This is a genomic window from Pseudoxanthomonas spadix (assembly GCF_003703395.1).
In the GTDB taxonomy this organism is placed as follows: Bacteria; Pseudomonadota; Gammaproteobacteria; order Xanthomonadales; family Xanthomonadaceae; genus Pseudoxanthomonas_A; species Pseudoxanthomonas_A spadix.
In genome coordinates this window covers 285,021-338,015 of the sequence record NZ_RDQN01000001.1, presented here as the reverse complement: position 1 = coordinate 338,015, position 52,995 = coordinate 285,021, and the positions used below count along the sequence as shown (strand labels likewise).

The 52,995-nt window shown below is 68.1% G+C and carries 61 protein-coding genes and 1 pseudogene (2 of these 62 running past the window's edge); 28 read left to right on the top strand and 34 right to left on the bottom strand.

From position 1 onward, the window contains the following. The 8 genes from D9R12_RS01565 to D9R12_RS01530 all read right to left on the bottom strand — a co-directional run. Window positions 1-859 carry the 5' portion of a lipoprotein-releasing ABC transporter permease subunit gene (locus D9R12_RS01565; RefSeq protein ID WP_122227217.1) on the bottom strand. Its footprint begins 404 nt before the window's first position, so 859 of the gene's 1,263 nt are visible here — the first part of the coding sequence; it begins with the start codon at window positions 857-859; its stop codon lies off the left edge, out of view. A 49-nt stretch (window positions 860-908) separates the two neighbouring features. Further along, a complete protein-coding gene (locus tag D9R12_RS01560; protein ID WP_244671972.1) occupies window positions 909-1,283 on the bottom strand; it encodes a hypothetical protein in 375 nt (124 codons plus the stop codon). Between the two features lie 28 nt (window positions 1,284-1,311). After that, window positions 1,312-1,578, bottom strand: a complete 267-nt coding sequence (locus D9R12_RS01555; RefSeq protein WP_014160738.1) for an FAD assembly factor SdhE — start codon at window positions 1,576-1,578, stop codon at window positions 1,312-1,314. Between the two features lie 75 nt (window positions 1,579-1,653). Then, window positions 1,654-2,433, bottom strand: a complete 780-nt coding sequence (locus tag D9R12_RS01550) for a succinate dehydrogenase iron-sulfur subunit (protein ID WP_014160739.1) — start codon at window positions 2,431-2,433, stop codon at window positions 1,654-1,656. Between the two features lie 75 nt (window positions 2,434-2,508). Then, window positions 2,509-4,302: a succinate dehydrogenase flavoprotein subunit gene (gene sdhA, locus D9R12_RS01545; protein ID WP_014160740.1), complete on the bottom strand. Its 1,794-nt coding sequence runs from the start codon at window positions 4,300-4,302 to the stop codon at window positions 2,509-2,511. A gap of 7 nt (window positions 4,303-4,309) precedes the next feature. Next, a complete protein-coding gene (gene sdhD / locus D9R12_RS01540) occupies window positions 4,310-4,702 on the bottom strand; it encodes a succinate dehydrogenase, hydrophobic membrane anchor protein (RefSeq protein WP_014160741.1) in 393 nt (130 codons plus the stop codon). Next, window positions 4,699-5,094: a succinate dehydrogenase, cytochrome b556 subunit gene (gene sdhC / locus D9R12_RS01535; protein ID WP_043290493.1), complete on the bottom strand. Its 396-nt coding sequence runs from the start codon at window positions 5,092-5,094 to the stop codon at window positions 4,699-4,701. Before sdhC ends, sdhD begins: the two co-directional genes overlap by 4 nt. Before the next feature lie 72 nt (window positions 5,095-5,166). Then, complete coding sequence (locus D9R12_RS01530; protein ID WP_014160743.1) at window positions 5,167-5,319, bottom strand: DUF1674 domain-containing protein; 153 nt, start codon at window positions 5,317-5,319, stop codon at window positions 5,167-5,169. Between the two features lie 39 nt (window positions 5,320-5,358). Here D9R12_RS01530 and ygfZ point away from each other — a divergent pair, with 39 nt between their 5' ends. After that, window positions 5,359-6,225, top strand: coding sequence for a CAF17-like 4Fe-4S cluster assembly/insertion protein YgfZ (gene ygfZ / locus D9R12_RS01525; RefSeq protein ID WP_122227213.1), 867 nt, complete (start codon window positions 5,359-5,361; stop codon window positions 6,223-6,225). Window positions 6,226-6,239: 14 nt separating this feature from the next. On the opposite strand, the pseudogene D9R12_RS15980 reads toward ygfZ, so the two are convergent. The 3 genes and pseudogenes from D9R12_RS15980 to D9R12_RS01515 all read right to left on the bottom strand — a co-directional run. Next, window positions 6,240-6,418 (bottom strand): annotated as a pseudogene (locus tag D9R12_RS15980) (glutathione S-transferase N-terminal domain-containing protein); the annotation flags it as partial. Next, window positions 6,415-6,963, bottom strand: a complete 549-nt coding sequence (locus D9R12_RS01520; protein ID WP_122227211.1) for a GNAT family N-acetyltransferase — start codon at window positions 6,961-6,963, stop codon at window positions 6,415-6,417. The gene D9R12_RS01520 and the pseudogene D9R12_RS15980, both read right to left, overlap by 4 nt. Window positions 6,964-7,115: 152 nt before the next feature. After that, complete coding sequence (locus D9R12_RS01515) at window positions 7,116-7,934, bottom strand: glycine zipper 2TM domain-containing protein (protein ID WP_122227209.1); 819 nt, start codon at window positions 7,932-7,934, stop codon at window positions 7,116-7,118. A 169-nt stretch (window positions 7,935-8,103) separates the two neighbouring features. On the opposite strand from D9R12_RS01515, the gene D9R12_RS01510 reads away from it, so the two are divergent. Beyond that, window positions 8,104-8,328: a DUF6116 family protein gene (locus D9R12_RS01510; protein WP_122227207.1), complete on the top strand. Its 225-nt coding sequence runs from the start codon at window positions 8,104-8,106 to the stop codon at window positions 8,326-8,328. Between the two features lie 4 nt (window positions 8,329-8,332). Beyond that, window positions 8,333-9,097: a TatD family hydrolase gene (locus D9R12_RS01505; protein WP_122227205.1), complete on the top strand. Its 765-nt coding sequence runs from the start codon at window positions 8,333-8,335 to the stop codon at window positions 9,095-9,097. Here the strand turns inward: D9R12_RS01505 and D9R12_RS01500 are convergent. Next, the gene (locus D9R12_RS01500; protein WP_122227203.1) at window positions 9,086-9,934 is read right to left on the bottom strand and encodes a tRNA threonylcarbamoyladenosine dehydratase; all 849 of its coding nucleotides are present in this window, start codon (window positions 9,932-9,934) and stop codon (window positions 9,086-9,088) included. The two genes, D9R12_RS01505 and D9R12_RS01500, sit on opposite strands and share 12 nt — an antisense overlap. Before the next feature lie 73 nt (window positions 9,935-10,007). On the opposite strand from D9R12_RS01500, the gene D9R12_RS01495 reads away from it, so the two are divergent. Beyond that, window positions 10,008-10,424: a hypothetical protein gene (locus D9R12_RS01495; protein ID WP_014160751.1), complete on the top strand. Its 417-nt coding sequence runs from the start codon at window positions 10,008-10,010 to the stop codon at window positions 10,422-10,424. Window positions 10,425-10,594: 170 nt separating this feature from the next. Beyond that, window positions 10,595-11,071 carry a glycine zipper 2TM domain-containing protein gene (locus tag D9R12_RS01490; protein ID WP_043290495.1) on the top strand — a complete coding sequence of 159 codons (477 nt, stop codon included), beginning with the start codon at window positions 10,595-10,597 and terminating at the stop codon, window positions 11,069-11,071. Window positions 11,072-11,176: 105 nt separating this feature from the next. On the opposite strand, the gene D9R12_RS01485 is transcribed toward D9R12_RS01490, so the two are convergent. Further along, window positions 11,177-11,386, bottom strand: coding sequence for a cold-shock protein (locus D9R12_RS01485; RefSeq protein WP_014160753.1), 210 nt, complete (start codon window positions 11,384-11,386; stop codon window positions 11,177-11,179). Between the two features lie 234 nt (window positions 11,387-11,620). On the opposite strand from D9R12_RS01485, the gene D9R12_RS01480 reads away from it, so the two are divergent. The 3 genes from D9R12_RS01480 (at window position 11,621) to arsC (ending at window position 13,817) form a co-directional block, all read left to right on the top strand. Next, complete coding sequence (locus D9R12_RS01480; protein ID WP_122227201.1) at window positions 11,621-12,106, top strand: DUF456 domain-containing protein; 486 nt, start codon at window positions 11,621-11,623, stop codon at window positions 12,104-12,106. 182 nt (window positions 12,107-12,288) lie between these two features. Next, entirely contained in the window at window positions 12,289-13,461 is a 1,173-nt protein-coding gene (locus D9R12_RS01475; protein WP_122227199.1) for a phospholipase A, read from the top strand. Beyond that, window positions 13,461-13,817 carry an arsenate reductase (glutaredoxin) gene (gene arsC / locus D9R12_RS01470; protein ID WP_014160756.1) on the top strand — a complete coding sequence of 119 codons (357 nt, stop codon included), beginning with the start codon at window positions 13,461-13,463 and terminating at the stop codon, window positions 13,815-13,817. The genes D9R12_RS01475 and arsC overlap by 1 nt, the downstream gene beginning before the upstream one ends. Window positions 13,818-13,835: 18 nt before the next feature. On the opposite strand, the gene D9R12_RS15520 is transcribed toward arsC, so the two are convergent. The 4 genes from D9R12_RS15520 to D9R12_RS01455 form a co-directional block, all read right to left on the bottom strand. After that, window positions 13,836-14,210 carry a hypothetical protein gene (locus D9R12_RS15520; protein ID WP_147475035.1) on the bottom strand — a complete coding sequence of 125 codons (375 nt, stop codon included), beginning with the start codon at window positions 14,208-14,210 and terminating at the stop codon, window positions 13,836-13,838. 30 nt (window positions 14,211-14,240) lie between these two features. Then, window positions 14,241-14,879 (bottom strand): glutathione S-transferase family protein, encoded by a 639-nt coding sequence (locus D9R12_RS01465; protein WP_122227197.1) that lies wholly within the window; start codon window positions 14,877-14,879, stop codon window positions 14,241-14,243. A gap of 372 nt (window positions 14,880-15,251) precedes the next feature. After that, window positions 15,252-16,772, bottom strand: a complete 1,521-nt coding sequence (locus D9R12_RS01460; protein ID WP_122227660.1) for a fumarate hydratase — start codon at window positions 16,770-16,772, stop codon at window positions 15,252-15,254. A gap of 85 nt (window positions 16,773-16,857) precedes the next feature. Further along, the gene (locus D9R12_RS01455) at window positions 16,858-17,178 is read right to left on the bottom strand and encodes a hypothetical protein (RefSeq protein WP_122227195.1); all 321 of its coding nucleotides are present in this window, start codon (window positions 17,176-17,178) and stop codon (window positions 16,858-16,860) included. A 109-nt stretch (window positions 17,179-17,287) separates the two neighbouring features. On the opposite strand from D9R12_RS01455, the gene D9R12_RS01450 reads away from it, so the two are divergent. Next, window positions 17,288-17,860: a mechanosensitive ion channel family protein gene (locus D9R12_RS01450; RefSeq protein WP_170159100.1), complete on the top strand. Its 573-nt coding sequence runs from the start codon at window positions 17,288-17,290 to the stop codon at window positions 17,858-17,860. Between the two features lie 23 nt (window positions 17,861-17,883). Here D9R12_RS01450 and D9R12_RS01445 read toward each other — a convergent pair whose 3' ends face one another. Both D9R12_RS01445 and D9R12_RS01440 read right to left on the bottom strand, forming a co-directional pair. Continuing rightward, window positions 17,884-18,150, bottom strand: coding sequence for a DksA/TraR family C4-type zinc finger protein (locus D9R12_RS01445; protein WP_122227191.1), 267 nt, complete (start codon window positions 18,148-18,150; stop codon window positions 17,884-17,886). 184 nt (window positions 18,151-18,334) lie between these two features. Beyond that, on the bottom strand, window positions 18,335-20,143 hold the full coding sequence (locus D9R12_RS01440; protein WP_122227189.1) for a M1 family metallopeptidase: 1,809 nt from the start codon (window positions 20,141-20,143) through the stop codon (window positions 18,335-18,337). Between the two features lie 129 nt (window positions 20,144-20,272). On the opposite strand from D9R12_RS01440, the gene D9R12_RS01435 reads away from it, so the two are divergent. Then, entirely contained in the window at window positions 20,273-21,640 is a 1,368-nt protein-coding gene (locus D9R12_RS01435; RefSeq protein WP_122227187.1) for a M28 family metallopeptidase, read from the top strand. An 18-nt stretch (window positions 21,641-21,658) separates the two neighbouring features. On the opposite strand, the gene D9R12_RS01430 is transcribed toward D9R12_RS01435, so the two are convergent. Continuing rightward, window positions 21,659-22,516, bottom strand: coding sequence for a PA4780 family RIO1-like protein kinase (locus tag D9R12_RS01430; RefSeq protein WP_122227185.1), 858 nt, complete (start codon window positions 22,514-22,516; stop codon window positions 21,659-21,661). A 235-nt stretch (window positions 22,517-22,751) separates the two neighbouring features. On the opposite strand from D9R12_RS01430, the gene D9R12_RS01425 reads away from it, so the two are divergent. The 8 genes from D9R12_RS01425 to D9R12_RS01390 all read left to right on the top strand — a co-directional run bounded on the left by D9R12_RS01425 (window position 22,752) and on the right by D9R12_RS01390 (window position 29,347). Next, a complete protein-coding gene (locus tag D9R12_RS01425; protein WP_122227657.1) occupies window positions 22,752-23,954 on the top strand; it encodes a cation:proton antiporter in 1,203 nt (400 codons plus the stop codon). 209 nt (window positions 23,955-24,163) lie between these two features. Further along, window positions 24,164-24,394, top strand: a complete 231-nt coding sequence (locus D9R12_RS01420) for a hypothetical protein (protein WP_122227183.1) — start codon at window positions 24,164-24,166, stop codon at window positions 24,392-24,394. A gap of 250 nt (window positions 24,395-24,644) precedes the next feature. Then, window positions 24,645-25,745 carry a Glu/Leu/Phe/Val dehydrogenase dimerization domain-containing protein gene (locus tag D9R12_RS01415; RefSeq protein ID WP_014160767.1) on the top strand — a complete coding sequence of 367 codons (1,101 nt, stop codon included), beginning with the start codon at window positions 24,645-24,647 and terminating at the stop codon, window positions 25,743-25,745. A gap of 223 nt (window positions 25,746-25,968) precedes the next feature. Next, entirely contained in the window at window positions 25,969-27,144 is a 1,176-nt protein-coding gene (locus D9R12_RS01410; RefSeq protein WP_014160768.1) for a thiolase family protein, read from the top strand. Window positions 27,145-27,284: 140 nt separating this feature from the next. Then, window positions 27,285-27,635: a hypothetical protein gene (locus D9R12_RS01405; protein ID WP_014160769.1), complete on the top strand. Its 351-nt coding sequence runs from the start codon at window positions 27,285-27,287 to the stop codon at window positions 27,633-27,635. A gap of 224 nt (window positions 27,636-27,859) precedes the next feature. Beyond that, window positions 27,860-28,201, top strand: a complete 342-nt coding sequence (locus tag D9R12_RS01400) for a hypothetical protein (protein ID WP_014160770.1) — start codon at window positions 27,860-27,862, stop codon at window positions 28,199-28,201. A gap of 247 nt (window positions 28,202-28,448) precedes the next feature. After that, complete coding sequence (locus tag D9R12_RS01395; protein ID WP_122227181.1) at window positions 28,449-28,970, top strand: bactofilin family protein; 522 nt, start codon at window positions 28,449-28,451, stop codon at window positions 28,968-28,970. Next, a complete protein-coding gene (locus tag D9R12_RS01390; RefSeq protein ID WP_122227179.1) occupies window positions 28,967-29,347 on the top strand; it encodes an FxLYD domain-containing protein in 381 nt (126 codons plus the stop codon). Before D9R12_RS01395 ends, D9R12_RS01390 begins: the two co-directional genes overlap by 4 nt. A 74-nt stretch (window positions 29,348-29,421) precedes the next feature. Here the strand turns inward: D9R12_RS01390 and D9R12_RS01385 are convergent, their stop codons facing one another. The 3 genes from D9R12_RS01385 to D9R12_RS01375 are packed head-to-tail and all read right to left on the bottom strand — an operon-like array spanning window position 29,422 to window position 31,780. After that, window positions 29,422-29,682 (bottom strand): DUF6587 family protein, encoded by a 261-nt coding sequence (locus D9R12_RS01385; protein ID WP_014160773.1) that lies wholly within the window; start codon window positions 29,680-29,682, stop codon window positions 29,422-29,424. Beyond that, window positions 29,682-31,538 carry a ferrous iron transporter B gene (gene feoB / locus D9R12_RS01380; protein WP_122227177.1) on the bottom strand — a complete coding sequence of 619 codons (1,857 nt, stop codon included), beginning with the start codon at window positions 31,536-31,538 and terminating at the stop codon, window positions 29,682-29,684. Before feoB ends, D9R12_RS01385 begins: the two co-directional genes overlap by 1 nt. Beyond that, complete coding sequence (locus D9R12_RS01375) at window positions 31,535-31,780, bottom strand: FeoA family protein (RefSeq protein ID WP_122227175.1); 246 nt, start codon at window positions 31,778-31,780, stop codon at window positions 31,535-31,537. Before D9R12_RS01375 ends, feoB begins: the two co-directional genes overlap by 4 nt. Before the next feature lie 139 nt (window positions 31,781-31,919). Here D9R12_RS01375 and D9R12_RS01370 point away from each other — a divergent pair, with 139 nt between their 5' ends. From D9R12_RS01370 to yeiP, 3 genes are all read left to right on the top strand, one after another. Further along, on the top strand, window positions 31,920-32,429 hold the full coding sequence (locus D9R12_RS01370) for a GNAT family N-acetyltransferase (RefSeq protein WP_122227173.1): 510 nt from the start codon (window positions 31,920-31,922) through the stop codon (window positions 32,427-32,429). Between the two features lie 94 nt (window positions 32,430-32,523). Further along, entirely contained in the window at window positions 32,524-33,294 is a 771-nt protein-coding gene (locus D9R12_RS01365; protein WP_014160777.1) for an SDR family NAD(P)-dependent oxidoreductase, read from the top strand. Window positions 33,295-33,430: 136 nt separating this feature from the next. Further along, entirely contained in the window at window positions 33,431-33,997 is a 567-nt protein-coding gene (gene yeiP, locus D9R12_RS01360; RefSeq protein ID WP_122227171.1) for an elongation factor P-like protein YeiP, read from the top strand. 91 nt (window positions 33,998-34,088) lie between these two features. On the opposite strand, the gene D9R12_RS01355 is transcribed toward yeiP, so the two are convergent. After that, window positions 34,089-35,477, bottom strand: a complete 1,389-nt coding sequence (locus tag D9R12_RS01355; RefSeq protein WP_014160779.1) for an FAD-binding oxidoreductase — start codon at window positions 35,475-35,477, stop codon at window positions 34,089-34,091. Window positions 35,478-35,619: 142 nt separating this feature from the next. Here D9R12_RS01355 and serA point away from each other — a divergent pair, with 142 nt between their 5' ends. Then, on the top strand, window positions 35,620-36,858 hold the full coding sequence (serA, locus tag D9R12_RS01350; protein WP_122227169.1) for a phosphoglycerate dehydrogenase: 1,239 nt from the start codon (window positions 35,620-35,622) through the stop codon (window positions 36,856-36,858). 136 nt (window positions 36,859-36,994) lie between these two features. On the opposite strand, the gene D9R12_RS01345 is transcribed toward serA, so the two are convergent. Next, window positions 36,995-37,555: an NUDIX hydrolase gene (locus D9R12_RS01345; protein WP_122227167.1), complete on the bottom strand. Its 561-nt coding sequence runs from the start codon at window positions 37,553-37,555 to the stop codon at window positions 36,995-36,997. A 165-nt stretch (window positions 37,556-37,720) separates the two neighbouring features. Between D9R12_RS01345 and D9R12_RS01340 the strand changes: the two genes are divergently transcribed. The 4 genes from D9R12_RS01340 to mtnC all read left to right on the top strand — a co-directional run bounded on the left by D9R12_RS01340 (window position 37,721) and on the right by mtnC (window position 41,344). Further along, window positions 37,721-39,274 carry an amino acid permease gene (locus D9R12_RS01340; protein ID WP_122227165.1) on the top strand — a complete coding sequence of 518 codons (1,554 nt, stop codon included), beginning with the start codon at window positions 37,721-37,723 and terminating at the stop codon, window positions 39,272-39,274. A 74-nt stretch (window positions 39,275-39,348) separates the two neighbouring features. Then, window positions 39,349-39,990 carry a methylthioribulose 1-phosphate dehydratase gene (locus D9R12_RS01335; protein ID WP_122227163.1) on the top strand — a complete coding sequence of 214 codons (642 nt, stop codon included), beginning with the start codon at window positions 39,349-39,351 and terminating at the stop codon, window positions 39,988-39,990. Window positions 39,991-40,082: 92 nt separating this feature from the next. After that, complete coding sequence (locus D9R12_RS01330; RefSeq protein WP_014160784.1) at window positions 40,083-40,640, top strand: 1,2-dihydroxy-3-keto-5-methylthiopentene dioxygenase; 558 nt, start codon at window positions 40,083-40,085, stop codon at window positions 40,638-40,640. Beyond that, window positions 40,640-41,344, top strand: a complete 705-nt coding sequence (mtnC, locus tag D9R12_RS01325; RefSeq protein WP_122227161.1) for an acireductone synthase — start codon at window positions 40,640-40,642, stop codon at window positions 41,342-41,344. Before D9R12_RS01330 ends, mtnC begins: the two co-directional genes overlap by 1 nt. A 194-nt stretch (window positions 41,345-41,538) precedes the next feature. Here mtnC and uraH read toward each other — a convergent pair whose 3' ends face one another. From uraH to D9R12_RS01280, 9 genes are all read right to left on the bottom strand, one after another. Beyond that, window positions 41,539-41,874 (bottom strand): hydroxyisourate hydrolase, encoded by a 336-nt coding sequence (gene uraH / locus D9R12_RS01320; protein ID WP_122227159.1) that lies wholly within the window; start codon window positions 41,872-41,874, stop codon window positions 41,539-41,541. Next, window positions 41,871-43,289, bottom strand: a complete 1,419-nt coding sequence (locus D9R12_RS01315) for an FAD/NAD(P)-binding protein (RefSeq protein ID WP_122227157.1) — start codon at window positions 43,287-43,289, stop codon at window positions 41,871-41,873. Before D9R12_RS01315 ends, uraH begins: the two co-directional genes overlap by 4 nt. After that, a complete protein-coding gene (gene hpxZ, locus D9R12_RS01310) occupies window positions 43,286-43,666 on the bottom strand; it encodes an oxalurate catabolism protein HpxZ (RefSeq protein WP_122227654.1) in 381 nt (126 codons plus the stop codon). The genes D9R12_RS01315 and hpxZ overlap by 4 nt, the downstream gene beginning before the upstream one ends. 14 nt (window positions 43,667-43,680) lie before the next feature. Next, a complete protein-coding gene (locus tag D9R12_RS01305) occupies window positions 43,681-44,874 on the bottom strand; it encodes a pyridoxal-phosphate-dependent aminotransferase family protein (protein ID WP_244671981.1) in 1,194 nt (397 codons plus the stop codon). A 37-nt stretch (window positions 44,875-44,911) separates the two neighbouring features. After that, window positions 44,912-46,135: an allantoate amidohydrolase gene (locus D9R12_RS01300; protein WP_244919620.1), complete on the bottom strand. Its 1,224-nt coding sequence runs from the start codon at window positions 46,133-46,135 to the stop codon at window positions 44,912-44,914. Window positions 46,136-46,161: 26 nt separating this feature from the next. After that, window positions 46,162-47,748: a gamma-glutamyltransferase family protein gene (locus D9R12_RS01295; protein WP_014160791.1), complete on the bottom strand. Its 1,587-nt coding sequence runs from the start codon at window positions 47,746-47,748 to the stop codon at window positions 46,162-46,164. Continuing rightward, window positions 47,748-49,181 (bottom strand): AtzE family amidohydrolase, encoded by a 1,434-nt coding sequence (locus tag D9R12_RS01290; protein ID WP_122227151.1) that lies wholly within the window; start codon window positions 49,179-49,181, stop codon window positions 47,748-47,750. The genes D9R12_RS01295 and D9R12_RS01290 overlap by 1 nt, the downstream gene beginning before the upstream one ends. Before the next feature lie 405 nt (window positions 49,182-49,586). Then, window positions 49,587-50,552, bottom strand: coding sequence for a PDR/VanB family oxidoreductase (locus D9R12_RS01285; protein ID WP_122227149.1), 966 nt, complete (start codon window positions 50,550-50,552; stop codon window positions 49,587-49,589). 5 nt (window positions 50,553-50,557) lie between these two features. Further along, window positions 50,558-51,619 (bottom strand): aromatic ring-hydroxylating oxygenase subunit alpha, encoded by a 1,062-nt coding sequence (locus D9R12_RS01280; protein WP_122227147.1) that lies wholly within the window; start codon window positions 51,617-51,619, stop codon window positions 50,558-50,560. 154 nt (window positions 51,620-51,773) lie between these two features. On the opposite strand from D9R12_RS01280, the gene D9R12_RS01275 reads away from it, so the two are divergent. After that, the gene (locus tag D9R12_RS01275; protein ID WP_122227145.1) at window positions 51,774-52,733 is read left to right on the top strand and encodes a LysR family transcriptional regulator; all 960 of its coding nucleotides are present in this window, start codon (window positions 51,774-51,776) and stop codon (window positions 52,731-52,733) included. A 101-nt stretch (window positions 52,734-52,834) separates the two neighbouring features. After that, window positions 52,835-52,995, top strand: the 5' portion of a protein-coding gene (locus tag D9R12_RS01270) for a LysR substrate-binding domain-containing protein (protein WP_280518452.1). Its footprint extends 157 nt past the window's final position; only the first 161 of its 318 coding nucleotides appear in the window; the start codon lies at window positions 52,835-52,837; its stop codon lies off the right edge, out of view.

The window sequence follows — 52,995 nt, the reverse complement described above, 5'->3', positions numbered from 1 at the left end:
CGATGATCAGCGACAGCAGGACGCCCATGACGGTCTTTTCCATCTTCAGCGACTGGTAGAGGTTGGCGTTTTCGCTGGTCCAGTCGCTGATGCGGTAGACGTTCTGGCCCAGTTGATAGAGCCGCCCGGCCAGGTCGCGGGCCACCTGCTGGGCCTGGTTCAGGTCATGCAGCATCAGGCGCACGCCGGTGACGCCCTGGCCCATGCGCTTGAGGCGCTGCATGTCCTGCATGTTGACGAAGGCCATGCCCTTGTCCACGTCGTTGTAGCCGACGGTGAAGATGCCCGCGACCTTGAACCGCTTGGCCCGCGGGATCGAGCCCATCGGCGTGCTGTCCGTCGTGGTGGTGGCCACGTTGACGGTGTCCCCCACGCGCACGCCAAGCCATATCGCCAGCTCGCTGCCGAGCAGGATGTTGAACGCACCGGGCTGCAATGCATCGATCGAGCCGGCATCCATCTTCTCGGCCAGCACCGAGACCTGCCGTTCCTGCTCGGGCACGATGCCGCGGACCAGCGCACCCTGGCCCTGGTCAGCGGTGCCGGTCAGCAGCGCTTCGCTGTCCACGTACGGCGCGGCGCCGGCCACGCGCGGGTCCTCCATCGCCAGCTTCACCGCATCCGGCCAATGCTGCATGGGCTGACCGGCGGCGCTGACCGTGGCATGGGCGGTCATCTCCAGCAGGCGGTCGCGGATCTCGCGCTGGAACCCGCTCATCACCGACAAGGTGGTGATCAGCACGGTCACGCCCAGGCCAATGCCGAGGATCGAGGCCAGCGAGATGAAGGAGATGAAGCCGTTGCGCCGCTTGGCGCGCAGATAGCGCAGGCCGATGGCGACAGGAATGGGTTTGAACATTGCGTCCTGCGATTGACGAAAGGCAGGCCGGCTGCGGCCTGTTGGCCGGCTATGGTGCCACCGCCGCCACCGTGGGCGATACCGCGGCCTCGTCGGCGGCCAGACGCAGTTCACGCCGCTGGCGCGCATCCAGCGTATCCGGCCACCAGACCAGATGGCCCCGCTGGCCGGCAACGTCGCACCAGGCCAGGAACGCCAGCGGCCCGCGCCATTGCACCACCAACCGCGCCAACGCCACGCCGTCGAGCGTGCAGGCCGATGTCCCGCCGGGAATCACCAGCCGCCGCACGGGACTGCGCAGGTAGCGGCGCAAGAGATGAAGGTCATAGCCGATGGCCAGTACCGATGCCGCACCGGCACCGGCGCGCGTCAGCGCGCTGCCAAACAACGCCACCACCGCCAATCCCCCGAGCACCCCCAGCATGACGCTGGCCAGGCGCGAGGGCCGCCATTCAAGCCGGCAGCTGGCGGATCCTTTCCATGAGCTGTGCGAGCGCGGCATCGGGGCAGTCCTCATAACCCATGAACCAGCGCCAGAGCCTATCGTCCTCGCATTCGAGCAGTTGTAGGAAAACCGCCCGCTGGGCCTGGGAATCGTTCGCCCAGGCCTTGTCCAGGTAGCGCCCGAACAGCTGGTCAAGCTCGCGCATGCCGCGCCGGCAACGCCAGCGCAGGCGCTTGATGTCCGGATCCAGGGCGGGCTCGGGTACGTCGCTCATCGCAGGTGTCCAAAGGTTTTGCAGAAAGCAAAACGCCCTCCGGCGGAGGGCGCGTTGTGTGCAGCCTCGGTTCGATCAGGCCACCCGGGCCAGCATCAGCTTCTTGATCTCGGCGATCGCCTTGGCCGGGTTCAGGCCCTTCGGGCAGGTCCGGGTGCAGTTCATGATGGTGTGGCAGCGATACAGCTTGAACGGGTCTTCCAGGTCGTCCAGTCGCGCACCGGTGTCCTCGTCGCGCGAGTCGACGATCCAGCGGTAGGCCTGCAGCAGGATCGCCGGACCCAGGTAACGCTCGCCGTTCCACCAGTAGCTCGGGCAGCTGGTCGAGCAGCACGCACACAGGATGCACTCGTACAGGCCGTCGATCTGCTTGCGGTCCTGCGGCGACTGCAGCCGCTCGCGGTCCGGCGCCGGGGTCTGGGTGCGCAGCCACGGCTTGATCGAGGCGTACTGGGCGTAGAAGTGGGTCAGGTCCGGGACCAGGTCCTTGATCACGTCCATGTGCGGCAGCGGATAGACCGGCACTTCGCCCTTGCCACATTCCTCGATGGCCTTGGTGCAGGCCAGCGTGTTGGTGCCGCTGATGTTCATCGCGCACGAACCGCAGATGCCCTCGCGGCACGAGCGACGGAAGGTCAGGGTCGGATCGATCTCGTTCTTGATCTTGATCAGCGCGTCCAGGACCATCGGGCCGCACTTGTCCAGATCCACCTCGTAGGTGTCGGTGCGCGGGTTGCTGTCCTGGTCCGGGTTCCAGCGATAGATCTTGAAGGTGCGCGTGTTCCTGGCGCCGGGCGCAGGAAAATGCTTGCCCTTGCCGATCTTGGAATTCTTGGGGAGTGCAAACTCAGCCATGGCCTGGGTCCGGGTAGAGGATTGGGGGAGTCGGCGCGCCCCGCATGCGGGCGACACGCCGATTCACGGCATTGATCAGTAAACGCGCGGCTTCGGCGGGACCACGTCCACGTCCTTGCTGAGCGTGTACATGTGCACCGGACGGTAGTCGAAGCTGCACTGGCCCTTGTCGTCGACGCTGACCAGTGTGTGCTTGTGCCAGTTGACGTCGTCGCGATCGGGAAAATCCTCGTGCGCGTGGGCGCCGCGGCTTTCGTGGCGCTGTTCGGCCGAGTTGATCGTCGCCACCGCGTTGAGCAGCAGGTTGCTCAGCTCGTAGGTTTCGATCAGGTCCGAGTTCCAGACCAGCGAACGGTCGGAGACCTTGACGTCCTGGAAACTGGCAAACACCTGGGCCATCTTCTCGCAGCCCTCCTTGAGCGTCTTGCTGGTGCGGAACACGGCTGCATCGGACTGCATGGTGCGCTGCATGTTGTCGCGGATCACCGAGGTCGGCGTATCGCCGTTGGCATTGCGCAGCCTGTCCAGCAGGCCCAGCGCCTTGTCGCAGCTGTCCGGCGCCAGGGTCTTGTGCGGCGCGCCGGAAGTGATCGTCTCGGCACAGCGGTTGGCCACCGCGCGGCCGAACACCACCAGGTCCAGCAGCGAGTTGGAGCCCAGGCGGTTTGCGCCGTGGACCGAGACGCAGGCCGCCTCGCCGATGGCGTACAGCCCCGGCACGACCGAATCCGGATCGTCGCCGAGCTTGCGCACGACTTCGCCGTGGTAGTTGGTCGGGATGCCACCCATGTTGTAGTGCACCGTCGGCAGCACCGGGATCGGCTCCTTGGCCACGTCCACGCCAGCGAAGATGCGTGCGCTTTCGGCGATGCCGGGGAGCTTTTCGTTGATCACTTCCGGGCCCAGGTGGGTCAGGTCGAGCAGGATGTGGTCCTTGTGCTCGCCCACGCCGCGGCCTTCGCGGATCTCGATGGTCATGGAACGGGCGACCACGTCGCGCGATGCCAGGTCCTTGTAGTGCGGGGCGTAGCGTTCCATGAAGCGCTCGCCGTTGGCGTTGCGCAGGATGCCGCCTTCGCCGCGCACGCCTTCGGTGATCAGGCAGCCGGCGCCGTAGATGCCGGTGGGATGGAACTGCACGAACTCCATGTCCTGCATCGGCAGGCCGGCGCGCATGGCCAGGCCGCCGCCGTCACCGGTGCAGGTGTGGGCCGAGGTGGCGCTGAAGTAGGCACGGCCATAGCCGCCGGTGGCCAGCACCACGCCGTGGGCGCGGAACAGGTGCAGCGTGCCCTCGGCCATGTCCAGCGCCAGCACGCCGCGGCAGACACCTTCCTCGTCGAAGATCAGGTCCAGCGCGAAGTACTCGATCATGAAGCGCGCGTTGTGCGCCAGCGACTGCTGGTACAGCGTGTGCAGCATGGCGTGGCCGGTGCGGTCGGCGGCCGCGCAGGTGCGCTGCGCCGCCGGGCCCTCACCGAACTTGGTGGTCATGCCGCCGAACGGGCGCTGGTAGATCTTGCCGTCCTCGGTGCGCGAGAACGGCACGCCCTGGTGTTCCAGCTCGATGATCGAGGGGATGGCCTCACGGCACATGTATTCGATCGCGTCCTGGTCGCCCAGCCAGTCCGAGCCCTTGATGGTGTCGTAGAAGTGGTAGCGCCAGTCGTCCTCGCCCATGTTGCCCAGCGCCGCGGAGATGCCGCCCTGCGCGGCCACGGTGTGCGAACGGGTCGGGAAGACCTTGGTGATGCAGACCGTCTGCAGGCCCTTGGCGGCCAGGCCGAAGGTGGCGCGCAGGCCAGCGCCGCCGGCGCCGACCACGACCATGTCGTACTTGTGTTCGGTGATCTTGTATGCGGAAGACATGATGGCTTCAGTTTCCCAGTGCGATGCGGACCACGGCGAAGACGCTGGCCAGCGCACCGAGGAGACAGATGAAACGGACCAGCAGCTGCGACACCATCGCCGTCAGCGGCGCATGCACGTAGTCCTCCAGGACCACCTGCACGCCCAGTTGCGCGTGCCAGAACATGGCCAGCAGGAAGGCCACCAGCGCGATGGCGTTCCACGGCCTGGAGATCGCGTCGGTCGCAGCCAGGTAGTCGGCGTGGACCAGGCTGATGACGAAATACACGAACCAGCTCCCCAACACGATCAGGGCCAAGGCCGTGTAGCGCTGCAGCAGCCAGTGCTGCAGGCCTTCCTTGGCCGAGCCCAGGCCGCGGGCGTTCTTCAGTGGGGTGCGGAAACGCTTGGTGCTGCTCATGCCAGGGCCCCCTTTGCGAATACGCCGGCCCAGATCAGCAGCGCCAGGACCAGGCTGCCCGCACTGACCAGCCAGCCGTTGCGGGTGAAGGCGGCGATGGCATAGCCAAGTCCGCCATCCTGCGCCAGGTGGCGGATGCCGTTGAGCAGGTGATAGCTGAAGGCCCAGGTCCACAGGAACAGGAAGACCAGTCCGTACCAGGTGCCGGCCTGGGTGGACATGAAGGTCCAGGCGTCGGGGCCGGTGGCCAGGGCGACCAGGGCGGCGGCGATCAGCAACGCGCCGAGGGCCAGGATGATGCCGGTGGCGCGATGCACGATGGAGGTGACCATCTGGATCTGCCAGCGATACACCTGGAGATGCGGGGAAAGCGGTCGTTGACGTGTCGCCATTGCGTGGCTCGTTATCTCGGCTGGGCGGTCGGCAAAGGCCGCGTTGGCTGGAAGGCGCTGCCGGTGTCGACTTCAGAAGTCGACGCAGCGCCCGTTCTTTTCCCAATCTCCGTAGCGGGTCGGCTCGGGGCCGTCGCGCCCCCCGATTTCCTTCTGCGCTGGCGCCGGTTGGGGCTTCAGCGTTTCAGGATCGGGTTCGGGGATGGGAGGGGTTTGGCCTATCATGTCATTCTCGCAACGCACAAAATTTTAATCCTCACGATCTTGACTGACAACCGCCAAAATCCCGGTGAACGGGCCTTTGCCCTGACCGACCACGGCCTGGTCACGCTGCAGGGGCCCGATGCGGTGGCGTTCGCGCAGGCGCAGTTCGCCAACGATCTCAATGCCCTGGAAGCGGGCCGCTGGCAGTGGAGTACCTGGCTGACGCCCAAGGGACGGGTCATTGCCGTGTTCGCCGTGCTGCGCCCGGCCGCCGACCAGCTGATGCTGGTGCTGCCCGATGTCCCGGCCGTGGAAATGGCCGCGGCGCTCAAGCGCTTCGTGTTCCGCAAGCAGGTGGTGATCGAGGCGCCGGCCGCCCTGGAAGTCCAGGGCGCGTTGACCGCCCCGCTGCGTGCGCAGGGTGCGCTGCTGGACGTGCAGGACGGGGCGATCGAACTGGACATCGGCTCTTCGCACCAGCCGCGCCTGCTGCGCGTCAGCAGCCAGCAGGCGCCCGAGGATGTCGCCGCCCTCGCCCGCTGGCGCGACATCGACCTGCGCCACGGCCTGCCGCGGCTGGATGCCTCCCAGCGCGAGCAGTGGACCCCGCAGCAGCTATCGCTGGAACGCCTGCATGCCTTCAGCGTCAAGAAGGGCTGCTACCCGGGCCAGGAAATCGTGGCCCGCACCCATTTCCTGGGCAAGGCCAAGCGCGGCCTGGCCCTGCTGGAAGGCGATGCACTGCTGACGCCAGGTGCCCCGGTGGAAGACGGCGAACGCCACCTGGGCCAGGTCGTCAGCACCAGCAGCCACGCCCCCGGGCCAGCCCTGGCGGTGCTGCCGCTGGATCATCCGCCGGCCGACACGCTGCGCAGCGGCTCGACCATGTTGCGCAGCCATGTCCTGCTCGACGGCCTGGCGCGCTGAGCATCGGGTATGCACCCGTCCTCGCGCTCGATGATCGGCACCCTGCCATTGGCATGGCCAAAAACTCCGGCGTGCGGGTCTGGCCGCTGGTGCTGTCCACTTCCACCCAGCGGTACGGGCGGCCCAGGCGTTCCAGCACAAGCTTGACCTTGTGGCAGTTGCCGGAGGTGAACATCCCGTAGGCGGTGATCATCGCGTTGCGTTGCTGGCGTCCCACTGCGCGCGCGACTGGCCCCAGATTTCCACCGGCTTGCCGGCGTACGGCGCAGGCAGCGTGTCCATCCGCAGTAGCCGCGAGCCAAGCTTGGCAGCCACCGCCTTGGAAGGCAGGTTGTCCGGATCGATCGAGTGGATCACCTGCTGCCAGGGATGCTGTCCCAGCACCCAGTCCATCGCCGCACGCGCCGCTTCTGGTGCGTAACCCTGGCCCCAGCGATCGCGCTTGATGCCCCAGCCCACTTCCGTCCCGGGCCAGCCTTCAGGCTGCCAAGGCCCGACCCGACCGACCCAGGCGCCAGTGGCCTTCTCGAACACGAAGAAGAACCCGAATCCCTGCAGCTGCCAGGCGCCGACCACGGTGGCCAGGCTGCGCCAGGCCACCGTGCGCGGCATCGTGCCACCCAGGTGGCGCATGGCCTGCTGGTCGGCCGCAAATGCGGCCCAGTCATCCAGATCACCGGCACACGGCGGCCGCAGGATCAGCCGATCGGTGTCCAGTTGAAGTTCAAAGACGCTCATGCAGGTGTGCATCGGCTGGGGCGGACTGGTGCAGGCGGTGCCTGCGCGGGGTCAGCATACCGGTCGCGCGTGTCAAGCCGCTTTGGTATCGCGCCAAAACATAAAGAAGCCGGCTTTCGCCGGCTTCCTCTCGCTGCATGCGCGCGGACCGATCAGCCACGCGTGTCGTCCAGTGCCGCGGTCTGGGTGACGACCTTGCCGTCGATCACCGGCAGCCGATCCGAATCGGGCTTGCGGTCCAGGCGGATGGTCATTTCCTGGCCTTCGTAACGGTAGGTCACGTTGTAGCCGGCGATGTTCTTGGTGCTGCCCATCGCGATGCGGCTGCCAGGCTGGTGGTCCATGCGCATGGTCCCGGTGGTGCCATCGGGATTGCGATAGGTGACGTTGTAGCCGGTGACCGTCGAGGACTCGGAGGTGGCGGTCTCGGTGTGGCACTGGCGTTCGGTACGCTGTACCACCCGACCGCCGACATGGTTGCGGTCCACGCGGTTGCCAACGAAACCGCCGGCCACGGCGCCCGCGGCGGTGGCGACATCGCGGCCGCTTCCGCCGCCGAGCTGGTTGCCGACCAGGCCACCGATCACCGTACCGGCGACCGTGCCGCCCACGTTGCCGTCGCGTTCGGGCAGGCGCTCGTTGACCACCACGTCCCGGCAGACCTCGCGCGGGGTATTGGTAATGGTGGTTTCGCGAACGGGCTCGGTCGCAATCACGGTGGCGTACAGGGTGCCCTTGTCCATGACCGGTTCGACGCTGACCACATCGGCGTACTCCAGTTGCGCGCCAGTGGGTACGTCGCTGGCCGGCAGGACTTCACCGCTGTCCAGCGCCGAGGTCGCCGGCGCCTCGCCGTCGGCCGTGGCGAAGGTCTGCGCGGACGTGCGGTTGTTCATGTAGGCCGCCGTGGCCACGCCGCCAAACAGCAGCGCACCTGCGCCGACCAGAATCATGGTGGTGGTGTTTTTCATGGAGGCCTCCGGGCGGATGAGCCCGTATTGATGTCTGGCGCGGATTGTTGTCCTTCGAAGCTGAACAAGGTATCCACTGACAGTCCCCTAAACCGCCTGTTGCATGAATGGCGCATCGCTCCGAGGCGCGTGTTAGCGTCTTTTTTTCGGACCCAAGGCTGATCCCGCCATGCCCCACCCCGTGACATTGCCCCTGCTGAGCTGGGCGCGCCGCCTGCGCCATCCCACCCTGTTCAAGCTCGCCGCGCTGCTGTTCGCGGTCGACCTGGTGGTGCCCGACGTGGTGCCCTTCGCCGATGAAATCCTGCTGGGGCTGGGCACGCTGTTGCTGGCCGGCTGGAAGGACCGCAGGGCCCGGCCGCTGGACGCCGCATCCGGCCGCCCCGGCCGCTGAGTCGATGCTGACCGACAGTCACTGCCACCTGGATGCCGCGCTGTTCGATCCCGACCGCGAGGCGGTGCTCGCCCGCGCGCGCCAGGCCGGGGTGCTGCGCCAGGTGGTGCCGGCCACCGAAGCGGCCGCCTGGCCCAGGCTGGGTGAGGTCTGTGCGCATGATGCAGGCCTGTTTGCCGCCTACGGGCTGCATCCGCTGTTCCTGCAGGCGCACCGCCCGCAGCATCTGAATGAACTGCGCGACTGGATCGAACGCGAGCGCCCGGTGGCGATCGGCGAGTGCGGACTGGACTTCCATGTCCAGGGTCTGGACGTCGAGGACCAGCAGGGCTATTTCCGGGGCCAGCTGCGGCTGGCGCGCGAGTTCGACCTGCCGCTGATCGTGCACGCACGCAAGGCGGTCGAAGCGGTGATCATGGCCGTGCGCAAGGTCGGCGGCCTGCGCGGCGTGGTCCACAGCTATGCCGGCAGCGAGCAACAGGCCCGCCAGCTGTGGGACAGCGGGTTCATGATCGGCCTGGGCGGCCCGGTGACCTACGCACGCGCGCAGCGCCTGCGCCGGCTGGTCGCCTCGATGCCGCTGGAACACCTGCTGCTGGAAACCGATGCGCCCGACCAGCCCGATGCCGACCATCGCGGACAGCGCAACGAACCGGCACGGTTGCCGCTGGTGTGCCGGACCATCGCCGCGCTGCGCGGACAGGACCCCGAGCACATCGCCGCGGCCACCTCGGCCAACGCCACCCGGCTGTTCGGCCTACCCGCCTGAGCCTGCGGCCGTCGGCGCGCGCGCCGGCTTCAACAGCAGTTCCAGCGCGCGCCCGGCGGCGGCGAAGGCAAAGGTGCCGGTGATGTGGGTGGCCGCGCCCAGGCCGGCGCCGCAGTCCAGCTTGAGGGCGGCATCGGCCCCCAGCACCGGCCGCAGACCGCACACGCTGCCGTCCGGCTGCGGGTAGCGCACGTTTTCCAGCGAATAGACCGCCGAGATGCCGAAATAGCGCTTGGCGCCCCTGGGGAAATTGAACTCGCCGCGCAGCTTCCTGCGCACCAGCGCCAGCATGGCGTCGTGCTCGGTCCGCGACAGGTCGCGCACCCGCACCTGGGTCGCATCGGTGCGCCCGCCGGCCGAGCCGACCGTGATCATCGGCAGCTTGCGCCGACGGCACCAGACGATGGCCTCGACCTTGGTCCGGAAACTGTCGCAGGCGTCGATCACCAGGTCCAGGCCGCGGCCCAGCAGCGCGTCCATGTTCGAGGGGGTCAGGAAAGCCTCCACCGCCTCGACCTGGATTTCCGGATTGATTGCGCGGCAGCGCTCGGCCATCACCACCACCTTGTTGCGGCCGTACTGGCCATCCAGCGCCGGCAACTGGCGGTTGGTGTTGGACAGGCAGATGTCGTCGGCATCGATCAGCAGCAGCCGGCCCACGCCCGAACGCGCCAGCGCCTCGACCACCCACGACCCCACCCCGCCCATGCCGATCACCGCCACGGTGCGGTGCGAGAAGCGCTCGACAGCGCCGAGGCCATACAGGCGGTCGATGCCGGCGAAGCGTTCCTTCCAGACCGTGGAGACAGCGGGCGCGGGTATGGCGATGGCCTTCATGCGCGTAGTCTAAAGTCGGTCTTGACGCGGCGCGTCGTAACATCGGCCCCCGGACCCACCCAGAGCACGCCCCATGGCCAGCCAGACATCCCGATTCCTGTTCATCTTCATCCTTGGCCTGCTGGTCGGCGCGGTGGCCACGGTCATCGCGATGCGCTGGCTGCAGGAACGGCAGGATCCGTTTCCGCACAGCGTGATGCACGTGATGTCCAAGCAGACCGATGTACTCAAGCAGAACCTCACCGCCAACCGCTGCACCGCCAGCGATGCGATGCCGCGCCTGCAGACGCTGCGCGCGGTGGCCAACGACCTGGAGACCGCGTTCCCGGACCTGGCCGAAGACCAGCGCTTTGTCAGCCACGCCGGCCAGCTGCGCGCCACCCTGGACGGCGCACTGTCGGCCCCGCCGGTGGGTTGCCCGGATGCCAAGGCCACACTGGCCAAGGTGGGTGAGGCCTGCAAGGCCTGCCACGACGACTTCGCCCGCTGAGGCCATGGCCGGCGAACGCATTGGCTGTTGCTCGATTCCGGGGGGATTGAACGAACAGCGCCGCAGGTTGGCCTCGCATTCATGATGGGGACAACACGATGCGCGCCATATCGAGTGCTGCGCATTTATCTTTCGTTCCCCGATTCGCCGTAACGGCGAAGGAGTCTGGCATGTCCCTTCGAACCTTGACCCTGATGGCCGCCGGCGCGCTGACGCTGGCAGGCTGCGCCACCACCTCGCCGTACAACGGCTACGGCGGCAGTGGGGGCGGTTATTCCTCCGCGACTTCCTCGCGCTCGTGCGCCGACTGCGGCATCGTCACGCGGATTGACCCGGTTTCGGCCACCCGCAGCGCGCCGACCGGCACCGGCGCGGTACTGGGCGGCATCGTCGGTGCGGTGGCCGGCCGCCAGATTTCCGAGGAAACCGGTGGCAGCAAGGGCAACAAGAACGTCGCTACGGTCGGCGGCGCCGCGGCCGGCGCGCTGGCGGGCAACGCCATCCAGAACCGCGTTACCTCCGACACCTACAACATCACTGTGCGCATGGATGACGGGCGCACCGTCGTGATCACCCAGCGTGATCTGGGCGGTGTGCGCGAGAACACCTACGTCCGCGTGGTCAACGGACGGGTCGTGATCCGCTGAACCTGCTGAGGTCAGGCAGACGATGGAAAACCCGGCCTCGGCCGGGTTTTTTCTTGGCCATGGCGTGGCAACGCCGCGCACCGACGATGCGGCGCTCGGGTAATCTCATTCCGGTGTCACCGCGTCGGCCTGCAGGCCCTTCTGGCCCTGGACGACGGTGAAGCTTACTTTCTGGCCTTCCTTCAGGCTCTTGAAGCCCTGGGTCTGGATGGCGCGGAAGTGCACAAACACGTCCTCACCATTCTCGCGGCTGATGAAGCCAAAGCCCTTCGCATCGTTGAACCACTTCACGGTTCCGGTCTCGCGCTCTGCCATTGTCGTATCTCCTTGGAACAGGGGGGTCGTTTACGCCTGGTCGGGCGGCTGGTTGCAAGGAGGAAGCGAGGTAGGACGATGTAGCGGATCACTGGATCTACCGCATCAGGCCACGATTCACGGTGACCCTGGCAAGCGCAGCGGCTTGACAGTAACCCGCCGAAAATCAAAATGCAACGACCTTCAACCGACATTCATGTTTCTTCTAAGCTGCTGTTTGAAAAAGGAAAATAAGTGGAATTACAGACCATTTTGTACGTCCTGGCGGCGCTGATGATGCTGGTTGGCACAGTCGGGGTCGTCCTCCCAGTACTTCCGGGCCTTCCCTTGACCTTCGCCGGCATGCTGCTGGCGGCATGGGTCGGCGGTTTCCAGCAGGTCGGTTGGATCACCCTGACCGTGCTCGGCGTGCTGACGGCGCTGTCGGTGGTCGTGGACCTTTTGTCCACCGCCCTGGGTGCGCAGCGTGTGGGTGCCAGCCGTCTGGCGATCATCGGCTCGATCATCGGCACCTTGGCCGGCTTGTTGTTCCTGCCCATCGGGATCTTGGTCGGCCCATTCGCCGGTGCGCTGATCGGCGAAATGCTGCACGGGCGCGAACTGGGCCAGGCCACCAAGGTCGGGTTGGCCACGTGGATGGGGCTGATGCTCGGCGTGGTCCTCAAGGTCGGCCTGGCCTTCGCCATGCTGGCGGTGTTCTTCGTGGCCTGGTTCCACTGACCGGCCTACCGGCCTTCACACGCTCCATTTCATCGGATTGCCACAATCCCGACCGCCCGACGGTCCCGACATTGGGGAAGGCCACGGGCACCGCGACCACGTAGTGCATGCACAAGCTGACAGGTCCTGTCGGCGCACGGCACACTGCTGGCATCGTTCCCTCTTTCATCCAGGTCAACGCCATGCGCCCACGCCGTCCCCTGCCCCGCCTCGTTTCCCTGCTGTGCGCGGCATCGCTGCCGGGCCTGGCCCATGCCCAGACCCAGGGCGGCCTGCCAACCATCACACCGTCCTCGGTCGAAGCCTGTGCGCCGATCGAAATGGATGCCCAGCGCCTGATCTGCTATGACACGGCGATCAAGCGCACCGGGCCGACCACCCAGCAGGCCGATGCCGCCGCCGCACACTCCAGTGAAGTGACCAAGCAGCAGCGCGCACTGGACGCACCACCGCCTGATGCCCCGGTCACCGAGCGGCTCAGGCACCGCGCCGGGGCACTGTTCGCCAACGATGACTACGATGCACGCCGTGCCAACGCCGGCAAGGGTTCGCTGCTGGATTCGCGCTGGGAACTGGCGGCCGATTCGAAGCTGGGCGTCTTCCAGATGCGCGCCTACAAGCCGGTTTACCTGTTGCCCGCGTTCTGGACCTCGAAGACGAACGAGAAGCCCTCCTCACCCAATCCGGACAATACCGTCACCGTGGCCCAGGACCTGCAGAACCTGGAAGCCAAGTTCCAGCTGAGCTTCAAGACCAAGTTCGTGGAGAACCTGTTCGGCACCAACGGTGACATCTGGGGCGGCTATACCCAGAGCTCGCGCTGGCAGGTCTACAACAGCGACGCCTCGCGCCCGTTCCGCGAGACCAGCTACGAGCCCGAGATCATGATGGTGTTCCGTACCAACTACGAGCTCGGCGGTTGGCACGGCAGGTTGGCCGGACTGTCCCTCAACCACCAGTCCAATGGCCGCGGCGAGCCGCTCTCGCGCAGCTGGAACCGGGTGATCGGCCAGGTCGGCTTCGACCGCGAGAACTGGGCGCTGGTGGTGCGGCCGTGGTACCGCATCTCCGATGGCGACGACGATGAGAACCCCAACATCGAGGACTACATGGGACGTGGCGACGCGACCCTGACCTACGTTCGCGAAGGTCACGAATTCTCGCTGATGGGCCGGCATTCGCTACGCAGCGGCGATGACTCCCATGGCGCCCTGCAGGCCTCCTGGGGCTTTCCGATCGAGCGCAACCTGCGCGGTCACATCGAGATCTTCCACGGCTACGGCGAAAGCATGATCGACTACAACCACAAGGCCACCTACATCGGCCTGGGCATCTCGCTGCTGGAGTGGTACTGATGCAGGGCATCACCATCTGGCACAACGCGCGCTGCAGTGCTTCGCGGCGCGCGCTGGAGCTGATCCGTGATGCCGGCTTCGAACCGCAGATCGTCGATTACCTGCGCGATCCTCCGGACCGGGAAATGTTGAACGGGGTGCTTGCAGCCGCCGGCCTGTCGCCGCGCGCGCTGCTGCGCGACAAGGAGCCGGCCTACGCGCAGCTGGGCCTGGACGATCCGGCCATCGACGACGCCGCGCTGGTCGAGGCCATGCTGCGCAACCCGGCGCTGATCAACCGGCCGGTGGTCATCACCGAACGCGGCACGCTGCTGTGTCGCCCGCCGGAGCGGGTGCTGGAGATCCTGCCGGTCTGAGCCGCGGCGCCAGGCAGCCTATTCGAGATAGCCGCCGCAGGACACGATGCAGCCATGCCAGGTTCTAGTGCAGGACCCGTAATCGGGGCTGGGGTCGACGCAGGCGCCACCACCGGGATTATTGACGATCTGGCAGCGCTGTTTGTCCGAATCCTTGACCCAAGGTGAGCACCGCTGTTCGACGTGGTCCCGCCGCGCCTGGCAGCTGCCTTGCGAACCTTGCGCGATGGCCTCGGCCGCGTTGTTGCAGTTGTAGCGCTGCTGGTCGCACTGCTCGGCGCAGATCGCGCCCGCCGGGGTGGTTGGCCGATGTACCACCGGCCCCCGGCAGCCTGTCAGGACCAGCGTCGAAAGGAATGCCGGTGCCGCACGTATCGAGATTCTTTCCTTCATGGCCACGTTCCTTGTGCCCGCACTTGCAGGTCATTGCCAGTCGGTGATGCCTTCGCGGCGGTAGGTTTCCTGGAAGGCCGGGCGCGCCTTCATGAGCGCGGCATGGGCCTGCAGCGCGGGCCAGCTGTCGGTGGGGCGCGGCATGTTGCGCGACCAGCGCATCAGCATGGTCAGCACGAAATCGGCTGCCGAGGGCTGCTCGCCCAGCAGGTATGGCCCGCTGGCGGCCAGGTGCGCGTCAACCTGCTGCCAAGCCTGTTCCAGGGTGGCCCGCGAGGAGGCTTGGATCAGCTCGACATGGGCCGGGCCGGCCGGTTCGTCCGGATAGAACCAGCCGCGGTAGGCCGGCATCAGCGTGTAGGCGCACAAGCACATCCAGCGGTAGTACGCCGCCCGCGCCTGAGTCCCAGGCGCCGGCGCCAGATTTGCCTGCGGATACAGGTCGGCCAGGTGCATGGCGATGGCCGCCGATTCGGTCAGCACCTGTCCGTCCAGCACCAGCGTGGGCACGCGGCCCTGCGGGTTGAGCTTGAGATACTCGGGCGACTTCTGCGCGCGAGTATCGAAGTCGACAAGCTCCAGGCGATGGGCAATGTCCAGTTCGATCAGCAGCCAGTGCACGACGAGGCTGGCGGTGCTGGGGCTGTAGTACAGGATGGCTTCGGTCATTGAGGCGACTCGTGCGTGTGATGGAAGCAGGTCCAGTCCTCCACCAGATGGCCACCGCGGCCCGGTAGCCCCTGCCAGGTGCTGCAGCATGCGGCCTGGACGCGAATCCGCGCGGTCCCGTCGTGGCTGGCGCTGACCGCATCGATAGCACCATCGTGGACCGCGTGTAGGGTGTGGCACCGGCGCGCGACAACCTAGCCGCCTTCGGGCTGGCAGGGCGCAACAGGGCGCAACAGGGGCGCAGGAAGCGGTTTTCCCGCCTGACGTACGCAGCCAGCCTGCAGCGCAGTGCCCACGGCGGCATCACCATAGCCTCATCCAGCGCTCCATGCCTTCTCAATCCGAAGACAGCGCCGGAGGATGCACCCCGGCCTACGCCGGCTCGACCACCACCGGAATCTTGCCGATCTTGGCCTGCCACTGGCGCGGGCCGGTCCTGTGCACCGACTCACCGGTCGAATCGACCGCCACGGTCACCGGCATGTCCTGCACGGTGAATTCGTAGATCGCCTCCATGCCCAGGTCTTCGAACGCCAGTACACGGGCGGCCTTGATCGCCTTGGACACCAGGTACGCAGCCCCACCAACGGCCATCAGGTATACCGACTTGTGCTGCCTGATCGCCTCGATCGCCGCCGGACCGCGCTCGGCCTTGCCGACCATGCCCAGCAGCCCGGTCTGCGCCAGGATCTGCTCGGTGAACTTGTCCATGCGCGTGGCGGTGGTCGGACCGGCCGGGCCGACCACCTCATCGCGCACCGGGTCGACCGGGCCGACGTAGTAGATGAAACGACCCTTCAGGTCCACCGGCAGCGGCTCGCCTCGGTTGAGCATCTCGACCATGCGCTTGTGCGCGGCATCGCGCCCGGTCAGCAGCTTGCCGTTGAGCAGCAGCACTTCGCCGGGCCTGAAGCTGGCCACCTCTTCCGGGGTGATGGTGTCCAGGTCGACGCGACGCGCGCCGCGCGGGTTGTAGGTCAGCCTGGGCCAGTCTTCCAGCGAGGGCGGATCGAGCATCACCGGGCCGCTGCCGTCCAGGGTGAAATGGGCGTGGCGGGTGGCGGCGCAATTGGGGATCAGCGCCACCGGCAGGTTGGCGGCGTGGGTCGGGAAATCCTTGACCTTGACGTCCAGCACCGTGGTCAGCCCGCCCAGGCCCTGGGCACCGATGCCCAGCGCGTTGACCTTTTCGTACAGTTCAAGACGCAGCTCCTCGGCGCGGTTGCAGGCGCCGCGGGCCTGCAGGTCGACGATGTCGATCGGCTCCATCAGCGCTTCCTTGGCCAGCAGCATCGCCTTCTCGGCGGTGCCACCGATGCCGATGCCGAGCATGCCCGGCGGGCACCAGCCGGCGCCCATGGTCGGCACGGTCCTGAGCACCCACTCCACGATCGAGTCGGATGGGTTGAGCATGGCGAACTTGGACTTGGCCTCAGAGCCGCCGCCCTTGGCCGCGACGATCACATCGACCGTGTTGCCCGGCACGATCCTGACATTGACCACCCCCGGGGTGTTGTCGCGCGTGTTGCTGCGCTTGCCGGCCGGATCGGCCAGCACGCTGGCGCGCAGCTTGTTGTCCGGATGGTTGTAGGCGCGGCGAATGCCTTCGTTGACCATGTCCTCCACGCCCATGGTGGCATCGTCCCAGCGCACGTTCATGCCCACTTGCAGGAACACGGTGACGATGCCGGTGTCCTGGCAGATGGGGCGATGGCCCTCGGCGCACATGCGCGAGTTGATCAGGATCTGGGCGATGGCGTCCTTGGCCGCCGGCGACTGCTCGCGCTCGTAGGCGGCGGAGAGGTTCCTGATGTAGTCGACCGGATGGTAGTAGCTGATGTACTGCAGCGCGTCGGCGACGGACTGGATCAGGTCTTCCTGTTTGATGGACACAGGCGCGGTGGACGCAGGAACGGCGGCGGAGGTGTGCAGGTTCACGGCGGGCTCGACGCTGGCGGGAGAAGGAAATCACGCCATTTTAGGGCAAACCCGCGGCCGGGCCATGAATCGCTGCCGCTTTCGCGTCAGCGCGACCTGCCCCGAGGACGCCGGCTTGCAACGCCAGGATCACCAGCAGCACCGCCAGCAGGGCCACGGCCTGCAACACGAAGGCCAGCCGCGCCGGCCAGCGCGTGGCGGTGTAGCCGCAGACCCCCAGCATCGCGATGGGTGCTGCGCCGAAGGCCAGCAGCGGCCAGCTGGCAGGTGTCCCAGCCTCCGGCACCAGCGGCCCCGACAGGCCGATACCAAACAGCAGCAAGGCCAGCGCGTTGAAGAACAAAGGGAGCAGGCCTTTCATCGTCTGCGATTGTGCCTGCGACGGCGAGCAACTCGATGACCTCGATCGCTTTTGCCCGGACCGGGACGCGGCGGCATCATGTGCGGCTTGACTCCCAAAAGACACCACGATGAAAGAACGACTCCCCCTGTGGATGCACCAATGGCTGGGCGTGCTCGTGCCCGGCGCGCAGGTGCTGCTGATCCTGCTGACGATGCGCCTGGTGCAGTTGCTGGCGCGACGCCTGATCGGCCGCGTGGCTGGACGCTACGACCTGCCACCGGATCTGGCCATGGGCCTGCGCAGGGCGATCAACCTTGTCGTCATGCTGGCAGCCATGCTGGCCGCGCTGAATGTGCTGGGCGTGTCCGCCGGCGTACTGTGGGGCGCCTTCACCGGCTTTGCGACGGTGGGTGCGGTGGCGTTCTTCGCCGCATGGAGCGTGCTGTCCAACATCTTCTGCACGTTCCTGATCTTCATCACCCGTCCGTTCCGCCTGCACGAGATGATCGAGCTGCTGGAAAACGGCGACAAACCAGGCCTGAAGGGCAAGGTGATGGACATCAACCTGCTCTACACCACGCTGCAGGAGCCAGAAGCCTTCGATGGCGCACCGACCACCTCGATCCAGGTGCCCAACAACTGGTTCTTCCAGCGCAGCATCCGCCGCTGGCGCGGCACCTCCCCGATGCCACCGGGCTGAGAGGCTGGGCGTGAAGGGATCCTTCAGCGCAGCTGGCTGTCCTTGCTGCCGCGGCGATTGATGCCGGCCGCGGCAACCCGGGTTTCGTCGAACGCCGCCTGGCAGTTCACGCACAGGCGCACGCCAGGCACCGCCTTGCGCCGCGCCTCGGGGATCGGTGCGTCGCATTCCTCGCAGCGCAGCAGGCTCGGGCCGCTCGGCAACTGGCGGCGGGCGCGCTGGATCGCGTCGTCCACCGTCGCATCGATCTGGTCCTGCACTGCGCCATCATTGGCCCATCCGGTCGCCATGGCTGCCTCCGGTTGCTCACATGCGCCCCGTTGCGCACGCCCTGACCATAGGCCGGGCCAGGTGAATCCCGCGCAACCGGTCGGCCACCCTTTTGGCAGCTGGTGGCGTGCGCGGCCGCGCAGCAGCGCCACGGCCCGGTCACTGCCCATCGCCCGCGTTGCCTGCCCCGGCCGAACCGGAAGCTCAAGGCTTGGCTGCCGCTTTTGCCTTTTCCGTCTGCCCTCTTTCGGCCTGGCCTTTCTCAGCCCGGCCCTTCTCCGCGGCGGCCCGGTCGGCCGCCGCCTTGCGTTCGGCGGCGTCCCTGACCGCGACGGCAAAACGCGGCTCCTCGCGCAACAGTCTGGACTGCGGGTCCAGCGTATAGAGCTCGCCGGGCGGCAGGTCCACGTGGCCGCGGCCGCCGGGCATCGGCACGGTCACGATCCTGCCGCTGTTGGCGCCGATGCGCACCTCCACCGGCACCGGGAACGGCACCTCATCCGGCGTCTTCCAGCGCAGCGCAAGACCGCTGGCATCGCGCTCGGCCAGCAGCTCCGGCAGCGCGGCGCGATACAGATACACCTGGAAGAACCAGCCATAGTCCCTGCCGGTCACCTCATTGACGATGGCGATGTAGTCCGGAGTCGACAGATGGCGCGGCTGGAACTGACCCGGACGTGGATCATCGGTGCCGTAGACGGCCAGGCGGATGGTCTTGAAGAACGCCTGGTCGCCGATCAGCCCGCGCAGCATGTGCAGCATCAGCGAGCCCTTGTAGTAGATGTCCAGGCCCGGGCCGTGTTCGCTGTCGTAGACCGATTGCTCGGTCTGCGGTCTGCCGCTGACGATCGGAACCTTGTTGGACAGCTTGGCGCGCTGGTCCAGCAGCGCGGCGTGGTATTCCATCTCGCCGCGCAGGTACTGCAGGTACAGCGGCTGCATGTAACTGCCCAGGCCCTCGTGCAGCCACATGTCGTCCCAGTCGGCATTGGTCAGCTGGTTGCCGAACCACTCGTGCGAGAACTCGTGCTGCATCAGCCAGTCGTAGCCGTACTTGTCCTTCCTGTAGTCGTTGCCGTAGGCGTTGATGGTCTGGTGTTCCATGCCCAGGTACGGGGTCTGGACGATGCCCACCTTCTCATCGCCGAACGGGTACGGTCCGATCTGGCGCTCGAAGAAGTCCAGCATCCTGGGCAGCTCGTCGAACAGGTCCTGGGCCTTTGCGTCCTGGCCCTTGAGGTGCCAGTACGCCAGCGCAATCGTGTTGCCGAAGCGGCTGTGGTAGTCACCCTTGAGCTGCTCGTACGGGCCGACATTGATCGCCACCGCGTAGGTATCCGGGCTGCGCGCACGCCAGTGCCAGGTGCGCCAGCCGTCGTGTTCCTGCATGTCGACCAACACGCCGTTGCCCGGCGCCACCAGCGGCGCCGGCACGGTGATGTATTCGTCCACCAGCAGCGGCTCGCCCTGGGGATGGTCGATGCATGGCCACAACAGGTCGCAGCCCTCGCCCTGGATGGCCGAGGCCACCCACGGCTCGCCGCCGGGCGCGCTCGACCAGACCAATCCGCCATCCCACGGTGCACGCGTGGCCACGTGCGGCGCGCCGGCGTAGACCACGCGCACATCGAATCCCTGCTGCGCGGCCACGGCCCCGGGCAGGGTGATGCGCATGCGCCCTTCCGGATTGGCCCAGTCCTTGCGCGCCAGCGCCACGCCATCGACCTGGACCGCACTGACCTGGTAGGCGCGGTCCAGGTCCAGCACCATCGTCGCCAGCTCCTGGCCGGCTCTGAAGCGCAAGGTGGCATCGCCTTCGATGCGCCGGTCCTGCGGCAACACCTTGAAGTGCAGCGTCGCATGCTCGAAGACCACCGCCCGCTGCTCGGGCGTGCGTGGCAGACCGGTCTGCCTGGTCGTGGCGCTCAGCTCGGGCTGCGCAGCCGGCGCGGCCGGGACCAGGCTCGCCAGGCCAACGGCAACACCGGCAAGCACGCAACGGGCATGGCGCATCGAAGGACGACCGACGTCTGACAGGACAGCGCACAGGCTGCCAGCAATGCGGCCAGGCTGCACGCGTCAGAGGTCATGTGCCGACTGTGCGAACATCCAGGGCCCGCACCCGACGCGAACCATCCCGCCATGTCCCGCCGCCTGATTGCCGCCTGCCTGCTGCTTCCGTTGACCTGCCTGGCCCAGGCCGCTGCTCCACCGGCCTCCGATCCGCGCCTGGATGCGATCGGCACCGCGCCTTCGGCGGCGCGCATCCAAGCCGACGTGCGCACGCTGGTGTCCTTCGGCACCCGCCACACGCTGTCCGAGACCGCCTCCGAAACCCGCGGCATCGGCGCGGCCCGGCGCTGGGTCCATGCGCAGTTCCAGCAGATTTCGCGCGATTGCGGCGGCTGCCTGGAGGTGCGCTATGTCAGCGACACGATCGCCGGCGAGAAGCGCATCCCCAACGCCACCGAAGTGGTCAACGTGGTCGCCATCCAGCGCGGCAGCAATGACCCGGATCGCTACGTGATGATGAGTGGCGATATCGACTCGCGTGTGTCCGATGTCATGAATGCCACCGCCGATGCGCCCGGCGCCAACGACAACGCTTCGGGCCTGGCCGGCACCCTGGAGGCCGCGCGGGTGCTGAGCAAGTACAAATTCCCGGCCTCGATTGCCTATGTCGCGCTCTCGGCCGAGGAACAGGGCCTGTTCGGTGGCAGGATCGTGGCCGAGCAGGCAAAAAAACAAGGCTGGCGGATCGAGGCGCTGCTCAACAACGACATGATCGGCAATACCTCCGGGATCGATGGGGTGAGCGACAACCACACCGCCCGGGTGTTCTCCGAAGGCACCCGCGCCACCGAGACCGAAGCTGAGGCCCGCGCGCGCCGCTTCACCGGCGGCGAGCTGGATTCGCCCTCGCGCAACCTGGCCCGCTACATCGCGCGCATGGCCGAGCACGTGCCGAACCTGGAGGTGATGATGGTCTACCGGCTGGACCGCTTTGGCCGCGGCGGCCACCACAGTCCGTTCAACGATGCCGGCTTCCCGGCCGTGCGGATCATGGAAACCCACGAGCACTATGACCGCCAGCACCAGGACCTGCGGACCGAAAACGGCCGGGTCTACGGCGATACCCTGGACGGGGTGGACTTTGCCTATGCCGCCAGGCTCACCGCGCTCAACGCGGTCACCCTGGCCGGCCTGGCCTGGGCCCCGCCCCCGCCCGCGCAGGTCAGGATCGACGGCGCGGTCAGCGCCGACACCACGCTCAGCTGGACCCGTCCGCCTGCGACCCAGGCGCCGGAACTGGCCGGCTACAGGCTGTACTGGCGCCTGACCACCGAACCGCAGTGGACCCATAGCCGGTACGTGGGCGATGTCACCAGCCACACGCTGAAGAACATGGTGATCGACAACCACTATTTCGGTGTCGCGGCCGTGGCCAGGGACGGCAGCGAAAGCGCTGTGGTCTTTCCCGGCGCGGCCGGCAGCTTCGGCGGCTACTGATCCACCGCGCAGGCGTGGTCAGTCTTCTTCGGCCGCGGCCTGGCGGCCCTGCTGGCGGATCAATGCCTCAAAGCGCGCCTCGTTGATCGCCTCGCGCACGCTGTCCAGGTCGGCACTGGACTCATCGGCGGTGAACTGGCCGGTCAGTTCGCTGTCCGGCCGCAGCGCGCCGGCCTGGAACAACGCCCACATCTCCTCGCCGTACCAGGTCTCCAGCAGTTCCGGCGCCCAGCGGCCGAGATAGGCGGTGAGGTTGTTGACGTCGCGCAGCAGCATGGTGCGCGCGGCATTGTTGCCAGCGGCGCTGACCACCTGCGGGAAATCGATCACCACCGGTCCATCGGCGTTGACCAGCACGTTGTACGGCGACAGGTCGCCGTGGATCAGGCCGCTGCACAGCATCAGCACCACCTGGCGCACCAGGATCCGATGAAATTCTCGCGCCTGTGCCGGCTCCAGCTCCACCTCGGCCAGACGCGGCGCGGAAAACCCTTCGGCATCGGTGACCAGCTCCATCACCAGCACGCCATGGAAATAGCCGAACGGCTCGGGCACGCGCACGCCGGCATCGCGCAGCTGGTAGAGCGCGTCGACCTCGGTGTTCTTCCAGGCCACTTCGGCCTGCTTGCGGCCGTACCGGGTGGCCTTGCCCATCGCGCGCGCCTCGCGGCTGCCGCGGACCTTGCGCCCTTCCTGGTACTGCACCCGCTGCTGGAAGCTGCGCTGGGCCATGTCCTTGTAGACCTTGGCGCAGCGCACCTGGTCGCCGCTGCGCACCACGTACACGGCCGCTTCCTTGCCGCTCTTCAAAGGCCGCAACACTTCATCGATGACGCCATCGTCGATCAGCGCCTGCAATCCGTTGGGGGTCTTCATGGAATCCTGTGCAAGAAACAGCCGGCCGGAACACCGTGCTGCATGAGCCGATAGTGTCGCATCCTTCGGTGGCCGCCGGGCCGGCCGGGGTCGCGCGCTGCCGGCGGCGCCAGCCTCGCCGGACTCCTGCCGCAGCGGGCGGGCGCGCCCAGCACAAGCGGTGCCCAACGGCGATGGCATGCGGCACCATGGGCGCCCGCCGCGCCAAGCGGTCCCGACCGAAGGCTGCCACCGGATGCATCCCGTCAGCACCATGGAAGTATTCCTGATCGCCATGACGATCATCTTCTGCATTCCGTTCCTGATCTGGCGGCTGGGCCGCACCGACTACTTCGCGCCGCTGGTGGTGGTGCAGATCCTCACCGGCATCGTGCTGGGTCCAGGCGTGCTGGGCGCGGTGCTGCCTGGCTACTACCACTTCGTGTTCAGCCCGCAGGTGGTGCAGATCCTCACCGGCCTGGGCGGCTGGGCGGTGATGCTGTTCGTGTTGATCGCCGGGATCGAGCTGGACCTGAGTCAGGCCTGGGCCAACCGCCGCGAAAGCGGGATCACCGCCAGCCTGGCGCTGGGCGTGCCGCTGGTGTTCGGCGGCCTGGCTGCGCTGGGCATGCTGCGCTTCCCCGGCTGGATCGGTCTGCAGGGCCGGCCGTGGCAGTTCGTCACCGGCGTGGGCATGGCCTGCGCGGTCACCGCCCTGCCCATCCTGATCCTGCTGATGGAGAAGCTGGACATCCTGCGCCGCCCGATCGGCCAGCGCATCCTGCGCTACGCCAGCCTGGACGACATCGCGATCTGGGGCGTGCTGGCGCTGGTACTGGTGGACTGGCAGCGGATCGGCCGCCAGGTCGGGTTCCTGGTCGCCTTTGCCGCGGCCTGCCTGCTGTTGCGCAAGCTGATGGGCGCCATCGGCGAGCGCGATCGCTGGTACGTGATGCTGATCTGGCTGGCGCTGTGCGCGTTCGGCGCGGACTGGTCCGGGCTGCACTTCATGGTCGGTGCGTTCCTGGCCGGAGTGGTGATCGATGCGCACTGGTTCGACCAGGCCGACATGGACCGCCTGCGCCACAACGTGCTGCTGGTGATGATGCCGGTGTTCTTCCTCAGCACCGGCCTGCGCACCGAATGGAATGTCGGTGGCGCGGCGGTGTTCCTGGCGGCGCTGGCCCTGCTGGTGGCCGCGGTCGCCGGCAAGCTGGCCGGCGTACACCTTGCCGGCAGACTCCTGAAGTGGAAGCCGGGCGAAGCCAGCCTGATCGGCTGGCTGCTGCAGACCAAGGCGCTGATCATGATCATCTTCGCCAACATCCTGCTGGACAAGGCGATCATCACCAGCGCCACCTTTACCGCGCTGCTGCTGATGGCGGTGATGAGCACCATGCTGACCACCCCGATGGCGACCCCGCGGCTGCGCCGCCTGGAGCGTCCGCCGCTGGGCTGAGAACCCTGTTCAGCGGGGGCGGTCTGTCGCCCTTGCCGAGGCCCTATGACGTAGCGGCGGGCCCGACTTCCGAACCGCCCGTGCTTCTGCAAACAGGATGCTGCGATGCATCGTGACCAGCCGGCCATGCAGGCGGATAGTCGGACGCGGTAGCCATTCCACCACGCGCCACCCACCGCAGAATCCGTCAGTCATCCCGGAGGACCCGCATGAAAGTCGTGATTACCTTGGTCATTGCCGTTGTCCTGCTCGCCATCGGAATTCCGCTTTCCCGCGCCATCAAGAACGGGGACGAACACACCATCACCCGCACCGTCGATCCGACCCGGCCCGGTACCGAACCACACCGCGCGGCAACGGCCCGGCGCCCGCTGGCCGACCCAGTCCCCACGCGCGATCCATCGTTGGTGACCCAGCAGCAGGCCGCGGTCAACCGCTGATCCGCGCTCCAGCCCTCGCGCGCACCAGCGCGCGATATGACCATCGCCCAGGAGCCTGAATCGCGCTCCCGATTCAGGCCTCACGCCGCCCTGCCAACGCACACGGCGCGTATCGTTAGACTGTTCCTGTGCGAGGTCGCCGCCTGCACCCGGGCGGTTTCTTTTTTGTTTTGCGTTTCAGTAACTTATGAAACGCTCCAAACGATGGTCCGCAACTGCGGCCTCGCGCGGAATCTGGAGCCCACCCCACATGCTCTTTGAAACACTCGATAGCTCAGGCCACGAGCAGGTGGTGTTCTGCCACAATCCCGACGCGGGCCTGAAGGCGATCATCGCCATCCACAGCACGGTGCTCGGACCGGCCCTGGGCGGTATGCGCATGCGCCCCTACGCCAGCACCGATGCGGCCTTGCACGACGCGCTGCGGCTGAGTCGCACGATGACCTACAAGAACGCCCTGGCCGGCCTCAACGTCGGCGGCGGCAAGGCGGTGGTCATCGGCGACCCGAGCCGGGACAAGACCGAAGCGCTGTTCCGCATGCTCGGACGCTATGTCGATTCGCTGGGCGGTCGCTACATCACCGCCGAGGACGTCGGCACCGACGTCAACGACATGGAATACGTCTACCGCGAAACCGAATACGTGGTCGGCGTACACCAGGTGCACCGCGGCTCGGGCGACCCGGCGCCGTTCACCGCCTACGGCGCCCTGCAAGGCCTGATGGCCACCCTGCAGCGCCGCTTCGGCAATGAGGAAATCGGCAAGTATAGCTATGCGGTCCAGGGCCTGGGCCACATCGGCATGGAGTTCGTGAAACTGCTCAGGGAGCGCGGCGCCAAGCTGTTCGTCACTGACCTCAATCCGGCGCTGGTCGAGCGCGCGGTCGAGGAATGCGGCGCCGAGGCGGTGTCGCCGGACGAGATCTACGAGGTCCAGGCCGACGTGTTCTCGCCGTGCGCGCTGGAAGGCTCGATCAACCAGGAGACCCTGCCGCGCCTGCGCAGCAAGATCATCTGCGGCACCGCCAACAACCAGATGTCGCACGTGGTCGGCGAGGAAGCCATGCGGCGCGGCATCCTCTATGCGCCGGACTACGCGGTCAACGCCGGTGGCGTCATGAACGTGTCGCTTGAGATCGACGGTTACAACCGCGAGCGCGCCATGCGCCTGATGCGCAACATCTACCACAACGTCGGCCGCATCTTCGACCTGGCGGAGAAGGAAAAGATCGCTCCGCAGTACGCCGCCGACCGTATCGCCGAGGCACGCATCGGCGCCATCGGCAAGCTCAAGCTACCGCTGGGCCGCACCGCCCCGCGCTACATGGGTCACCTGCGCGGCGACCACTGATCGCGCATTGGCAAAAGAACGCGCCTTGAAACCGGCATTCTTCTTGCGGCTTCAGCCGTACTCACCGCGTCAGACACCAGCCCGGCCCCTGCCCCAGGACTTGAGGTCCCAGCCGATCAGCACCTGGTGATCCACACCAGGCCCCCACGCGCCGAAGGCCGTATTGCCGCCGTTTCCGCGGCGGGCGGATAATGGTTGCCTCTTCTGGACAACAGGATCTCCCATGAGCGACATCGTCATCGCCGCCGCCAAGCGCACCGCCATTGGCTCCTTCCTTGGCCAGTTCACCGGCGTACCCGCCCCGCAGCTGGGCGCGGCAGCCATCCGCGCGGTGCTTGCCCAATCCGGCGTGCCGGCGGCCGACGTCAGCGAGGTGCTGATGGGTTGCGTGCTGCCGGCCAACCTGGGCCAGGCGCCCGCCCGCCAGGCAGCGCTGGCGGCCGGCATTCCCTCCTCGACCGGCTGCACCACGGTCAACAAGGTCTGCGGATCGGGCATGAAGACCATCATGCTGGGGCATGACCTGATCAAGGCCGGCTCGGCGCAGATCGTGGTGGCCGGTGGCATGGAATCGATGACCAACGCGCCGCACATGATCCCCAATTCGCGCACGGGCAACCGCTTCGGCGATTTCAAGGCGATCGACCACATGTCCTGGGATGGGCTGGTCAACCCGTACGACGGCCAGGCCATGGGCGTGTTCGGCGAAGCCACCGCGGAAAAATACGGCTTCAGTCGCCAGGACCAGGACGCCTACGCGATCGGCTCGGTCGAGCGCGCACGGGCCGCGCAGGCTTCGGGCGCATTTGAAGGCGAGATCGTTCCCTTCACCGTGACCACCCGCAAGGGTGAGGTCAGCGTCGGCAGCGACGAGCAGCCCGGCAAGGCGGACATCGCCAGGATCCCCTCGCTCAAGCCGGCCTTCAAGCAGGACGGCACGGTGACCGCGGCCAGTTCCTCCAGCATTTCCGACGGCGCGGCGGCCACGCTGCTGCTCAGTGCGGACGAGGCAGCCAGGCGCGGGATCACCCCGCTGGCGCGGATCGTGGCGCACGCGACCTTCTCGCAGGATCCGCAGTGGTTCACCACTGCCCCGGTCGGCGCCATCCAGCGCGTGCTGGAAAAGGCCGGCTGGTCGGTGGAGCAGGTGGACCTGTTCGAGATCAACGAGGCCTTTGCGGTGGTCGCCATGGTCCCGATCAGGGAGCTTGGCATTGCGCGCGAGAAGGTCAACGTCCATGGCGGTGCCTGCGCGCTGGGTCATCCGATCGGTGCATCGGGCGCGCGCCTGGTCGTCACGCTGATCAACGCCCTGCGCGTGCAGGGTAAGCGCCGTGGCATCGCGTCGCTTTGCATCGGCGGGGGCGAAGCCACGGCCATTGCGCTGGAACTGATCTGACGAGGTTTCCGGTCTTTAACGCAAAGTTGACGAACATGAGCCGCATGCCAGTCAATGCTTGACAGTGGAAACCGGATAGTCATGATGTCGCCCGGCGCGCAGACTGCGCGTTGCCAAACTTATCGACGAGGATTTACCAAATGAGCATCAACAAGACGCTGATCGCGCTGGCAATGGGCCTGGCCCTGGCCGCTTGCTCGAAGCCGGAACAGGCTGCCGACGCATCGACTGACGCACAGCAGGCGGCCACCGAGGCGCAGGCTGCTGCCGACACCGCTGCCAGCACCCCGACCGCCGACTCGGCCCAGGCCGCTGCCGACACCGCCGCCACCGCTGCCGACACCGCTGCCAGCGCTGCTGCCGACGCCGGCGCTGCGACCACGGATGACGCTGCCGACACCGCTGCCGAGACCGCCGAAACCGCCAAGGACACCGCCCAGGATGCCGCTGACACGGCTGAGAAGGCTGCCTCTGAGGCTGACCAGAAGTAACCCCTCGCGCGGGAGCGTCCACGCTTCCACTGGGATGGATCGAAAGGATCGCCGGGCAACCGGCGGTCCTTTTTTCATGCGCGGCGCCTGATGCGCCGCTTCACGGGCGACTTTCAATTGACCTGGCGCTCTGTAGAATCCGCGCGCTGCCGTGTCTGGCGCCGTTCTTGCGGCCAGTGCGGCATCAACGACCCACCCATTCCATATTTTTGAAGGGAAACCTCATGACCAACAAGCTCAACCTCGTGCTGATCGCCGCCGTGCTGGCCCTTGGCGCCTGCTCGCAGAAAACCCAGGACGCCGCTTCGGCCACCGCCTCCAGCGCTGCCGACGATGCCGCCGCCGCTGCCGACCAGGCCGCCGCTGCCACCGACGAAGCCGCCAACAAGGCCTCGGCTGCCGCCAGCGAAGCCGCCGACGCTGCCAGCACCGCCGCCGAGAACACCGAGAACGCCGCCCAGTCGGCCACTGCCGATGCCGCTGCGGCCGTGTCCGAAGGCGCCGACGCCACCGCCGACAAGGCCGCCGAGGTGTCCGCGGAAGCCGACGACGCCGCCAAGCAATAAGCGCGCGGGCCACCGTTATCTGGAAGGGAAAGGGTCCGCATCGAACGGACCCTTTTTCTTTCTGGCGCGCTGAAGACACGCCGCCAGGCGGGGCATTGCCGCGCATTGCCATGCACGTGCCGCCCCGGCGCGCCAGGATCTGGATGCGATGGCATGATGCGAATGGCTGATCGTGCAGTCGGTCACAGCGCTGATGCGGCGTTTACCGTGATATTTCCCGTTTTCCCCGCCCTGGAGAACCTGCGACATGTCCATGTGGAAAGACCAGTTGTCCGGCAAGAAGGACGCCACACCGCCGCCCGCCGACCCTGCTCCGCTGCGCGATGGGCCAGCTCCAGCGCCCTTTGCGCCCGAACCGATCGCCGCCACGCCCGTGCCGACGCCAGCCCTGGCAACGGCACGCCCGGCCGCGGCTGCGATCAAGGAATCGCTGATCGCCTCGGACCTGACCATCGAGGGCAAGATCGAGGGTACCGGCCATGTGCGCATCGCCGGCAAGTTCAAGGGCGACGTCAACGTGCAGGGCGATCTGACCATCGAACAGGGCGCCAGGCTCAGTGGCGGGGTCAAGGCCGACAAGGTCATCATCGCCGGCGAGCTGGAAGGCAATATCGAGGCCGCCAAGCAGGTGGAACTGCTCGCCTCGGGCGCGCTGATCGGGGACGTCAAGGCCAACACGCTGACCGTGGCTTCCGGTGCGCGCTTCCGCGGCCAGGCCGATGTCGGCGGTGAAGGCAACGACAGGAAGAAGGACAGCGACGCGGCGTGAGCAACGCCCGTCCCGGCACGGCAGGCGCCACCCGCGCCTGTCCACACTGCAAGGCCACGGTCCTGGAGACCGCGGCGGTGTGTCCGTCGTGCAGGCACCACCTGCGCTTCGACGATTCTGTCACCGTGAAAAAGCGCCAAGCCGAGCGCCTGGTCCCGCTGAAGGTGGAAGGCACCGTGCGTCATCCGCACGACGCCGATGCCTACGAATACACCGCCGTGGTGGTCATCCGCGACCAGCGCGGGCAGGAACTGGATCGCCACGTGGTGGGCGTTGGCGCCCTGCGCGCGGGCGAGCAGCGCACGTTTTCGCTGGCGGTGGAGATGTTCCCGCATACCGGCGCGACCGCGCCGCGCGGCAAGCGGCGGCTGTCCTGACTGGGATCCGACAGCCGACGAGCGAACACGAAACGAACCCAGACGGGCCGCGGTACGGCCCTTTTCGTGTTCGATCAGCGCTTGCCGCTGACCCGGCTCGAGGGCCCGCAGCTACTGCAGCCACCACAGGCCCCGGCACCACCGGTCGCTGCCGGGGCGATGCGCGAGCCCAGCTTGCGTATCCAGGCGGGGCGGCCTTCGCGCACCAACGGCAACGCCAGCCAGAGGCGCAGCCTGCGCATCGCCGTGGGGAACTGCTTGTTGGCCACCACCCAGGCACTGACCAGCGCGGCCAGGGCGATCACCCCGTACTGCAGCAGCAGGCTCAGTTGCATCAGCCAGCTCCCAGGGCCACAGCCACCTGGTAGGTCACCAGCGAGGCGATGTAGGCCAGCGCGAACAGATAGCCGGCCGCGGCCGCCATGCGCTTCCAGGAATTGGTCTCGCGCTTGATCGTGGCCAGCGTGGACAGGCACATTGGTGCGTAGATGTACCAGACCAGCAGCGACAGCCCGGTGGCCAGCGACCAGCCGTCATGGATCAGCGGCAACAGCGCCTGTGCGGCCGCGTCATCGTCGCCGGACAGCGCATAGACGGTGGCCAGCGAGGACACCGCCACTTCGCGCGCGGCCAGCCCAGGGATTAGCGCGATGCAGATCTGCCAGTTGAAGCCCAGCGGCGCGAACACGCTGGTCATGGCGTGGCCGATGCGACCGGCGAAGCTGTAGTCGATCGCTGGCAGGGTGGCGTCGGCCGGTGCGCTGGGGAAGGACAGCAGCACCCACAGCAGCACGGTCAGGGCCAGGATGATGCCGCCCACGCGCTTGAGGAAGATCATCGCCCGCTCGTACAGGCCGATGCCCAGGTCACGCAGGTGCGGGATGCGGTAGGACGGCAGCTCCAGCAGCAGCGCGTGTTCGCCCTTGTCGCGGCGCCAGCGCTTCATCACCCACGACACCATGAGCGCGCTGATGATCGCGGCAAAGTACAGCGCGAACAGCACCAGCCCCTGCAGGTTGAACACGCCCCAGACCTTCTGCTGCGGGATGAACGCCCCGATCAGCAGCGCGTACACCGGCAGCCGCGCCGAACAGGTCATCAGCGGCGCCACCAGGATCGTGGCCAGGCGGTCGCGCGGATCCTGGATCGAGCGGGTCGACATGATCCCCGGCACCGCGCAGGCAAAGCTGGACAGCAGCGGGATGAACGAGCGCCCGGACAGGCCGGCGGCGGCCATCGTCCGGTCCAGCAGGAACGCCGCGCGCGGCAGGTAGCCCGATTCCTCCAGCGCCAGGATGAAGGCGAACAGGATCAGGATCTGCGGCAGGAACACGATCACCCCGCCCAGGCCAGCGATGATGCCGTCGGTGAGCAGGCTGTTGAGCGGACCTTCGGGCAGCACCCCACCGACCCACGCGCCCAGCCAGCCGGTGGCCGCGTCGATGGCGTCCATCAGCGGGGTGGCCCAGGCGTAGACGGCCTGAAAGATCAGGAACATCACCAGCGCCAGCGCCACCAGGCCGAACACCGGATGCAGCAGCCAGCGATCCAGGGCGTCGTCCACGCGCGCGGTGCGGGTCGGCATGGTCACCGCCAGCGCCAGCAGGCGGCGGGTTTCGGCGTGCAGGTCGGCATCGTCGGGCAACACCTTGGCCGGCGGCTGCGGGTTGGCCACCACCCGGTCGATTCGTTCCAGCAGCGCGCGGGCGCCGTTGGCGCGCACCGCGACGGTTTCCACCACCGGGATGCCCAGCTCGCGCTGCAGCACCGCCAGATCGATGCCGATGCCGCGACGCCGGGCCGCATCGGCCATGTTGATCGCCAGGATCACCGGCCGGCCCAGGCGCAGCACTTCCAGCACGAAGCGCAGGTTCAGGCGCAGGTTGGTGGCATCGACCACGCACACCAGTGCATCCGGCGCCGGCTCGCCGGGCAGGAAACCCCGGCACAGGTCGCGGGTGATGGCCTCATCCAGACTGGCCGCATTGAGGCTGTAGGCGCCCGGAAGGTCCAGCAACAGATAGCTCTGGCCGCTGGCGCCCTCGAAGCGGCCTTCCTTGCGCTCGACGGTGACGCCGGCGTAGTTGGCCACCTTCTGCCGGCTGCCGGTGAGCAGATTGAACAGCGCGGTCTTGCCACAGTTGGGATTGCCGATCAGGGCCAGGCGCGGCGCGGCAGCGGCGGCGTTCATGCCGGTTCTCCATCGCGCAGGCGCACCCGCGCGGCCTCGCTGCGGCGCAGGGCGAAGCGGGTGAAGCCGATCTGGACCAGGATCGGATCGGCGCCGATCGGCCCGCGCGCGACCACTTCCACCGGTTCGCCGGAAACGAACCCCAGCTCGCGCAGGCGGCGGGCAATGGTGTCGTTGGGGCCGCGGTCTTCGACGGTGTCGACGATGGCCTGGGTGCGCCTGGGCAGTTCGGACAGCATCACGCAGACGGGCTCAAATGAAAACAGTTCTCAATAGTAGCATTCTTCACGCGCCCGCGCCCTTCCCAACCCCTGTCCAGGCTGGCGTGGCCCCGGCGCTGTCATACCATGCGCGCGCCACCGTTTTGCGCCCTTGCCAACAATGTCCAACGCCCTGCAGATCCGTCCCATCGGCCCCGGCGACGATGCCGCCATGGCCGCGATCATCCGCACCGTGATGCCCGAGTTCGGCGCATGCGGCGCCGGCTTTGCGATCCACGACCCGGAAGTGGACTGGCTCAGCCGCGCCTACGCGCGGCCGCGCTGCGCCTATTTCGTGGTCGAACGCAAGCCTGCCCCCGCGCAGGCGGGGGGCGTGGTCCTGGGCGGCGCTGGCGTGGCACCGCTGGAAGGCGGCAGCCAGGACATCTGCGAGCTGCGCAAGATGTACTTCCTGCCCCAGGCCCGCGGCCTGGGCGCCGGCACGGCGATGATCCAGACCTGCCTGCAGGCCGCGCGCGGCCTTGGCTTCGCCCAGTGCTATCTGGAAACCCTGGACGGCATGGACGCGGCCATGCGCCTGTACCGGAAGACCGGCTTCAGGCGCCTGGAGGCACCGCTGGGTGCCACCGGTCACGGCGGCTGCGACCGCTGGTACCTGCTGACGCTCTGACCACCCCGTCACGGCTGCCGGCACCCGCAGCGGGCCAGGCGCTGCACTTGCTTCCCGTAAAATGTCCGCCTCCCTTCCTGCCCAAGGAGTTGCCATGCACCTGTCCGACACCCGTGCCGTGATCACCGGCGGCGTTTCCGGCCTGGGCCTGGCCACCGCGCAGCGCATCGTGGCCGGCGGCGGCCAGGTCGCGCTGCTGGACGTCAACGATGACAGAGGCGATGCAGCCGTGGCCGCACTGGGCAGCGCCCATGCGCGCTACATCTGCACCGATGTCACCGACGAGACCGTGGTCGCGGCCGCCTTGAGCGCCGCGCACGAGTTCATGGGCACGGTCAACGTGGCGGTGAACTGCGCCGGCATCCTCGGCTCCGGCCGCATGCTGGGCAAGGACGGCCCGATGCCACTGAGCGCCTTCCGTAACACGGTGCTGGTCAACCTGGTCGGCAGCTTCAACGTGGCCAAGGCCGCAGCCAACCTGATGCAGCACAATGACCCGGGCGAAGATGGCGAGCGCGGGGTGATCATCAACACCGCCTCGGTGGCCGCCTTCGAGGGCCAGATCGGCCAGGCCGCCTATGCCGCCTCAAAAGGTGGCGTGGTCAGCATGACCCTGCCGATGGCGCGCGAGCTGGCGCGCTTTGGCGTGCGGGTGATGACCATCGCCCCGGGCATCTTCTGGACACCGATGGTCGATGGCATGCCCGGAGCCGTGCAGCAGTCGCTGGCCGCCTCGATCCCCTTCCCTTCGCGCCTGGGCCGGCCGGACGAATACGCCGATACAGTGGCCTTCATCCTGGCCTCCCGTTACCTCAATGGCGAAACCATCCGCCTGGACGGCGCGGTGCGGCTGGCGCCCCGGTAGGAGCGGACCGCAGGGCCGCGATGGGGCTTGCCCGGTAAAGCCTCTGGCGGCCATGTCCCCGAACATGTTCCCGAAAAAGGGGATAAAGGCCGCTCCCACCCCGGATTCCTTTGACAACCACACAAGCGATCAACCCATGAAGGCTGCCGACATCAAGAAAGGCAACGTCGTCGAGTACAACAACGGCGTCTACCAGATCCGCGACATCGAACGCTCGTCCCCGCAGGGCCGCGGCGGCAATGTGCGCTTCCGTTTCATCATGTACAGCGTGCCGGGCGGCACCAAGCTCGATGCCAGCTTCGACGCCGATGACAACCTGCCGGAGGTGGAACTGCTGCGTCGCCAGGCCACCTTCTCGTACATGGATGGCGAGGCGTTCGTGTTCCTGGATGACGAGGACTACACCCCGTACACGCTGGATGCCGAGGTGATCGGCGACGCCGCCGGCTACATCAGCCAAGGCCTGGCCGGCAGCTACGTGCAGGTCATCGACGATCAGCCCGTGGCCCTGCAGCTGCCCCAGCACGTGACCCTGGAAGTGGTCGAAACCCCGCCCGAGCTCAAGGGCGGCACCGCCACCAAGCGTCCCAAGCCGGCCAGGCTCAGCACCGGCATCGAGATCATGGTGCCCGAGTACATCACCACCGGCGAGCGCATCCTGATCAACACCACCACCGGCGAGTTCGGCGGGCGCGCGGACTGATCCGGACCCGGTTTCTGGCGCAGCCCCGGCACAGCGCCGTGCCACGGCGCGGCTGGTCAGCCCGCTGCCACCGCCCCTGCGCGGCGCACGCTCAGGGGTCGAACAGCTTGCCGGGGTTGAGCAGGCCGGCCGGGTCCATCGCCTGGCGGATGCCGCGCATCAGCGCGATCTCGGCCGGGCTGCGGGTGCTGTCCAGGTAGGCCTTCTTGACCAGGCCGATGCCGTGTTCGGCCGAGATGCTGCCGCCATGGCGCTTGAGCACCTGGGCCAGCAACCTGGTGACCTGCTCGCAGTCGCGCACGAAATCGGCCTGCGCCATGCCGGCCGGTTTGAGCACGTTGATGTGCAGGTTGCCGTCGCCGATGTGGCCAAACCACACCACCTCGAAATGCGGATAGGCCTCACCGAGCAGCTGCATGGTCTGGGCCAGGAATACCGGCATCTGCGAGATCCGCACCGACACGTCGTTCTTGTACGGCACGTGCGGCGCCAGCGCCTCGGTGATGTCTTCGCGCAGGCGCCACAGCTGCCGGGCCTGGGCATCGGACTGGCTGATCACCCCGTCGCTGACCCAGCCGTGCGCCATGCAGTCCTCGAACGCGGCCATCACCGCGGCCTCCCCGGCCTCATCGCCGATCGCGAACTCGGTGACCACGTAATACGGATGGACCTCTTCGAACGGCTTGGCCGCGCCGTGCGCCAGCACATGCCTGAGCGCGATGTCGGTAAAGAACTCGAATGCCTCCAGCTGCAGGCGCTGGCGGAAGGCGGCGAACACTTCCATCAACACCTCGAAGCTCGGCAGCGCCAGCAGCATCACGTTGCTCGGCGGCGGTGGATCGGTCAGCCGCAGCGTGGCCTCGACCACGATGCCCAGGGTGCCTTCCGAGCCGATCATCAGCTGGCGCAGGTCGTAGCCGCTGGAGTTCTTGACCAGCGCGCGGTTGAGGTCGAGCAGTTCGCCACTGGCGGTGACGACCTTGAGCCCGGCAATCCACTCGCGCGTGTTGCCGTAGCGGATCACGTGGATGCCGCCGGCATTGGTGGCGATGTTGCCGCCGATCGAGCAGGAGCCGCGCGCGGCGAAGTCGACCGGATACACCAGGCCTTGCTCGCGCGCCGCCTCGTGCACGGCTTGCAGCGGCATGCCGGCCTGCACGGTGAGCGTGCGATCCACGCGGTCGAAGGACAGCGGCTTGTTCAGGCGTTCCAGGCTGAGCACCAGCTCGCCGTTGGCGGCCACCGCGCCACCGGAGAGCCCGGTGCGGCCGCCGGAGGGCACGACCTTGACGGCCTGTTCGCTGGCCCAGCGCATCACCGCCTGGACTTCCTCGACGCTGCCCGGCAGCGCAATGGCCAGCGGATTGGGCGTCCAGCGCCGGGTCCAGTCGCGGCCGTAGTGCTCCAGGTCGCCAGGGTCGGTCTTCAGGCGCAGCGCCGGCACCGCCGCATGCAGGGAATCCAGCAGGGAATGGCTCATGAAAGTTGCGCGTGAAACCGCGGCAGATCGAAGGTGTGCCAGCGTGCCAGCAGCGCAACGCCACGTCCAGCCGACCCAGCACGCCTGCGCGCCGGGCATCTGGCATAGTGGCGCCCCGCTTGGCACCCCCACTGCAACGTCCATGACGAAGAAGACCTCGTTCCCGAAGCAAGACATCCGCGTGCTGCTGCTGGAAGGCGTCAGCCAGACCGCGGTGGACACCTTCACCGCGGCCGGCTACAGCCAGATCGAATTCCACACCAAGTCGCTGCCCGAAGAGGAACTCAAGGCGCGCATCGCCGAGGCGCACATCGTCGGCATCCGCTCGCGCACCCAGCTGACCGCCGAGGTGCTCTCGCACGCGCGCCGGCTGATCGCGGTGGGCTGCTTCTGCATCGGCACCAACCAGGTGGACACCGAGGCGGCCGAGCTGGCCGGCATCCCGGTGTTCAACGCGCCCTATTCCAATACCCGCAGCGTGGCCGAACTGGTCATCGCCGAGTCGATCATGCTCATGCGCGGCATCCCGCAGAAAAACGCGCAGTGCCATCGCGGCGGCTGGTCCAAGTCGGCCGCCGGCAGCCATGAAGTGCGCGGCAAGACCCTGGGCATCATCGGCTATGGCCACATCGGCACCCAGGTCGGGGTGCTGGCCGAGTCGCTGGGCATGAAGGTGATCTTCCACGACATCGAAACCAAGCTCTCGCTGGGCAACGCCAGCCCGGCGCTGAGCCTGGAAGACCTGCTGCAGCGCGCGGACGTGATCACCCTGCACGTGCCGGAAACCGCGGCGACCAGGGACCTGTTCGGCGCCGCCCAGATTGCCGCGATGAAGAAGGGCGCGCACCTGATCAACGCCTCGCGCGGCACGGTGGTGGACATCGATGCCCTGGCCGAAGCGCTCAGGTCCGGCCATCTCGGCGGCGCGGCGGTGGACGTGTTCCCGGTCGAGCCCAAGGGCAACGGCGATGTATTCGTGTCGCCGCTGGCCGGCCTGGACCAGGTGATCCTGACCCCGCACGTGGGCGGCAGCACCCTGGAAGCGCAGGACAACATCGGCATCGAGGTCGCTGCCAAGCTGGTGCGCTACAGCGACAACGGCAGCACCCTGTCGGCGGTGAACTTCCCCGAAGTCACCCTGCCCGGCCACGAAGGCAGCCGCCGCATCCTGCACATCCACCGCAACGTGCCCGGCGTGCTGTCGCAGATCAACGACGTGTTCCGCGACCAGGGCATCAACATCGACGGCCAGTTCCTGCGCACCGATGCGCAGGTGGGTTACGTGGTGATCGACGTCACCGCCACCGAGGCGCAGACCACCGTGTTGAAGGATGCGCTGGCCGCGATCGATGGCACCTTGCGGGTGCGCACCCTGTATTGAGTCCTGCGCTTGCCCGACGGCCGCGGCGGCCGGGCAATCTCGCGATGTATCGCGACATCTCCTGCCCGTGGGAGCCGCTACAGCGGCGATGGCGCTTCACCGGTACAGCTGCATCGCCGCCATGGCCGCTCCCACGTCAATCGACAGCCGTAATCGCCTGGCGCTTGAGCCACTTGCGCGCCATGCGCCGCAGCGACCGGTCCTGCGCCCGGGCCACCTCGCCCACCGGCCGCCAGGCCAGGTCGTGCGATTCCTCGCCGACCACGTAGTCCTCGCGGTCCATGGCATGGACCACGTAGCGCACATCGAAGTGCCAGTGGCCCGGCACGTCCCCGCGTGCGGGGATCCAGTGCCGGTCCAGGTCGAAGATCGCCTGCCCGTCCACCCGCAACCCAACGATGCCCGACTCTTCCAGCGCCTCGGTCAAGGCGACCCGGGCCAGGTCCGGATCGCCGTCGGCATGGCCGCCCGGCTGCAGCCAGCGGTCCAGCTTGCGGTGGTGGGTCAGCAGGGTGCGCTGGCCGTCGGCCGAGACCAGCCAGGCCGAGCCGGTGAAATGTCCCTCCAGGCGCTCGCGCACGAAGGGATCGGCCGGGGCGTCCAACAGGTCGGCGAACGCGTCGATGACCCCGGCTTCTTGCGGACACAGGTGGCGATAGCGCTCCAGCTGCGCAGCCAGCAACGGTCGATTTCCCATCAGCTCTCCTCATGACCCAGGCCCCGCAGCGCCTGGAATTTCCATTATTGCCCGTCGGGGACCTCCGGCGCTTGTGCAGCACAAGTGTCACGGATATGGTTCATCCCCTTGGCCCCCGATCATCCCGGGACTTGCCGCCATGACAAACCAAGGGGACCTAGATTGATGAGCAGTACTCCCAAAGGCTTCTTCTCGCGTCTGCTGTTGCGCAAAAGCGTCGAGCAAGTGCAGCGGGAAACCGAAACGAGCCAGCTCAAGCGCACCCTTGGACCGTGGAACCTCGTGTTTCTGGGCATCGGATGCATCATCGGTGCCGGCATCTTCGTGCGTACCGGCAATGCCGCGGCCCTGCACGCGGGCCCGGCGGTCCTGCTGTCGTTCCTGGTGGCCGGCGCGGTCTGCGCGCTGGCCGGGCTGTGCTACGCGGAACTGTCTTCCACGCTTCCGGTTTCGGGTTCGGCCTACACCTACAGCTACACCACGATCGGCGAATTCGCCGCCTGGATCATGGGCGCGCTGCTGCTGCTGGAATACGGCCTGGCAGCCTCGGTCGTGGCGGTCGGCTGGGGCGGATATGTCGTCAGCCTGCTGGGTGACTACAACATCCACATTCCCGTGGCGTTGACCGGCCCCACCGGGCATCACGTGCAGGAGGCGGGAGTTGATGTCCTGGTCAACGGCGCACCGGTCACCTACCTGTTCAACCTGCCGGCGTTCGTGATCTGCATGTTGCTGGCCGCCCTGCTGGTCATCGGTGTGTCCGAAAGCGCCAAGGTCAACAACGTCATCGTCGCGATCAAGGTCACCGTGATCGTGGCGTTCATCGCCATCTGCGGCTGGTATGTCATCGAGCATTTCGACACGCTCAAGGCCAATTGGGAGCCCTTCATCCCGCCCGCCAGCGGCGACAAGGGGGAATTCGGCTGGGGCGGCATCCTTCGCGCGGCCTCGATCGTGTTCTTCGCCTACATCGGCTTCGAAGCGGTCTCCACCGCTGGCCAGGAGGCCAAGAATCCCAAGCGCGACATGCCCATCGGCATCATCGGCTCGCTGGTCGCCTGCACGGCCATCTACATCCTCGTGTCGATCGTGATGACCCTGATCGTCAACTACAAGACCCTCAACGTGCCCGATCCGGTGGCCGTCGCGGTCGATGCCCTTGGCCCGCAGTGGAGCTGGTTCGCCAAACTGGTCAAGGCCGGCGCGATCATCGGCCTGACCTCAGTGGTGCTGGTGCTGATGTACGGGCAGACCCGCATTTTCTACACCATGGCGCGCGACGGACTGCTCCCGCGCGTATTCGCAACGGTCCACAGCAAGTTCAAGACACCGTGGATCAACACGGTGCTGGTCGGGCTGATCACCGGGGTCGCCGCCGCCTTCTTCGACATCAACACCCTGGGCGACATGACCTCGGTCGGTACCCTGGCCGCGTTCGGCATCGTCTGCCTGTCTGTGATCTGGCTGCGACGCACCCATCCGGAGATCCCCCGTGGGTTCAAGGTTCCGCTTTATCCGGTCCTGCCGCTGCTGGGAATCGTGTCCTGCTTCGCCCTGATCTTCACGGTCGAAACCCGCGTGCTGGTGTTCTTCGGCTGGTACACCATCGCCGCGATCGTGCTCTACTTCGTTTACGGCATGCACAATTCCCGCCTCTACAAGGGCCAGGAGCCGTTGGAGGGCCCGGACCTGCCGGAATTCAAGGAAGACGCACCATAGGGACATGCCACCCGGCATCGACACGAAACGGCGCGCTCACCCGCGCCGTTTCTGTATCCGGGTAAAATCGAGCCATGAACGCCCTGCCCTACGATGCCGCGCGCCTGGCTGTGCTGGCCGAGGAGATCACCACCAACGTGGCCGAACTGGCCGCCCTTGGCTGGACCCCGGCCACCAGCAGCAACTTTTCCCGACGCCTGGACGATGCCCATGTGGCAATCACCGTCTCCGGCGCGGACAAGGGCCGCATGGGCCGCGAGCACATCATGGTGGTGGATCTGGAAGGGGCGCCGGTGGCCAGCGACCAGCGCCCCTCGGCCGAGACCCTGCTGCACACCCGGCTGTACCAGCGCCTGCCGCAGGTCGGCTGCGTGCTGCACACCCATTCGCCGGTGCAGACCATCGCCTCACGCCTGTACGCCGGCGCCGGCCAGGTCCGCCTGGAAGGCTACGAGCTGCTCAAGGCCTTCCACGGCAACAGCACCCACGAGGCGGCAGTGGATGTGCCGGTGTTCCCCAACACCCAGAACATGAAGGTGCTGGCCGCCCAGGTCGATGCGCTGCTGGACCAGCAACCCCTGTGGGGCTACCTGATCGATGGCCACGGCCTGTATGCGTGGGGCCGGGACATGGCCCAGGCCCGCCGCCACCTGGAAGCCTTCGAGTTCCTGCTCCACTGCGAGCTGGAACTGCGCAAGCTCGGCTGTCGCAGCTGAGGTCCGGCCGCAGCGTTGCACCGTGGCAACGCCGGCGGCCGGTTGCACTTGCTACCCTCTGCACCGGTTTTCGCCTTCGCCAGGAACCTGCCATGAGCCGTCTTCGCATCTTCGACCACGCCGACCCGGCCACGCCGCTGCTGGCCAGCAACGACCCGGACCTGATCGCCGCCGAACTGAAGAAAATCGGGGTGCTGTTCGAGCGCTGGCAGGCCTCCAAGGAAGTCGCTCCCGGCGCCACGCCCGAGGAAGTGATGGAGGCCTACCGCGCCGACATCGACCGCCTGGTGAACGCGCGCGGCTTCAAGTCGGTGGACGTGATGAGCATCGCCCCGGACAACCCCAAGCGCGCCGAGCTGCGGACCAAGTTCCTGGACGAGCACTACCACAAGGAGGACGAAGTGCGCTTCTTCGTCGCCGGCTCGGGCCTGTTCACCCTGCACGTGGACGACAAGGTCTACGAGATCGAGTGCGTGCGCAACGACCTGATCGCGGTGCCCGACGGCACCAGGCACTGGTTCGACATGGGCCCCGAGCCCAGCTTCGTGGCGATCCGCTTCTTCACCGAGCCCGATGGCTGGGTCGGGCATTTCACCGGCGAGAGCATTGCCGCGCGCTTCCCGCGCTACACCCCGGGCCAGCCGGGCTGATGGGCACCGTCGTCCTGGCGATCCTCACCGACATCGAGGGCACCACCAGCAGCATTTCCTTCGTCAAGGACGTGCTGTTTCCCTACGCCCGGCGCGCGCTGCCGGCATTCGTCGCCGCGCACGGCGGCCAGCCGCAGGTGCGCGCGCTGCTGGATGCGGTCGCGGCCGAAACCGGGGCGGCCGACGACCAGGCGATCGTGGCGGCGCTGCAGGACTGGATCGACCAGGACCGCAAGCACACCGCGCTCAAGGCATTGCAGGGCCTGATCTGGGAAGCGGGCTACCGCGAGGGCGAGTTCACCGCGCACATGTATCCCGACGCGGTCCAGGCGCTGCAGCGCTGGTACGCCGAAGGCCTGGCGCTGTACGTGTACTCCTCCGGCTCGGTGGCCGCGCAGAAGCTGCTGTTCGGCCACTGCGAGGCTGGCGACCTGACCCCGCTGTTTTCCGGCTGGTTCGATACCGAAGTGGGCGGCAAGCGCGAGCGCGCCAGCTATGCACGGATCGTCGAGCGGATCGGCGTGGCGGCGGGCGAGATCCTGTTCCTGTCCGACGTGGTGGCCGAGCTGGACGCCGCGCGCCAGGCCGGGCTGCAGACCGTGCTGGTGGATCGGGTCGAGGACTACCCGCAGCCGCGCAGCGCGCAGGAAACCAACGGCCATCGGCGGGTGACCAGCTTCGACCAGATCGTGCCGGCCGCCTGAGAGGCTGAGAAAAAATCGCCCGCCTACTGCGACCGTCGCCAAACGCCCGTGCCGGCGGCGCGCTGCGGGCAAATCCGGGTCATTTGGCTCACCAAACTCCCCGGATTTGCCCCCAACGCACCTTGTCACGAACGCTTGGCGGCGCTCTCGCTACGGCGGTCGAATTTTTCTCAGCCTCTGAACCTGCGCGAGCCTCAGCTGCCGCGATAGGTCGAATAGCCGAACGGCGACACCAGCAAGGGCACGTGGTAATGGCCCTGGGCGGTGAGCCCGAACTCCAGCGGGATCTGGTCCAGGAACGGCGGCTCGGGCAGTTCCACGCCGGTTGCGCGGAAATAGTCGGCCATCGCGAACACCAGCCGGTAGCGGCCTGCCTGCAGGGCCAGGGTCTTCAGCCCCGGACAGCGCCCGTCGGCATCGGTCTGCCCCTGCCACAGGACGGTGCCGGCCGCATCACACAGGCGCACCGCCACGCCCGCGGCCGGGCGGCCGTGGCTGGTGTCGAGCACGTGGGTGGAAAGCGTGGTCATGCCGCCGACTCCTGCAGCGGCCACTGGCCGGTGAATTCTTCTTCGTCGAAGGCCAGAAAATCATCCAGCACCGCCTGGCGGTCATCGACGAACAGCTGGTTGGCCACCGCCTGGGCCAGGCGCGGCAGCGCGTATTTGAGGCCGGACAACGCCGCGGCCGACAGCCCCAGGTTGATCAGGGCCGAGTAGTTGAAGGCAAACAGCCCGTGCAGCGCGGCGGCATCTGCCGGCGTGCGCGGCTGCAGTTCGAAGCCCGGGCCCAGGTAGGGATGCGCGTCCAGCAGCGGGTTGGCGATCTCCGCCGGTGCGCTGTAGCGGTCGCGCCAGCGGGCGATGGCCGGCGCGATGGCGGCCAGCTCCGGGCGCAGGTCCGGATCGGTCACAAGGCCGGTGGCGATGGCCAGGAAGTCGAACTCATGCTCGCCCTGCGGCGTGGTCACCACCGCGCGGCCATCGCGCTGCCCCAGGTCCAGCCACGGCGCGCCCAGGTGCAGGTGAAAGCCGGGCATGGCCGCGGCGCGGGCGAAGGTGTCGTTGGTCGGCGGTTGGTTGCGGGCGAAGAAACTCGCCATCAGCGCGTACTTGTCCGCGTCGGGCAGCGCGGCAAAGCGCGCGATGATCCCGGCCTGCTCCATGTGCCGGATCGGGTTGACCCGCGGCAGCTGTGCACGGCGCACGAACACATGCGCCTGGGCCACCCCGCGCTGCAGCGCGTACTGGGCGTTGTCGAACGCGGAGGCACCGGCGCCGAGGATGCCGATGCGCTTGCCGGCCAGGGCGTCGTAGTCCAGCGGCCCGGAGGTGTGCGCGTACAGCGATGGCGGCAGCCGCTCGGCGACCAGCTTCGGCACCACCCATTGGCCGCCGCCCTGGATGCCGGTGGCCAGGACCACCTTGCGCGCCAGCAGCGTCTGGCCGTCCTGCAGGTGCAGGCGGTGCAGGCCAATCTCGGGCAGCGGTTCGAGCCGTTCCAGGCTGGTGTCGTTGCGCACCGGCAGGGCCAGCACGCGCCGGTACCAGCACAGGTAGGCCATCCAGTCCTGGCGCGGGATCTTGTCCAGCGCCTGCCAGCCCTGCACGCCGTGCTGGGCTTCCCACCAGGCGCGGAAGGTCAGCGATGGCAGCCCCAGATCGATCGAGGTCAGGTGCTTGGGCGTGCGCAGGGTGAGCATGCGCGCGTAGCTGAGCCACGGGCCTTCGCGCCCTTGCGGGTTCTCGTCGATCACCAGCAGGTTGGACACCCGCTCGCGCATCAGGGCGAAGGCCGCGCCGAGCCCGCTCTGGCCGCCGCCGACGATCACCACATCAAAGACGTGACCGTCGCCGTGCGTGCGCGGCCGGGTCCAGTCCGGCCTGCCATGGTCCAGGCAGGCCAGGTCGTGGGCCAGCCGCGCCTGCAGATCGGCCAGGCTCATGCGTGGCGGCCCTCCAGCGAGATGTGCGCGGCAACCACCTTCCAGCCATCGGCAAAGCGCACCCAGCTCTGGCTCTGGCGGCCGCGGCCGGTGCTGCCTTCGCGGAAGAATTCGGCGTTGGCGGTGGCGAAATCGCGTCCGAAGGTGGCGATCTCCACCCGCGCCAGGGTGCGCTGCGGCGAGCCACCACGGCCGATGCGGAACGCGCGGATCGCCTCGATCCCGTACAGCACCTCGCCCACGCCGTAGCGCACGGTGCTCGGCGCGGCATGGAACAGCGCATCCAGCGCGGCGAGATCATCGGCCATCAGCGCCCGTTCGTAGGCGTCGAACGCCGCGCGCACCTGGGCCACCACCGCCGGGTCGTTGAGCGCCATGCCCTGGCCTGCGCTCATGCGGACAGTTCCGCGTTCCATGCCGCCAGCGCCGCTTCCACCGCCACGCCGGCCGGCGCAGCGAAGCCTTCGGCGCGCAGGACCGTTTCCAGCGCGCCCAGGGTGATCAGGACCTTGTGCTTGGCCGCGTTGTAGCCCATCGCGCCAATCCGCCAGAGCCGGCCCTGCAGCGGGCCGAACGCGCTGCCGATCTCGATCTGGAAATCCTCGCGCATGCGCCGGCGCACCGCTTCGCCATCGACGCCGGGCGGGATCACGAGGCCGGTGACGTTGCTCATGCGATGGCGATCCTCGCCGAACACCTCCAGCCCCAGCGCACGCGCGCCGGCGGTGACCGCGCGGCCAGCGGCGCGATGGCGCGCACAGCGGTTTTCCAGGCCTTCCTGCAACACGATGCGCGCGCATTCGCGGGCGCCGTAGAGCATCGTGGTGGCCTCGGTGTGGTGGTTCAGGCGCTTGTCCGACCAGTAGTCCATGACCATGGCCAGGTCGAAATAGTTGGAGCCGATGCGCGGGCCTTCACCATCGTCCAGGTCATCGCGCACGATGCCGCGCTCCACGTGCCGGCGCGCGAAGATGCGTTCGGCCGCCGCCTCGGACAGGGTGATCGGCGCCGAACCGGACGGCCCGCCCAGGCATTTCTGCAGGCCGCCGCTGACCACGTCCACGGCCCAGCGGTCGGCGGCCAGTTCCATGCCGCCGATGGTCGCGGTGGCGTCCACGTAGGACAGCGCGCCGTACTTTCGGCACAGCGCGCCGAAGCCTTCCAGCGGCTGGGCCATGGTGGTGGAGGTGTCGCCGTGGATGGTGGCCACCAGCGAGGGCCGCACGCGCTTGAGGGCGTCCTCGATGGCATCCAGTTCGACGACCTGGCCCCAGGGCGCGCTGACGGTTTCGATCCTGGCCCCGATCCGCGCCAGGATCTCGCCCAGCAGCAGGCCGAAGCGGCCGAAGTCCACCACCAGCACCGTCTGTCCCGGCGCCACCAGCGACACCAGCGCCGCCTCGATCCCGGCCCGGGCGGTGCCATCGACCAGGAAGGTCCAGGTGTTGCGTGTGCCGAAGATCGGCCGATACAGCGCCATGACCTCGTTCATGTACGCGGTCATCTCCGGATCGAACTGGCCCAGCAGGTCGGCGGACATGGCGCGCAGCACGCGCGGATGGGCATTGACCGGGCCCGGGCCCATCAGCAGGCGCTGCGGCGGATCGATCTCGGCAAAGACTTCAGGTGCCACGGGTTGCTCCCAATCGTTCGATGAAATCCAGCATCGCCGCCACGGCCACGCCGGCGTCGGCCGCGTGCGCGCGCTCGGCCGGGTTGTGCGAGATGCCGCCGTCGCAGCGGACGAACAGCATGGCGGTCGGGCACAGCGCACGCATCACCATCGCATCGTGCCCGGCCCCGGACACCAGCCGGTACGGGGCGATGTCCTGCGCGGCCACGGCCTGTTCCAGCAGCGCGATGAAGTGCACATCGCACGGGCTTGCGGCCAGGTCCTGCACCTGGATGGCCTGGACCTGCACCCCGCGCGCGGCGGCGATGGCCTGGAACCGGCCCAGGATCTGCGCCGCCCCGGCATCGCGGGTGGCGTCGTCGCCGGCGCGCACGTCCAGCGAGAACGGCACCTGCCCGGGCACGACATTGGTCGCGCCGGGCAGCACCTGCAGCCGGCCGACGGTGGCGACCAGGTCGCTGTCGTCTGCACGCGCGATGGCTTCGACCGCCAGCACGCATTCGGCCGCCGCCGCCAGCGCATCGGCGCGCAGCGGCATCGGCGAGGTGCCGGCATGGCCGGCGCGTCCGGTCACGGTGACCTCAAAGCGCAGCTGCGCGGCGATGCCGGTGACCACGCCCAGCGCCAGGCCCTCGGCTTCCAGCACCGGGCCCTGTTCGATATGGGCTTCGAGATAGCCGATGACCTGTTCGGGCCTGCGCGCAGCCTCGGTGATCCGGGCCGGGTCGAGCTGCCAGCCACGCAAGGCCTCGGCCACCGACACGCCGGCCGCATCGACGATCCCGTCCAGCGCATCGGCCGACAGCGTGCCGGCCACCGCGCGACTGGTGAACATCGAAGCGGGAAAGCGCGAGCCCTCCTCGTCGCCGAAGGCGATCACCTCGATGGCAAACGGCAGCCGCGCCCCGGACGCCTGCAGCGCGGCCACGCATTCGATGCCCAGCATGATCCCGAGCGGGCCGTCGTAGCGGCCGGCGTCGCGCACGCTGTCCAGGTGGCTGCCGATCAGCAGCGCCGGGGCGTGCGGCATGTTGCCCTGGTAACGACCGACCAGGTTGCTGGCCGCATCGATGCGCGTGGCCATGCCGGCCTGGCCCATCCACTGGGCCACCTTGTCCTGCGCGGCCCGATGGGCGGGCGTGAGCCAGGCGCGATACAGGCCGGTCTGCGAGTCGCTGTACGGCGCCACGCCCAGCGCATCGCAGCGGGCGATGGCGCGTTGCCCTGCGGCCTGCAGATCTACCATCCGGCCACCACCCCGTCGCTGCGTGGATCGCTGGCGCCGCTGAGGGTGCCATCGGCTTCGCGCACCAGGGCGCCGGCGTGGCCCATCACCGAGGTATGGGCCGGCAGCAGTTCGACCACATGGCCGGCAGCGCGCAGCGCCTGGATGAGCTCGGGCGCGAAGCGGTCCTCCAGCTTCAGCGAGGTGCTGTCCTCGCCCCAGGTGCGGCCCAGCAGCCAGCGCGGCGCGCTCACCGCCTGCTGCAGCGGCATGCCGAAGCGCGCATAGCGGCTGAAGATCGCCGCCTGGGTCTGCGGCTGGCCTTCGCCGCCCATGGTGCCGTAGCTCATCACCCGGCCATCGTCGAACACCGCCAGCGCCGGGTTGAGCGTGTGGAACGGCTTGCGCCCAGGCTTGAGCGCATTCCAGCCATCGGCGGCCAGGCCGAAGCTGCAGCCGCGGTTCTGCCAGGTGATCCCGGTCGCCGGCAGCACCAGCCCGGAGCCGAATTCGAAATACGTGGACTGGATGCAGCTCACCGCCTGGCCGCGCCCATCGATCGCGCCGAACCAGGTGGTGTCGCCGGCCTGCGCGGGCTGGGGCCACGGCAGGGCGCGGGCCGGGTCGATGCGCGCGGCCAGGCCGTCCAGGGCGGCGGCATCGTCCAGCAGCGCCTGCGGATCGAGCGACATCCAGGCCGGGTCGCCGACATGCGCATCGCGGATCAGGAACGCCTGCTTGGTCGCCTCGACCAGGCCATGCACGTGCGCGAAGCCCTCACCCTGCTGCACCTGCAGGCGCTCGAACAGCGCCAGGATCAGCAGCGAGGCCAGGCCCTGGGTCGGCGGCGCGTGGTTGTACAGCGTGGCCTGCTCCAGGCGCACGTGCAGCGGGGTGCTGGCCTGCGCGCGGTGGGCCTGCAGGTCGGCCAGCGCCAGCGGACTGCCCAGCGCGGCCAGGTCGGCGGCGATGGTCCGGGCCAGCGCGCCGCGGTAGAAATCGTCCAGGCCGGCGCGGGCCAGCTGCGCCAGCGTGTCGGCCAGCCGCGGCTGGCGCAGCAGCTCGCCCTCGCGCAGCGCACGGCCATCCGGTTCGAACGTGGCCGCGTAGGCACCGGGCTGCGCGCGCAGCTCGGCGCCCTTGGCCGCGGCGACCTGGGCGCCGCCAGCGGTCACCGGCACCCCGGCGCGGGCGTGCGCGATCGCCTCCTCCAGCAGCCGCGCCAGCGGCAGGCGGTTGCCTTCGCCGGCCAGCGCCAGCGCCAGCGCCCAGCCGGAGACCGTACCGGCCACCGTGTTGGCCGCGCCCGGACCGCGCCAGGGGATCCGGGTCTGGCCCGCGTAGAAGGCCAGCGTCGCCGCCTGGGCGCTGCGCCCGCAGGCATCGATGGCATGCACCCGGCCGTCGGCTTCGCGCACCAGCCAGAAGCCGTCGCCACCGATCCCGGTCATGTGCGGATACACCACCGCCAGGGTCGCGGCCATGGCCACGCAGGCTTCGACCGCGCTGCCGCCCTCGCGCAGCACATCGCGCCCGGCGTGCGCTGCCAGGTGGTGCGGGGCCACCGTCATGCCGCGGCGCGCGCGCAAGGTGTGCAGCATCAGGCCTGGCCCTCGACCGGCGGTGCGCTGACCCCGGTCAGGCCGATGGCCTCCAGCTGCCGGGCCAGCGCAAACAGGCGATCCTCGCGCCCCGGCGCAGCCACCAGCTGCACGCCCAGCGGCAGCCGTCCCGGGCGATGCAGCGGCACCGCCAGCACCGGGCAGCCGGCCAGGCCCAGCGGCTGGGTGAACATGCCCAGGTTGGCGCGCGCGGAGACCTGCTGGCCATCGACCTCGATGCTCGCCTGGTCGATGCGCGGGGCCACGCACGGCACCGCCGGTGCGATCAGCACATCCAAGTGCTGCCACAGCCGCGCCATCGCCTGGCCGAACCATTCGGCGAAGCGCTGCACCTGCAGCCAGTGTTCGGCCGGCTGCAACAGCCCGGCCAGCAGGCGGTCGCGCACCGCGGGATCGAAGCCATCGGGGTTGGTGCGCAGCGCCTGGCGGTGCAAGAAACCACCTTCCATCGCGGTCATCACGAACGCGGCCCGGCGCGACTGCTCGGCCTGCGGCAGCTCCACCGGGCCGGAAATCTCCAGCGCGGCGCTGATGCCATCCAGCCCGGCGCGCAGGTCCGGATCGAGATTGCGCGCGAACCAGCCGCCCAGGCGCGCGATCCGCAGGCCGGCCACATCGATCTTCGCCAGGGCGGTGTCCGCCATCACTTCATGCACGGTCTGCAGCAGGTCCAGCGACCGCGCAAACGGGCCGGCCACATCCAGGGCCTGGACGAACGGAAACACCCCTTGCAGCGGCACCTGCCCATGCGTGCTGCGCAGGCCATAGATCCCGCACAGCGCCGCCGGCACGCGGATCGAACCGTTGGTGTCCGAGCCCAGCGCGAACGGCACCAGGCCTGCGGCGACCGCCGCCGCCGAGCCGCCCGACGAGCCGCCGGCCAGGCGCGCCGGATCGTGCGGGTTGCGGGTGGTGCCGAAGTGCGCGTTGACCGTGGCAAAGCCGTAGGCGAATTCGTCCATGTTGGTCGTGCCCACCAGCACCGCGCCGGCGGCCTTGAGCCGGCGCACCACTTCGGCATCGCGCGCGGCAGGGGCAGCGTCCACGCGCATGGCCGCGCCGGCCGTGGTCGGCAGGCCCTGCACGTCGAACAGATCCTTGACCGCGAACGGCACCCCGGCCAGCGCGCCTTCGGCCGGCGTGCGAACACCCTGCCCGCTGGGGTCCACCGCGAAGATGCGGGTGAAGGCCATCAGCGCGGGATTGCGCGCGTGCAGCTGCTCGATCAGCGCCGCGTGCTCGCCGCCGACCGTATTGGCGGGCGTGGCGGCGTCGGTTTCATGGGTCGAGGGCAGCTCGGGCGCGAAACCTGCCAGCGCGCTGGTGTATTCGGCCAGCAGCGCCAGGTTCTGGACCACGCCCGGACGGTGGCGCGGATCGAGGTCGGCGGCGGTGGCTGATGCAAGGCTCATGCGAAAACAAGATCCGGTCGGGTCAGTGCAGGCTTGGTCCCTGCCCTGCGCAGCAGGACAGGGCCGGGGAAGCGCATTCTCGCCCCCTCCCCTGTGCAGCAGAGGAGGGCTGAAGAGCATTCTGGCCCCTCCCCTGCACGGGAAGGGCTGGGGAGCATTCTGGCCCCCTCCCCTGCACGGGAAGGGCTGGGGAACATTCTGGCCCCCTCCCCTGCGCAGCAGGGGAGGGCTGGGGAGGGGTTGCTTTTGCTTGCGCCGTGCAGCCAGAGCAAGAGCGACCCCACCCCGGCCCTCCCCTTTGCTGCGCAAAAGGCAGGGGGCAAAAAGTGCGCCGCTTGGATGCCGTGAGCTGCATCATGCCCGCAGCCGGCGCGCGGCGCAGACCCCAATGTGCGCCGGCCACGCTCACAGCGCCAGGACCAGCCGCGCGCTGTGGCTGCGCGAGCAGCACAGGGTCATCTGCCGGTTGCTGCGCTTTTCCTGCGCGCTCTGCACGCTGTCGCGGTGGTCGGGGATGCCATCGACCACATCGGTCAGGCAGGCGCCGCACATGCCCATCTCGCACGACAGGCTCAGGGCCACGCCGGCTTCCTGCAGCACCGCGGCGATGGTCCGGCCCGGGGGGATGGCGAAGACCTGGCCGGACGAGGCCAATTCGACCTCGAAGCCGGCGTCGTCACCGTCGCCCTGCACGATGGCCGCCGGCGGCGCAAAGGCCTCGCTGTGGATGCGCTCGGCCGCCCAGCCGTGCACGCGCGCCGCGGCGGCGATGTGTTCCATGAAGGCGGCCGGGCCGCACAGGTAGAGCTGATGGTCCGCCTCGCCGGCCTGCAACGCCGCGGGCAGGTGCTGGCGCGCGTGGCGGCCCTCATCGCCACAATGCACCTGCACATGCTGCGGGCCGAGCCGTTCCTGCAGCAGGCGTTCGAAGGCCACTTCGCTGCGGCTGCGGGTGTAGTAATGCAGCTCGAAGGACGCGCGGCGTGCGTACAGCTGCTGGGCCATGGCCAGCAGCGGGGTGACCCCGATGCCGCCGGCGACCAGCACGTGGTGCGCGCCCGGTTGCAGCGCGAACAGGTTGCGCGGCGCGGAGATGGTCAGCGTATCGCCCACGCGCAGGCGTTCGTGCACGCAGGCCGAGCCGCCGCGCGAGGCCGCTTGGCGCCGCACGCACAGCACGTAGCGCGTCAGGTCGGCCGGGGTGCTGGCGATCGAATACTGGCGCACCAGCCCGCCGGGCAGGTGCAGGTCCACATGTGCCCCGGCCTCGAACGCCGGTAACGGCGCGCCATCGGCCGAGACCAGCTCCAGGGCCATGTTGCCCGCGCCCTGGCGGCTCATCGCATCCACGATCACCGGCAGCAGGGCCATGGCGATCAGGCCAGGAAGAACGCGCCAAAGCCCATTTTCTTCAGGCCGCGGCGATAGGCGATGGAACTGCGGTCGGCGGGAATGTGCGCCTCCAGCGCCATGTCCAGCGGCAGGCGCTCGGGCTTCTGCATCTCGACCATGGCCCGGTCCTCCTCGAACACCCGCAGGTTGAAGGCGTGCACCTCCTCCACCGGCTGGGCCAGGTTGAAGTTGCGTGCAATCGGCACGAACAGCCGGGTCTTGCGCGCCGACATCGGGCTGGCGCAATTGAAGATCACCAGCCGGTCCTGGCCCGGGAAATGGATGGTCAGCGAGGCGGTGAACGGCAGGTGGGTCTCGAACCTGCGCAGCCAGGCAAAGTCTGCCGGCGCCAGGTGGCGCAAACCCTCGCCGTAGTTGCTGACGCTGCTGATGTAGTCGGCGCGGAAGCCGTGTTCGGTTTCCACCGTCGTGTAGTCCGGCACCCGCTGGTTGTCCGGGTCGGCGAAGGTGCCGGTGTGGATCCAGGCAAAATGCGCCACGTCCAGGAAGCCTTCCATCTGGCGCCCGGCAAAGCCGTTGATGTCGAAGGCCGGGCAGTTGATCTGCTGGAAGCCGGCATCGTCCCAGTGCGGCATCACCGGCAGCGGCGCCGGCGACTGCGGATCGGGCGCCAGGCAGGTCCAGACCAGGCCGTAGCGCTCCACCGCCGGATAGGTTGTCAGGTGCAGCTTGGCCGGGATCGGCCTGTCCGGGCTGGACGGCACCCGGTTGCAGCGCCCGCCACTGCCAAAGCGCAGGCCGTGGTATGGACACACCACGCCCTGGTCATCGTGGCGGCCCATGCTCAACGGCACGCCGCGGTGCGGGCAGACATCGCGCGCCACCACCACTTCGCCCGCCACCCGATACAGCACCAGGGGCTCGTCCAGCAGCATGGCCTGGTGCGGGGCGCCGGTGACCTCGGCGGCATTGGCCACCGGGAACCACTGGCGCGCCAGCAGCTGCCAGTCCGACTCGGTGAAGGTGCAGTTGGGCGGCAGCGCGCTGTGCGGATTTGCGGGGTGAGCGGCGGCAGTGGCGGACATGCGGGGCAGGCGACCTGATGGCGCCGGGACCATGGACCCACGGGAGCGTGGCCATGGCGAACCGGAGGAACGCATCTACCTTGCTGCCCGCCCGTGTTGCAGTCTATAAGAGATTTTGCAGCTCCCCGTTGCAAAAAACAGAACAGGCCAGGCCATGCTGCCCTTCTCCCGTTTCGCCAGCTACTTCATCGAGGTCGCCGCCCAGGGCAACCTGCGCAAGGCCGCCGAGGTGCTGCATGTCTCGGCTTCGGCGATCCATCGGCAGATCCAGGGCGCCGAGCAGCAGCTGGAAACCGAGTTGTTCGAACGCCTGCCCACCGGCATGAAGCTCACCACCGCCGGCGAGCTGCTGCTGGACGATCTCACCCGCTGGCGCAAGGAACACGCCCGCACGCTGGAGCGCGTGGGCGACCTGCGCGGGCTGCGCCGCGGCCACGTCAGCATCGCCCTGATCGACGCCCTGAGCGAAGGCTTCGTGCCGCAGCTGCTGGCCGAGCTGACCTGCGAATATCCCGGCTTCTCCTTCGACCTGCGCGTGGTCAAGAACCGCATCGCCAGCGAACTGGTGGCCGCGGCCGAAGTCGACTTCGGCCTGCTGCTGGACCCGGTCGAGCATGGCAACCTGGAAGTGCGCGCGGCCATCGAGGTGCCGGTGGGCGCGGTCCTGCCGCCCGCTCACGCCCTGGCCGGCGAGAAGACCCTGGCCATGAGCCGGCTGCTGGACCAACGCCTGCTGGTGCCGGCCGCGCCGCTGGTGATCGAGGAGCGCACCCGCAGCCTGTACCTGCGCCACGGCGTGGACCCGCGCCGGGTCACCACCTGCAACGACACCCGCCTGATCCGCTCGCTGATCCGCGCCGGCGGCGGCGTGGGCGTGCTGAGCCTGGTGGACGTGGCCCACGATGTCGAACAGGGCACCCTGGCCTTCGTCCCCCTGCACGGCTGGCAGGCGCGCCCCCTGCAGCTGGCCGTGTGCACCGCCCCGCGCCGCCAGCCCAGCCGTGCCGCCCAGCTGGTGCTGGCGAGGATGGTGGCTGCGCTGCAGGAATTGCCGGAGCGGCTGGTGGGGAAGTCGGGGAAGAAGGTCGCGGCCAGAAAGACTCACAGCGGCTGAAAGCAAAAGCGCCCTCTTTGTTCGTCATTCCCGCGAAGGCGGGAATCCAGGGACTTCGATTGGCTCCCAGAGATGAGAAGAGGGAAAGTGCACTCTGACCCCTGTTCGCGCGCCGGGTCACCACCTGCAACGACACCCGCCTGATCCGCTCGCTGATCCGCGCCGGCGGCGGCGTGGGCGTACTGAGCCTGGTGGACGTGGCCCACGATGTCGAACAGGGCACCCTGGCCTTCGTCCCCCTGCACGGCTGGCAGGCGCGCCC

What these genes read in the sequence shown, in the direction of transcription:
- D9R12_RS01500 (WP_122227203.1), bottom strand. Translation starts at nt 9,934, where the DNA reads ATGAAGGCCATCGCCATACCCGCGCCCGCTGTCTCCACGGTCTGGAAG.
- D9R12_RS01445 (WP_122227191.1), bottom strand. Translation starts at nt 18,150, where the DNA reads ATGGCGACCGGATGGGCCAATGATGGCGCAGTGCAGGACCAGATCGAT.
- D9R12_RS01295 (WP_014160791.1), bottom strand. Translation starts at nt 47,748, where the DNA reads ATGCTGCACACCTTGCGCGCGCGCCGCGGCATGACGGTGGCCCCGCAC.
- D9R12_RS01280 (WP_122227147.1), bottom strand. Translation starts at nt 51,619, where the DNA reads ATGTCCGCCACTGCCGCCGCTCACCCCGCAAATCCGCACAGCGCGCTG.
- D9R12_RS01530 (WP_014160743.1), bottom strand. Translation starts at nt 5,319, where the DNA reads ATGATAGGCCAAACCCCTCCCATCCCCGAACCCGATCCTGAAACGCTG.
- serA (WP_122227169.1), top strand. Translation starts at nt 35,620, where the DNA reads ATGACGAAGAAGACCTCGTTCCCGAAGCAAGACATCCGCGTGCTGCTG.
- D9R12_RS01420 (WP_122227183.1), top strand. Translation starts at nt 24,164, where the DNA reads ATGAAAGTCGTGATTACCTTGGTCATTGCCGTTGTCCTGCTCGCCATC.
- hpxZ (WP_122227654.1), bottom strand. Translation starts at nt 43,666, where the DNA reads ATGGCGCTCAACGACCCGGCGGTGGTGGCCCAGGTGCGCGCGGCGTTC.
- sdhA (WP_014160740.1), bottom strand. Translation starts at nt 4,302, where the DNA reads ATGTCTTCCGCATACAAGATCACCGAACACAAGTACGACATGGTCGTG.
- D9R12_RS01450 (WP_170159100.1), top strand. Translation starts at nt 17,288, where the DNA reads ATGAAAGAACGACTCCCCCTGTGGATGCACCAATGGCTGGGCGTGCTC.
- D9R12_RS01340 (WP_122227165.1), top strand. Translation starts at nt 37,721, where the DNA reads ATGAGCAGTACTCCCAAAGGCTTCTTCTCGCGTCTGCTGTTGCGCAAA.
- D9R12_RS01335 (WP_122227163.1), top strand. Translation starts at nt 39,349, where the DNA reads ATGAACGCCCTGCCCTACGATGCCGCGCGCCTGGCTGTGCTGGCCGAG.
- D9R12_RS01430 (WP_122227185.1), bottom strand. Translation starts at nt 22,516, where the DNA reads ATGAAGACCCCCAACGGATTGCAGGCGCTGATCGACGATGGCGTCATC.
- D9R12_RS01495 (WP_014160751.1), top strand. Translation starts at nt 10,008, where the DNA reads ATGGCCAGCCAGACATCCCGATTCCTGTTCATCTTCATCCTTGGCCTG.
- D9R12_RS01365 (WP_014160777.1), top strand. Translation starts at nt 32,524, where the DNA reads ATGCACCTGTCCGACACCCGTGCCGTGATCACCGGCGGCGTTTCCGGC.
- uraH (WP_122227159.1), bottom strand. Translation starts at nt 41,874, where the DNA reads ATGACCACGCTTTCCACCCACGTGCTCGACACCAGCCACGGCCGCCCG.
- arsC (WP_014160756.1), top strand. Translation starts at nt 13,461, where the DNA reads ATGCAGGGCATCACCATCTGGCACAACGCGCGCTGCAGTGCTTCGCGG.
- D9R12_RS01275 (WP_122227145.1), top strand. Translation starts at nt 51,774, where the DNA reads ATGCTGCCCTTCTCCCGTTTCGCCAGCTACTTCATCGAGGTCGCCGCC.
- D9R12_RS01465 (WP_122227197.1), bottom strand. Translation starts at nt 14,879, where the DNA reads ATGACCGAAGCCATCCTGTACTACAGCCCCAGCACCGCCAGCCTCGTC.
- D9R12_RS01355 (WP_014160779.1), bottom strand. Translation starts at nt 35,477, where the DNA reads ATGAGCCATTCCCTGCTGGATTCCCTGCATGCGGCGGTGCCGGCGCTG.
- D9R12_RS01560 (WP_244671972.1), bottom strand. Translation starts at nt 1,283, where the DNA reads ATGCTGGGGGTGCTCGGGGGATTGGCGGTGGTGGCGTTGTTTGGCAGC.
- D9R12_RS01490 (WP_043290495.1), top strand. Translation starts at nt 10,595, where the DNA reads ATGTCCCTTCGAACCTTGACCCTGATGGCCGCCGGCGCGCTGACGCTG.
- D9R12_RS01515 (WP_122227209.1), bottom strand. Translation starts at nt 7,934, where the DNA reads ATGAAAAACACCACCACCATGATTCTGGTCGGCGCAGGTGCGCTGCTG.
- D9R12_RS01555 (WP_014160738.1), bottom strand. Translation starts at nt 1,578, where the DNA reads ATGAGCGACGTACCCGAGCCCGCCCTGGATCCGGACATCAAGCGCCTG.
- D9R12_RS01505 (WP_122227205.1), top strand. Translation starts at nt 8,333, where the DNA reads ATGCTGACCGACAGTCACTGCCACCTGGATGCCGCGCTGTTCGATCCC.
- D9R12_RS01440 (WP_122227189.1), bottom strand. Translation starts at nt 20,143, where the DNA reads ATGCGCCATGCCCGTTGCGTGCTTGCCGGTGTTGCCGTTGGCCTGGCG.
- D9R12_RS01370 (WP_122227173.1), top strand. Translation starts at nt 31,920, where the DNA reads ATGTCCAACGCCCTGCAGATCCGTCCCATCGGCCCCGGCGACGATGCC.
- D9R12_RS01400 (WP_014160770.1), top strand. Translation starts at nt 27,860, where the DNA reads ATGACCAACAAGCTCAACCTCGTGCTGATCGCCGCCGTGCTGGCCCTT.
- D9R12_RS01520 (WP_122227211.1), bottom strand. Translation starts at nt 6,963, where the DNA reads ATGAGCGTCTTTGAACTTCAACTGGACACCGATCGGCTGATCCTGCGG.
- D9R12_RS01290 (WP_122227151.1), bottom strand. Translation starts at nt 49,181, where the DNA reads ATGAGCCTTGCATCAGCCACCGCCGCCGACCTCGATCCGCGCCACCGT.
- D9R12_RS01315 (WP_122227157.1), bottom strand. Translation starts at nt 43,289, where the DNA reads ATGAGCCTGGCCGATCTGCAGGCGCGGCTGGCCCACGACCTGGCCTGC.
- D9R12_RS01475 (WP_122227199.1), top strand. Translation starts at nt 12,289, where the DNA reads ATGCGCCCACGCCGTCCCCTGCCCCGCCTCGTTTCCCTGCTGTGCGCG.
- D9R12_RS01405 (WP_014160769.1), top strand. Translation starts at nt 27,285, where the DNA reads ATGAGCATCAACAAGACGCTGATCGCGCTGGCAATGGGCCTGGCCCTG.
- D9R12_RS01305 (WP_244671981.1), bottom strand. Translation starts at nt 44,874, where the DNA reads ATGGGCCCGGGCCCGGTCAATGCCCATCCGCGCGTGCTGCGCGCCATG.
- D9R12_RS01395 (WP_122227181.1), top strand. Translation starts at nt 28,449, where the DNA reads ATGTCCATGTGGAAAGACCAGTTGTCCGGCAAGAAGGACGCCACACCG.
- D9R12_RS01485 (WP_014160753.1), bottom strand. Translation starts at nt 11,386, where the DNA reads ATGGCAGAGCGCGAGACCGGAACCGTGAAGTGGTTCAACGATGCGAAG.
- D9R12_RS15520 (WP_147475035.1), bottom strand. Translation starts at nt 14,210, where the DNA reads ATGAAGGAAAGAATCTCGATACGTGCGGCACCGGCATTCCTTTCGACG.
- D9R12_RS01550 (WP_014160739.1), bottom strand. Translation starts at nt 2,433, where the DNA reads ATGGCTGAGTTTGCACTCCCCAAGAATTCCAAGATCGGCAAGGGCAAG.
- D9R12_RS01425 (WP_122227657.1), top strand. Translation starts at nt 22,752, where the DNA reads ATGCATCCCGTCAGCACCATGGAAGTATTCCTGATCGCCATGACGATC.
- D9R12_RS01345 (WP_122227167.1), bottom strand. Translation starts at nt 37,555, where the DNA reads ATGGGAAATCGACCGTTGCTGGCTGCGCAGCTGGAGCGCTATCGCCAC.
- D9R12_RS01435 (WP_122227187.1), top strand. Translation starts at nt 20,273, where the DNA reads ATGTCCCGCCGCCTGATTGCCGCCTGCCTGCTGCTTCCGTTGACCTGC.
- D9R12_RS01410 (WP_014160768.1), top strand. Translation starts at nt 25,969, where the DNA reads ATGAGCGACATCGTCATCGCCGCCGCCAAGCGCACCGCCATTGGCTCC.
- feoB (WP_122227177.1), bottom strand. Translation starts at nt 31,538, where the DNA reads ATGAACGCCGCCGCTGCCGCGCCGCGCCTGGCCCTGATCGGCAATCCC.
- sdhC (WP_043290493.1), bottom strand. Translation starts at nt 5,094, where the DNA reads ATGGCGACACGTCAACGACCGCTTTCCCCGCATCTCCAGGTGTATCGC.
- D9R12_RS01510 (WP_122227207.1), top strand. Translation starts at nt 8,104, where the DNA reads ATGCCCCACCCCGTGACATTGCCCCTGCTGAGCTGGGCGCGCCGCCTG.
- mtnC (WP_122227161.1), top strand. Translation starts at nt 40,640, where the DNA reads ATGGGCACCGTCGTCCTGGCGATCCTCACCGACATCGAGGGCACCACC.
- D9R12_RS01455 (WP_122227195.1), bottom strand. Translation starts at nt 17,178, where the DNA reads ATGAAAGGCCTGCTCCCTTTGTTCTTCAACGCGCTGGCCTTGCTGCTG.
- D9R12_RS01385 (WP_014160773.1), bottom strand. Translation starts at nt 29,682, where the DNA reads ATGCAACTGAGCCTGCTGCTGCAGTACGGGGTGATCGCCCTGGCCGCG.
- D9R12_RS01415 (WP_014160767.1), top strand. Translation starts at nt 24,645, where the DNA reads ATGCTCTTTGAAACACTCGATAGCTCAGGCCACGAGCAGGTGGTGTTC.
- D9R12_RS01285 (WP_122227149.1), bottom strand. Translation starts at nt 50,552, where the DNA reads ATGGCCCTGCTGCCGGTGATCGTGGATGCGATGAGCCGCCAGGGCGCG.
- D9R12_RS01330 (WP_014160784.1), top strand. Translation starts at nt 40,083, where the DNA reads ATGAGCCGTCTTCGCATCTTCGACCACGCCGACCCGGCCACGCCGCTG.
- sdhD (WP_014160741.1), bottom strand. Translation starts at nt 4,702, where the DNA reads ATGAGCAGCACCAAGCGTTTCCGCACCCCACTGAAGAACGCCCGCGGC.
- yeiP (WP_122227171.1), top strand. Translation starts at nt 33,431, where the DNA reads ATGAAGGCTGCCGACATCAAGAAAGGCAACGTCGTCGAGTACAACAAC.